Source organism: Aeromonas oralensis, assembly GCF_049665575.1.
Classification (GTDB): Bacteria; Pseudomonadota; Gammaproteobacteria; order Enterobacterales; family Aeromonadaceae; genus Aeromonas; species Aeromonas hydrophila.
In genome coordinates, this window is sequence record NZ_CP187186.1 from 3,897,947 (window position 1) to 3,952,556 (window position 54,610).

58 protein-coding genes and 2 pseudogenes (2 of these 60 cut by a window edge) are annotated in these 54,610 nt (G+C 60.5%); 20 read left to right on the forward strand and 40 right to left on the reverse strand.

Going from position 1 to position 54,610, the window contains the following annotated elements:
• The 11 genes and pseudogenes from tolB to ruvA all read right to left on the reverse strand — a co-directional run.
• A protein-coding gene (gene tolB / locus ACPDZI_RS18125; protein WP_076361802.1) for a Tol-Pal system beta propeller repeat protein TolB crosses the window boundary here: on the reverse strand, positions 1-634 show its 5' portion. It extends 692 nt beyond the left edge of the window; the window shows 634 of its 1,326 coding nt (coding positions 1-634); it begins with the start codon at positions 632-634; its stop codon lies beyond the left edge, outside the window.
• A gap of 94 nt (positions 635-728) precedes the next feature.
• Complete coding sequence (gene tolA / locus ACPDZI_RS18130) at positions 729-1,892, reverse strand: cell envelope integrity protein TolA (RefSeq protein WP_011707364.1); 1,164 nt, start codon at positions 1,890-1,892, stop codon at positions 729-731.
• A gap of 5 nt (positions 1,893-1,897) precedes the next feature.
• Complete coding sequence (gene tolR / locus ACPDZI_RS18135; protein ID WP_011707365.1) at positions 1,898-2,344, reverse strand: protein TolR; 447 nt, start codon at positions 2,342-2,344, stop codon at positions 1,898-1,900.
• Complete coding sequence (gene tolQ / locus ACPDZI_RS18140; RefSeq protein WP_011707366.1) at positions 2,344-3,033, reverse strand: protein TolQ; 690 nt, start codon at positions 3,031-3,033, stop codon at positions 2,344-2,346. The genes tolR and tolQ overlap by 1 nt, the downstream gene beginning before the upstream one ends.
• Positions 3,023-3,430: a tol-pal system-associated acyl-CoA thioesterase gene (ybgC, locus tag ACPDZI_RS18145; RefSeq protein ID WP_011707367.1), complete on the reverse strand. Its 408-nt coding sequence runs from the start codon at positions 3,428-3,430 to the stop codon at positions 3,023-3,025. Before ybgC ends, tolQ begins: the two co-directional genes overlap by 11 nt.
• 105 nt (positions 3,431-3,535) lie before the next feature.
• A complete protein-coding gene (locus ACPDZI_RS18150) occupies positions 3,536-3,847 on the reverse strand; it encodes a cyd operon YbgE family protein (protein WP_039213707.1) in 312 nt (103 codons plus the stop codon).
• The gene (gene cydX, locus ACPDZI_RS18155; protein ID WP_005304933.1) at positions 3,834-3,950 is read right to left on the reverse strand and encodes a cytochrome bd-I oxidase subunit CydX; all 117 of its coding nucleotides are present in this window, start codon (positions 3,948-3,950) and stop codon (positions 3,834-3,836) included. The genes ACPDZI_RS18150 and cydX overlap by 14 nt, the downstream gene beginning before the upstream one ends.
• Before the next feature lie 14 nt (positions 3,951-3,964).
• Entirely contained in the window at positions 3,965-5,101 is a 1,137-nt protein-coding gene (cydB, locus tag ACPDZI_RS18160; RefSeq protein WP_076361803.1) for a cytochrome d ubiquinol oxidase subunit II, read from the reverse strand.
• 12 nt (positions 5,102-5,113) lie between these two features.
• On the reverse strand, positions 5,114-6,670 hold the full coding sequence (gene cydA, locus ACPDZI_RS18165) for a cytochrome ubiquinol oxidase subunit I (protein ID WP_076361804.1): 1,557 nt from the start codon (positions 6,668-6,670) through the stop codon (positions 5,114-5,116).
• A gap of 935 nt (positions 6,671-7,605) precedes the next feature.
• Positions 7,606-8,616, reverse strand: coding sequence for a Holliday junction branch migration DNA helicase RuvB (gene ruvB, locus ACPDZI_RS18170; protein WP_011707371.1), 1,011 nt, complete (start codon positions 8,614-8,616; stop codon positions 7,606-7,608).
• 8 nt (positions 8,617-8,624) lie between these two features.
• A pseudogene (ruvA, locus tag ACPDZI_RS18175) lies at positions 8,625-9,238 on the reverse strand (Holliday junction branch migration protein RuvA).
• A gap of 238 nt (positions 9,239-9,476) precedes the next feature.
• On the opposite strand from ruvA, the gene ACPDZI_RS18180 reads away from it, so the two are divergent.
• Both ACPDZI_RS18180 and ACPDZI_RS18185 read left to right on the forward strand, forming a co-directional pair.
• Positions 9,477-11,486 carry a methyl-accepting chemotaxis protein gene (locus tag ACPDZI_RS18180; protein ID WP_438833580.1) on the forward strand — a complete coding sequence of 670 codons (2,010 nt, stop codon included), beginning with the start codon at positions 9,477-9,479 and terminating at the stop codon, positions 11,484-11,486.
• 135 nt (positions 11,487-11,621) lie between these two features.
• Complete coding sequence (locus ACPDZI_RS18185) at positions 11,622-13,346, forward strand: proline--tRNA ligase (protein ID WP_438833581.1); 1,725 nt, start codon at positions 11,622-11,624, stop codon at positions 13,344-13,346.
• Between the two features lie 85 nt (positions 13,347-13,431).
• Here the strand turns inward: ACPDZI_RS18185 and ACPDZI_RS18190 are convergent, their stop codons facing one another.
• The 3 genes from ACPDZI_RS18190 to ACPDZI_RS18200 all read right to left on the reverse strand — a co-directional run bounded on the left by ACPDZI_RS18190 (position 13,432) and on the right by ACPDZI_RS18200 (position 15,339).
• Entirely contained in the window at positions 13,432-14,109 is a 678-nt protein-coding gene (locus ACPDZI_RS18190; protein ID WP_011707375.1) for an SDR family oxidoreductase, read from the reverse strand.
• Positions 14,110-14,173: 64 nt separating this feature from the next.
• Positions 14,174-14,803 (reverse strand): TIGR04219 family outer membrane beta-barrel protein, encoded by a 630-nt coding sequence (locus tag ACPDZI_RS18195; RefSeq protein ID WP_011707376.1) that lies wholly within the window; start codon positions 14,801-14,803, stop codon positions 14,174-14,176.
• 95 nt (positions 14,804-14,898) lie between these two features.
• Positions 14,899-15,339, reverse strand: coding sequence for a copper chaperone PCu(A)C (locus ACPDZI_RS18200; RefSeq protein ID WP_011707377.1), 441 nt, complete (start codon positions 15,337-15,339; stop codon positions 14,899-14,901).
• Between the two features lie 89 nt (positions 15,340-15,428).
• Here ACPDZI_RS18200 and ACPDZI_RS18205 point away from each other — a divergent pair, with 89 nt between their 5' ends.
• Complete coding sequence (locus ACPDZI_RS18205) at positions 15,429-16,178, forward strand: enoyl-CoA hydratase-related protein (RefSeq protein WP_263679505.1); 750 nt, start codon at positions 15,429-15,431, stop codon at positions 16,176-16,178.
• A gap of 3 nt (positions 16,179-16,181) precedes the next feature.
• Here ACPDZI_RS18205 and ACPDZI_RS18210 read toward each other — a convergent pair whose 3' ends face one another.
• Positions 16,182-16,610 carry a DUF2753 domain-containing protein gene (locus tag ACPDZI_RS18210; protein WP_011707379.1) on the reverse strand — a complete coding sequence of 143 codons (429 nt, stop codon included), beginning with the start codon at positions 16,608-16,610 and terminating at the stop codon, positions 16,182-16,184.
• Between the two features lie 290 nt (positions 16,611-16,900).
• Between ACPDZI_RS18210 and ACPDZI_RS18215 the strand changes: the two genes are divergently transcribed.
• The gene (locus ACPDZI_RS18215; RefSeq protein WP_438833582.1) at positions 16,901-17,566 is read left to right on the forward strand and encodes a CatB-related O-acetyltransferase; all 666 of its coding nucleotides are present in this window, start codon (positions 16,901-16,903) and stop codon (positions 17,564-17,566) included.
• A gap of 51 nt (positions 17,567-17,617) precedes the next feature.
• Here the strand turns inward: ACPDZI_RS18215 and ACPDZI_RS18220 are convergent, their stop codons facing one another.
• Complete coding sequence (locus ACPDZI_RS18220) at positions 17,618-18,325, reverse strand: ParB-like protein (RefSeq protein WP_438833583.1); 708 nt, start codon at positions 18,323-18,325, stop codon at positions 17,618-17,620.
• Positions 18,326-18,498: 173 nt separating this feature from the next.
• Between ACPDZI_RS18220 and ACPDZI_RS18225 the strand changes: the two genes are divergently transcribed.
• Together ACPDZI_RS18225 and ACPDZI_RS18230 are read left to right on the forward strand one after the other, a co-directional pair.
• Positions 18,499-20,103 carry a peptide ABC transporter substrate-binding protein gene (locus tag ACPDZI_RS18225; protein ID WP_438833584.1) on the forward strand — a complete coding sequence of 535 codons (1,605 nt, stop codon included), beginning with the start codon at positions 18,499-18,501 and terminating at the stop codon, positions 20,101-20,103.
• Positions 20,104-20,215: 112 nt separating this feature from the next.
• On the forward strand, positions 20,216-20,527 hold the full coding sequence (locus ACPDZI_RS18230; RefSeq protein WP_268032152.1) for a hypothetical protein: 312 nt from the start codon (positions 20,216-20,218) through the stop codon (positions 20,525-20,527).
• A 56-nt stretch (positions 20,528-20,583) separates the two neighbouring features.
• Here ACPDZI_RS18230 and ACPDZI_RS18235 read toward each other — a convergent pair whose 3' ends face one another.
• Genes ACPDZI_RS18235 through ACPDZI_RS18255 form a run of 5 tightly spaced genes read right to left on the reverse strand, consistent with a single transcriptional unit; the run spans position 20,584 to position 23,497 of the window.
• Positions 20,584-21,003: a DUF4426 domain-containing protein gene (locus ACPDZI_RS18235; RefSeq protein ID WP_060390705.1), complete on the reverse strand. Its 420-nt coding sequence runs from the start codon at positions 21,001-21,003 to the stop codon at positions 20,584-20,586.
• A gap of 18 nt (positions 21,004-21,021) precedes the next feature.
• Complete coding sequence (gene yggU, locus ACPDZI_RS18240) at positions 21,022-21,321, reverse strand: DUF167 family protein YggU (RefSeq protein WP_270831794.1); 300 nt, start codon at positions 21,319-21,321, stop codon at positions 21,022-21,024.
• Positions 21,321-21,872, reverse strand: a complete 552-nt coding sequence (locus ACPDZI_RS18245) for a YggT family protein (RefSeq protein ID WP_017411214.1) — start codon at positions 21,870-21,872, stop codon at positions 21,321-21,323. The genes yggU and ACPDZI_RS18245 overlap by 1 nt, the downstream gene beginning before the upstream one ends.
• A 40-nt stretch (positions 21,873-21,912) precedes the next feature.
• Positions 21,913-22,737: a pyrroline-5-carboxylate reductase gene (gene proC / locus ACPDZI_RS18250; protein ID WP_438833585.1), complete on the reverse strand. Its 825-nt coding sequence runs from the start codon at positions 22,735-22,737 to the stop codon at positions 21,913-21,915.
• A gap of 58 nt (positions 22,738-22,795) precedes the next feature.
• The gene (locus tag ACPDZI_RS18255) at positions 22,796-23,497 is read right to left on the reverse strand and encodes a YggS family pyridoxal phosphate-dependent enzyme (RefSeq protein WP_016351971.1); all 702 of its coding nucleotides are present in this window, start codon (positions 23,495-23,497) and stop codon (positions 22,796-22,798) included.
• A 39-nt stretch (positions 23,498-23,536) separates the two neighbouring features.
• Between ACPDZI_RS18255 and tapT the strand changes: the two genes are divergently transcribed.
• Genes tapT through yaaA form a run of 3 tightly spaced genes read left to right on the forward strand, consistent with a single transcriptional unit; the run spans position 23,537 to position 26,514 of the window.
• Complete coding sequence (gene tapT, locus ACPDZI_RS18260; protein WP_005305010.1) at positions 23,537-24,571, forward strand: type IVa pilus ATPase TapT; 1,035 nt, start codon at positions 23,537-23,539, stop codon at positions 24,569-24,571.
• A gap of 28 nt (positions 24,572-24,599) precedes the next feature.
• Positions 24,600-25,709 carry a type IVa pilus ATPase TapU gene (gene tapU / locus ACPDZI_RS18265; protein ID WP_323933862.1) on the forward strand — a complete coding sequence of 370 codons (1,110 nt, stop codon included), beginning with the start codon at positions 24,600-24,602 and terminating at the stop codon, positions 25,707-25,709.
• Between the two features lie 31 nt (positions 25,710-25,740).
• A complete protein-coding gene (gene yaaA, locus ACPDZI_RS18270; protein ID WP_207137363.1) occupies positions 25,741-26,514 on the forward strand; it encodes a peroxide stress protein YaaA in 774 nt (257 codons plus the stop codon).
• A gap of 176 nt (positions 26,515-26,690) precedes the next feature.
• On the opposite strand, the gene srmB is transcribed toward yaaA, so the two are convergent.
• The gene (gene srmB / locus ACPDZI_RS18275) at positions 26,691-27,914 is read right to left on the reverse strand and encodes an ATP-dependent RNA helicase SrmB (protein ID WP_016351974.1); all 1,224 of its coding nucleotides are present in this window, start codon (positions 27,912-27,914) and stop codon (positions 26,691-26,693) included.
• 128 nt (positions 27,915-28,042) lie between these two features.
• Here srmB and ACPDZI_RS18280 point away from each other — a divergent pair.
• The 3 genes and pseudogenes from ACPDZI_RS18280 (at position 28,043) to brnQ (ACPDZI_RS18290) (ending at position 31,920) form a co-directional block, all read left to right on the forward strand.
• Positions 28,043-28,752, forward strand: a pseudogene (locus tag ACPDZI_RS18280) (tRNA1(Val) (adenine(37)-N6)-methyltransferase).
• Between the two features lie 208 nt (positions 28,753-28,960).
• Positions 28,961-30,250 (forward strand): branched-chain amino acid transport system II carrier protein, encoded by a 1,290-nt coding sequence (gene brnQ / locus ACPDZI_RS18285; protein ID WP_187268869.1) that lies wholly within the window; start codon positions 28,961-28,963, stop codon positions 30,248-30,250.
• Between the two features lie 392 nt (positions 30,251-30,642).
• Complete coding sequence (gene brnQ / locus ACPDZI_RS18290) at positions 30,643-31,920, forward strand: branched-chain amino acid transport system II carrier protein (protein ID WP_029302183.1); 1,278 nt, start codon at positions 30,643-30,645, stop codon at positions 31,918-31,920.
• A 70-nt stretch (positions 31,921-31,990) separates the two neighbouring features.
• Here brnQ (ACPDZI_RS18290) and ACPDZI_RS18295 read toward each other — a convergent pair whose 3' ends face one another.
• Genes ACPDZI_RS18295 through zur form a run of 3 tightly spaced genes read right to left on the reverse strand, consistent with a single transcriptional unit; the run spans position 31,991 to position 33,135 of the window.
• Positions 31,991-32,221 carry a hypothetical protein gene (locus tag ACPDZI_RS18295; protein WP_045525480.1) on the reverse strand — a complete coding sequence of 77 codons (231 nt, stop codon included), beginning with the start codon at positions 32,219-32,221 and terminating at the stop codon, positions 31,991-31,993.
• A gap of 4 nt (positions 32,222-32,225) precedes the next feature.
• On the reverse strand, positions 32,226-32,687 hold the full coding sequence (locus tag ACPDZI_RS18300; protein ID WP_016351979.1) for a chemotaxis protein CheX: 462 nt from the start codon (positions 32,685-32,687) through the stop codon (positions 32,226-32,228).
• Positions 32,677-33,135, reverse strand: a complete 459-nt coding sequence (gene zur, locus ACPDZI_RS18305; RefSeq protein WP_075384504.1) for a zinc uptake transcriptional repressor Zur — start codon at positions 33,133-33,135, stop codon at positions 32,677-32,679. Before zur ends, ACPDZI_RS18300 begins: the two co-directional genes overlap by 11 nt.
• Before the next feature lie 138 nt (positions 33,136-33,273).
• Between zur and dusA the strand changes: the two genes are divergently transcribed.
• Both dusA and ACPDZI_RS18315 read left to right on the forward strand, forming a co-directional pair.
• Entirely contained in the window at positions 33,274-34,260 is a 987-nt protein-coding gene (dusA, locus tag ACPDZI_RS18310; RefSeq protein WP_076361820.1) for a tRNA dihydrouridine(20/20a) synthase DusA, read from the forward strand.
• Positions 34,261-34,262: 2 nt separating this feature from the next.
• On the forward strand, positions 34,263-34,412 hold the full coding sequence (locus ACPDZI_RS18315) for a hypothetical protein (protein ID WP_017411202.1): 150 nt from the start codon (positions 34,263-34,265) through the stop codon (positions 34,410-34,412).
• Positions 34,413-34,488: 76 nt separating this feature from the next.
• Here ACPDZI_RS18315 and ACPDZI_RS18320 read toward each other — a convergent pair whose 3' ends face one another.
• The 3 genes from ACPDZI_RS18320 to ACPDZI_RS18330 form a co-directional block, all read right to left on the reverse strand.
• A complete protein-coding gene (locus ACPDZI_RS18320; protein WP_011707401.1) occupies positions 34,489-34,914 on the reverse strand; it encodes a hypothetical protein in 426 nt (141 codons plus the stop codon).
• Positions 34,915-35,015: 101 nt separating this feature from the next.
• Positions 35,016-35,288, reverse strand: a complete 273-nt coding sequence (gene hupA / locus ACPDZI_RS18325) for a nucleoid-associated protein HU-alpha (RefSeq protein ID WP_005305063.1) — start codon at positions 35,286-35,288, stop codon at positions 35,016-35,018.
• A gap of 56 nt (positions 35,289-35,344) precedes the next feature.
• Complete coding sequence (locus ACPDZI_RS18330; protein ID WP_139329118.1) at positions 35,345-35,530, reverse strand: hypothetical protein; 186 nt, start codon at positions 35,528-35,530, stop codon at positions 35,345-35,347.
• A gap of 97 nt (positions 35,531-35,627) precedes the next feature.
• Between ACPDZI_RS18330 and ACPDZI_RS18335 the strand changes: the two genes are divergently transcribed.
• Positions 35,628-36,110 carry an Rsd/AlgQ family anti-sigma factor gene (locus ACPDZI_RS18335; RefSeq protein WP_076361822.1) on the forward strand — a complete coding sequence of 161 codons (483 nt, stop codon included), beginning with the start codon at positions 35,628-35,630 and terminating at the stop codon, positions 36,108-36,110.
• A 101-nt stretch (positions 36,111-36,211) separates the two neighbouring features.
• Positions 36,212-36,592 carry a PilZ domain-containing protein gene (locus ACPDZI_RS18340; RefSeq protein WP_438833588.1) on the forward strand — a complete coding sequence of 127 codons (381 nt, stop codon included), beginning with the start codon at positions 36,212-36,214 and terminating at the stop codon, positions 36,590-36,592.
• A 71-nt stretch (positions 36,593-36,663) separates the two neighbouring features.
• On the opposite strand, the gene radA is transcribed toward ACPDZI_RS18340, so the two are convergent.
• Complete coding sequence (gene radA, locus ACPDZI_RS18345; RefSeq protein ID WP_438833589.1) at positions 36,664-38,028, reverse strand: DNA repair protein RadA; 1,365 nt, start codon at positions 38,026-38,028, stop codon at positions 36,664-36,666.
• A gap of 100 nt (positions 38,029-38,128) precedes the next feature.
• Between radA and ACPDZI_RS18350 the strand changes: the two genes are divergently transcribed.
• Positions 38,129-40,507, forward strand: a complete 2,379-nt coding sequence (locus ACPDZI_RS18350) for a PilZ domain-containing protein (protein ID WP_438833590.1) — start codon at positions 38,129-38,131, stop codon at positions 40,505-40,507.
• 128 nt (positions 40,508-40,635) lie between these two features.
• Here the strand turns inward: ACPDZI_RS18350 and ACPDZI_RS18355 are convergent, their stop codons facing one another.
• Positions 40,636-41,541, reverse strand: a complete 906-nt coding sequence (locus ACPDZI_RS18355; RefSeq protein ID WP_336988228.1) for an alpha/beta fold hydrolase — start codon at positions 41,539-41,541, stop codon at positions 40,636-40,638.
• Positions 41,542-41,595: 54 nt separating this feature from the next.
• Entirely contained in the window at positions 41,596-42,606 is a 1,011-nt protein-coding gene (serB, locus tag ACPDZI_RS18360) for a phosphoserine phosphatase SerB (RefSeq protein WP_336988229.1), read from the reverse strand.
• A gap of 120 nt (positions 42,607-42,726) precedes the next feature.
• Here serB and ACPDZI_RS18365 point away from each other — a divergent pair, with 120 nt between their 5' ends.
• Positions 42,727-43,335: an AhpA/YtjB family protein gene (locus tag ACPDZI_RS18365; protein WP_016351986.1), complete on the forward strand. Its 609-nt coding sequence runs from the start codon at positions 42,727-42,729 to the stop codon at positions 43,333-43,335.
• 54 nt (positions 43,336-43,389) lie between these two features.
• Complete coding sequence (locus ACPDZI_RS18370) at positions 43,390-45,636, forward strand: PAS domain S-box protein (protein WP_438833591.1); 2,247 nt, start codon at positions 43,390-43,392, stop codon at positions 45,634-45,636.
• Between the two features lie 69 nt (positions 45,637-45,705).
• On the opposite strand, the gene deoD is transcribed toward ACPDZI_RS18370, so the two are convergent.
• From deoD to ACPDZI_RS18405, 7 genes are all read right to left on the reverse strand, one after another.
• Complete coding sequence (gene deoD, locus ACPDZI_RS18375) at positions 45,706-46,422, reverse strand: purine-nucleoside phosphorylase (RefSeq protein ID WP_011707410.1); 717 nt, start codon at positions 46,420-46,422, stop codon at positions 45,706-45,708.
• Between the two features lie 77 nt (positions 46,423-46,499).
• Positions 46,500-47,708, reverse strand: coding sequence for a phosphopentomutase (locus tag ACPDZI_RS18380; protein WP_011707411.1), 1,209 nt, complete (start codon positions 47,706-47,708; stop codon positions 46,500-46,502).
• Positions 47,709-47,722: 14 nt separating this feature from the next.
• The gene (gene deoA / locus ACPDZI_RS18385) at positions 47,723-49,054 is read right to left on the reverse strand and encodes a thymidine phosphorylase (RefSeq protein WP_011707412.1); all 1,332 of its coding nucleotides are present in this window, start codon (positions 49,052-49,054) and stop codon (positions 47,723-47,725) included.
• A gap of 109 nt (positions 49,055-49,163) precedes the next feature.
• Positions 49,164-49,937 (reverse strand): deoxyribose-phosphate aldolase, encoded by a 774-nt coding sequence (deoC, locus tag ACPDZI_RS18390; RefSeq protein WP_019838916.1) that lies wholly within the window; start codon positions 49,935-49,937, stop codon positions 49,164-49,166.
• Positions 49,938-50,328: 391 nt separating this feature from the next.
• Entirely contained in the window at positions 50,329-50,499 is a 171-nt protein-coding gene (locus ACPDZI_RS18395) for a XapX domain-containing protein (protein WP_005305103.1), read from the reverse strand.
• A 123-nt stretch (positions 50,500-50,622) separates the two neighbouring features.
• Positions 50,623-51,897: a NupC/NupG family nucleoside CNT transporter gene (locus ACPDZI_RS18400; RefSeq protein WP_016351990.1), complete on the reverse strand. Its 1,275-nt coding sequence runs from the start codon at positions 51,895-51,897 to the stop codon at positions 50,623-50,625.
• A gap of 213 nt (positions 51,898-52,110) precedes the next feature.
• Complete coding sequence (locus ACPDZI_RS18405) at positions 52,111-52,899, reverse strand: TatD family hydrolase (protein ID WP_438833592.1); 789 nt, start codon at positions 52,897-52,899, stop codon at positions 52,111-52,113.
• Between the two features lie 40 nt (positions 52,900-52,939).
• Here ACPDZI_RS18405 and tppF point away from each other — a divergent pair, with 40 nt between their 5' ends.
• Positions 52,940-53,557: a type IVa pilus pseudopilin TppF gene (gene tppF, locus ACPDZI_RS18410; protein WP_011707416.1), complete on the forward strand. Its 618-nt coding sequence runs from the start codon at positions 52,940-52,942 to the stop codon at positions 53,555-53,557.
• Here tppF and ACPDZI_RS18415 read toward each other — a convergent pair.
• On the reverse strand, positions 53,526-53,708 hold the full coding sequence (locus ACPDZI_RS18415) for a DUF5363 family protein (RefSeq protein WP_076361830.1): 183 nt from the start codon (positions 53,706-53,708) through the stop codon (positions 53,526-53,528). The two genes, tppF and ACPDZI_RS18415, sit on opposite strands and share 32 nt — an antisense overlap.
• 205 nt (positions 53,709-53,913) lie before the next feature.
• Positions 53,914-54,610, reverse strand: the 3' portion of a protein-coding gene (rlmD, locus tag ACPDZI_RS18420; RefSeq protein WP_241871756.1) for a 23S rRNA (uracil(1939)-C(5))-methyltransferase RlmD. Its footprint extends 656 nt past the window's final position; 697 of the gene's 1,353 nt are visible here — the last part of the coding sequence; its start codon lies off the right edge, out of view; its stop codon occupies positions 53,914-53,916.

Consider the following 54,610-nt stretch of genomic DNA (forward strand, 5'->3'; position numbering starts at 1 on the left):
GCGGCTCGCGGGAGCGCAGCAGGGTCTTCTCGTTGTAGCCGTCGTAATCAGAAATGCGCAGCTGATACGGGAACTGGGTACCCTGCTGGACGGAGACATAAGCCAGGCGGGTCAGGAAGGCCCCACGCTCGCCGGTCAGACGCTCATAGACGATGTCGGAGATGCGGTGAGCGAACTGACGCATCTGGGCACCCGGGATGGTCGCCATGCGGCTATCCAGGATGTAGCCGTTGCTCTCGCCACCTTGCGCCTTGGCCAGCTGGCCCTTCAGCACGTCGACCAGCTCGAAGTTGATCTTGTAGGTACCGTCACCGACAGCGGCAATGGAACCGACCACCACGGCCTCGACCCCTTGCGAAGCCCATGGTGCGAAGTTGATTTCGCCGCTGGTGCTCGGCGTCTGCGGCATCTGGCCACGAGCCAGCGGCTTGAACTTGCCGCTGCGCATCAGGTCGTTGGAGACCACTTCCGCGATGTCCTGCGGCAACTGGCCATTGCCTTCCCACTTGAAGGGGGCGACCGCAATGGGTCGGGCACTGTCGATACCGCCAGTGATGACGATGTCCAAGGCCGCCTGGGCACTCTGGCCCAGCAACAAACAGCCAACCAAAGCAAAAAACACTTTTCTTATCATGGCTTAAATACTCGGTTCCAAAAAAATGAGAGATTAACTTCCTTTCTCGGCAAGATGCTGCCAACCACGCTACACGATTTACCTTACCCAGGCCTTAGATGCTCGGTTCCAACTTGAGGTTGAACTCCTTCAACATCTCGAACGCCGCAGGATCCTTCGGCACCGGCAGTTGGTTGGCCTTCAATACGGCCGCCTTGCCGGAACGACATACCGCCGGGTCACCCTGGCCGTTATCTACCGAGATGACAAAGCCAGTGCTCGCAAGACGTACGCCGATAGTACATGTTTTGCCCCGCATGGTGGGATCCAAAATCATATATCGCTCAACAGTCGCCTTGATGAGTGCCGCGTATTTGTCGACCTCGCCCTGCGCTGCAGCTGATGCCGCCTGACTACGGGCATTGGCCTCAGCCGCCAGCTGCTGCTGCATCATGTCTTCCATCTCTTTTTGCAGCTTGGCCTCCTCGGCCGCCTTGCGCTTGCGCTCTGCCGCGATCTTGGCCTGCTTGTCGGCCTCCGCCTTGGCTTTCTTCTCTGCGTCAGCTTTTGCCTTCTTGGCGGCCTCTTCCTTGGCCTCCTTGGCTTTCTTGTCGGCTTCGGCCTTGGCCTTTTTCTCGGCCTCCGCCTTGGCTTTCTTGTCCGCTTCGGCCTTGGCTTTCTTCTCAGCCTCCTGCTTGGCCTTCTTCTCGGCTTCAGCCTTCTTGGCTGCGTCCGCCTTGGCCTGCTTCTCTTCGGCCTCTTTCTTCTCTTGTTCCTTTTTCTTCTTCAGCGCCAGCGCCTTGCTCTCTTCTTCCGCGGCCTTGCGCTCGGCTTCCACCTTCTTGGCTTTCTGCTCTTCCAGCTTGCGGGCTTCCTCGGCCTTCTGGGCCTTCTCTTCCGCCTGCTTCTGCTCGGCCACCTTCTTCTGTTTTTCAGCCTCGGCCTTGCGGGTGGCCTCTTCGGCCTCCTTGCGCTTGGTCTCGGCGATACGCAGCCGCTCCTGCTGCTGGGCCAGCTCGCGCTTGGCGATGTCCGTGTCTTCCTTATCCTTCTCTTTCTCTACCTTCTGCGGCTTGGGCTGAGACTTCTGCTGCTGGATCTGCTTGGCCTGCTCGTTGAGGAAATTCTCGTCGAGCATGACGGCATTGACGATCTGTCCCTTCGACTCGGGTCGCTTCGGCTTGCTGAAGTCGAGCCCGACAAACAGGATGATGCCGATGATCAGGTGCAGCAGAAGCGACGCGATGAGATAACCGGAAATACCACGCTTCACATCCATCTCCGTCAGTTCACCGGATCCGTCATCAGGCCGACCTGAGGCACACCCGCTTTCTTGAGGGCCACCATCAGCAGGATCACCTCTTCATAGCGCACCGACTTGTCGCCGGCGACCACCACGGGGGCGTTCTGGTTGATGGCCAGATAGCCCATGGCCTTCTCGGTGATGTATTGCTGCATCGCCTCGGGAGTACCAGCAGGCACCGGTTCGTCATCCGCCTCACCGGCCTTGATGACGTACTCGCCTTCGGTGTTGACGCTGACGATGAAGGGCGGCTTGGCATCTTCCGGCAACTGCTCGGATTCCGCCTGCGGCAGGTCAACCTTGACCCCTTGCGTGATCACGGGCGTCACCGCCATGAAGATGATAAGCAGCACCAGCATGACGTCGATATAGGGAACCACGTTGATCTCGGCCACCTTCTTGCGCCGGATCCGCTGATAGGTTTGCATTACTGATCACCCTGCTGCTGAGCAATTTGACGGTTCAGAATGGTGGTGAACTCGTCCATGAAGTTGGCGTAGGCGTTTTCCAGCCGCTCGACCTTGTTGGAGAAGCGGTTGTAGAAGATAACGGCCGGGATAGCGGCAAACAGACCCATGGCGGTGGCGATCAGCGCTTCCGCGATACCGGGTGCCACCATCTGCAGGGTAGCCTGCTGCACCTGACCCAGGGCGATAAAGGCGTTCATGATCCCCCAGACGGTACCAAACAGACCGATGTAGGGGCTGATGGATCCGATGGTCGCCAGCACCGGCAGGTTGGATTCCAGTTCGTCCACGGCGCGGGAAAGGGAGACCCGCATGGCACGGTAAGTACCGTCCATCACCGCATCCTGACCACGGGCACCGGCCTTGAGCAGACGTGCGTACTCCTTGAAGCCGGAGTAGAAGATGTCTTCCATCCCTTCGATGTCGTCGCGACGGGAGGAGGACTCCTGGTAGAGACGGTTCAGATCAACTCCGGACCAGAATCTGTCTTCAAATTGCTCCGATGCGAGATTGGCTGCCTTGATGGCCTTGGAACGCTGGATGATCAGCGCCCAGGAGACTACCGACATACCCATCAGGGTCATCATGACCAGTTTTACCAGCAGGCTGGCTTGCCAAAACAGGCCAATAAACGAAATTTCAGCGTGCACTTAACAGCACTCCCTTCACATTTTCAGGTATTGCAACAGGTTTCATATGCGGATGACTGACACAGGCTATCTGTACCATGGCCTGGGTGATCAGTCGTCCATCAGCCGCCAGTATCCGTTGTGAAAAACGCATGGAGGCACGTTTCACTTCAGTCACTTGCGTTAATACAGTCAAAAGCTCATTAAATCGGGCCGCCGAGCGGAAATCGATCTCTGTTCGACTCACCACAAACGCGAACCCGTCGCGCAGCATGACATCCTGTTCGATGCCGCCGCAGCGCAGGAACTCGGTGCGAGCACGTTCCATAAACTTGAGATAATTGGCGTTGTAGACGATGCCCCCGGCATCGGTGTCTTCGTAGTAGACCCGTACCGGAAACTCAGAGACTTCCCCCATAACAATCTGTGATCCATTCGACAGTCAGATGGGGGGCTATCATAGCGCAGGGCTGAATAGGAAAGAAGCAGGGGGAAGCAGGGAAATCCTGCCTCCCCCCGTTTTTTATGAAAGGAAATAGCCTTGGGTCAACCAGAGCCCATATAACAAACTGGGCCAGGCGAGCCAGGGGCAAAACAGCACACGACCGATGAGGCTGCGGGGGTGAAATCCCAGCCCGTGCATGACGCCACAACAGACCGCCCACATCAGCCAGGGCGCGAGCCAGAGCCCGTGCTCGCTGGTATTGGCGGCCACCAGGTTGGGAGCCTGTAAAATGGCGACGGCCAACAGGGCCGCCGCCAACAGCATCAACCCCTGCCAGGGTTGGCGCTCCAATGGAGCGGCCAACCGGGCGAGTCGATCACTTGTTCTCATCGATCTGGCGATCCATGTTCTCGGTGTGCTCCAGCCAGAGCGCATTGATGATGCCGAATGCGCAAGCCAGCAACAGACCCAGGATCCAGGTGAAATACCACATATCAGGGCACCTTCTTAGTAGAGCGATTGTTGGTTGTCTTCGATGTGCTTGCTGGTCACCCGGCCGAACATCTTGATGTAGGTCCACAGGGTATAACCCAGCACAATCGGTACGAAGATGGCAGCCGCCACCGTCATCACCTTGAGGGTGTTGAAGGAGGCAGTGGCATCCCACATGGTCAGGCTCAGTGACGGCTCAAGACTGGAAGGCATCACGAACGGGAACATGGAGAAGCCTGCAGTCAGGATCACGCCGGCAACCGCCAGGGAGGAGGTAGTGAACGCCAGCCAGCCCTTGTTCAGTTTGGCGAACAGTGCGGTCAACAGGCTCATGGCCAGACCCAGCACCGGCGCTGCAACCATCCAGGGATAGAGGCTGTAGTTGTTCATCCAGGCTCCGGCCTGACGCACCACTTCCTTGTTCATCGGATTGGAAACGGCATCGGTCGCGGCCGCCTTGACCACCACATAGCCTTCCATGCCGCTGACCCAGAAACCGGCCAGACCGAACAACACCAGAGTCAGCAGCGAGCAGATCATGGCGGCAGTGCGGGAGCGGGCCAGCACTTCACCGTCGGTCTTCATCATCAGCCAGGTCGCACCCTGAGTGACCAGCATGAACAGGCTGACCAGGCCGGCCAGCAGGCCGAAGGGATTGAGCAGACCGAAGAAGTTGCCGTGATAGGTCAGCATCATGAACTGGTTGAAGTCGAACGGTACGCCCTGCAGCAGGTTGCCGAATGCCACGCCAAACACGATGGGCGGTACGGCACTGCCGGCGAACAGCGCCCAGTCCCAGTTGCTGCGCCACTTGGCGTCTTCACGCAGGGAGCGGTACTTGAAACCGACCGGACGGAAGAACAGGGCCATCAGCGTCAGGATCATGGCGATGTAGAAGCCGGAGAAGGCTGCAGCATAGACCATGGGCCAGGCGGCAAACAGGGCACCACCGGCAGTCACCAGCCATACCTGGTTGCCTTCCCAGTGCGGTCCCATGGTATTGAGCATCACCCGACGCTCGACATCCTTCTTGCCGACGAAGGGGAGCAGTGCGCCCACCCCCATATCGAAGCCGTCGGTGATGGCGAAACCGATCAGCAAGACACCGACCAGCACCCACCAGACCAGACGCAACATTTCGTAATCAAACATGGGTTACTCTCCTTATGCCTTGCTCTGTTCGAAGTGGTACTTGCCCGTCTTCAGGCTGCTTGGGCCCAGACGCGCATACTTGAACATCAGGTACATCTCGATGATCAGCAGTACGGTATAGAACAGGCAGATCCCGATCAGGGAGAACCAGATCTCGGACGCCGGCACATTGGATGCAGAGACAGAGGTCGGCAACACTTCGGCTATCGTCCAGGGCTGACGGCCATACTCAGCGACAAACCAGCCGCACTCGATGGCGATCCAGGGCAAGGGGATACCGTACAGCAGCGCCTTGAGCAGCCATTTGCGCTCGCCGATCTTGTGACGGGTGCTGTCATAGAAGGCCAGACCGATCAGCAGCAGCATCAGCATGCCGCAGGCAACCATGATGCGGAAGGCGAAGAACAGCGGCGCAACCTGCGGGATGGAGTCATCCACGGCAGCCTTGATCTGTTCATCGGTGGCATCGGTGACGTTGTTGGTGTAGCGCTTGAGCAGCAGACCGTAGCCCAGATCCTGCTTCACTTCATCGAAGCGGGCACGGGTATCGTCGGACTTGTCGCCGGATTGCAGCTTGGTCAGCAGGTCGTAGGCGGTCATGCCGTTGCGCACGCGCAGCTCATGCTCGCTCTTCAGATCCTTGAGGCCGGTGACCTGACCATCCAGGGAACGGGTAGCGATGATGCCGAGGGCATAAGGGATCTTGATGGCGTAGTCGGTGCGCATCTCTTCCTGGTTCGGAATGCCGAACAGGGTAAAGGAGGCAGGTGCCGGCTCGGTGTTCCACTCAGCCTCGATGGCCGCCAGTTTCACCTTCTGCACTTCACCGGTCTCGTAACCGGACTCGTCACCGAGGATCAGCACGGAGAGGATGGAAGCCATACCGAAAGCGGCTGCGATGGCGAAGGAGCGACGGGCAAAGGCCACATCACGATGCTTGAGCAGGTAGTAGGAAGAGATACCCAGCACGAACATGGCGCCCGTGGTGTAGCCAGCCGCAACGGTATGCACGAACTTGACCTGGGCAACCGGGTTGAACACCAGATCGGCGAAGCTCACCATCTCCATCCGCATGGATTCGAAGTTGAACTCGGCACCGACCGGGTTCTGCATCCAGCCGTTGGCCACCAGGATCCAGAGGGCGGAGAGGTTGGTCCCCAGTGCCATCAGCCAGGTCGCAGCCAGGTGCTGACGCTTGGAGAGGCGATCCCAACCGAAGAAGAACATACCGACGAAGGTGGATTCCAGGAAGAAGGCCATCAAGCCTTCGATGGCCAGCGGGGCCCCGAAGATATCACCGACGTAGTGGGAGTAGTAAGCCCAGTTGGTACCGAACTGAAACTCCATGGTCAGCCCTGTGGTGACCCCAAGGGCAAAGTTGATACCAAACAACTTGCCCCAGAACTTGGTCATGTCCCGGTAGACAGGGTTGTTGGTCATCACATAGACAGACTCCATGATCGCCAGAATGAAGGCCATTCCGAGCGTCAGGGGCACAAACAGGAAGTGATAAAGGGCCGTCGCAGCGAATTGGAACCGCGATAGGTCTACCACATGCTCAGCAATCATGATGTTTCCTCACCGATTATTGGCACGGCTATTTTAAGTTTTAAGGACAAAGCTTCCGTTGGAAGTCCCCGAATTATCGGTCATGTTCCAGTTTTGCACTGACGACCGGATTCGACTGCCACCACATTAACAACAAGGCAATAACAAGGAACAAAAAAAGCTAATGTTTAACAATTGCAAAACAATTCAGCTTGCTTTATTCCCGCCCATAATGACCTGAGTTTTATATCACCTTTATTTGATTGAAATCAATGTAAAACCATCATAAATACATGCCTTTTAAAGGCATTTTCACTGCTGATGAGATTTATTTTAGAGAGCTGCGTCACAAAAAAACAAAGATCGCAAATCATTGATTTAAATCAAATTTATATTTATCACCAATTAGTAATGGTTCTGTTAAAAAACAACTGGCAAGGTCGTTTTCATAATGTTTCCTGTGGCTGAGTCGGGTTCGAATAAAGCTAATTAAAAACCACTAAAAACGCATGTTCATGCTAATTCCACAAGCCGGCAATATGATTAGTTAATCTAATCTGAGATGGGTAATTTTTCTTGTTTGTCCGAGTCCGGTAGAGCTCCTACAATGCGCCTCGCAGTGAGGGCATACCCTTGGATACAGGCCGGTCAATCTGGGTTCCCGGTACGTATTCGATGAACATTTCGAACCTGTTTATTGGAATCAAAGATGAAAAAGTTTGTTGCTAAAACCATCCGTTACTACAAGCTTTCGTTCGTGCAGCTCTATCAAATGAACCGACTCTGAGGCCTCGCGACGGCTCCTCTGTTTTTTACCGGTCTGTCTCCAGACGCACTCACTGTCTGTGAACATCCATCCTGAATTGTCTTTGCCCACCGCATCCGCAGTGGGCTTTTTTTTACCTGGATAACAAAAAACCGCCTCTGGCGGCGGTTTTTTGTTCAATCAGCTATTTTCACCCTTCATCTGGCCGTTGCAGGCCAAAATGCGCATAAGCTCTTGGTGTCGCGATCCGCCCTCTGGGTGTACGTTGCAGATAGCCCTGCTGGATCAGATAAGGCTCGAGTACATCCTCGATAGTGTCCTTCTCTTCCCCGATGGCAGCTGCCAGGTTGTCGAGCCCCACAGGCCCGCCCAGAAACTTGTCTATCACAGCCAACAATAACTTGCGGTCCATGAAGTCGAAGCCTTCATTATCCACGTCCAGCATGTCCATGGCTCGGGCAGCTATGGGTCCATCGATACGGCCGTCAGATTTTACCTGGGCAAAATCGCGCACCCGACGCAACAAACGGTTAGCAATTCGCGGCGTACCGCGCGAACGACGCGCCACCTCCAGTGCACCGTCTTCCGTCATGTCGAGCCCGAGGCAACGGGCGCTGCGCGCGACGATGTCGGTCAAGTCCTTGACGTTGTAGAACTCGAGCCGTTGCACTATGCCAAAACGATCCCGCAGCGGACTGGTGAGGGAGCCAGCCCGGGTAGTGGCACCAATCAGGGTGAAGGGAGGCAGATCGAGCTTGATGGAACGGGCCGCGGGCCCCTCCCCGATCATGATGTCGAGCTGGTAATCCTCCATCGCCGGGTAGAGCACCTCCTCCACCACCGGACTGAGCCGGTGGATCTCGTCGATGAACAACACATCGTTCGGTTCGAGGTTGGTGAGCAGTGCCGCCAGATCGCCGGCCTTCTCCAGCACCGGGCCGGAGGTGGTCTTGATGTTGACCCCCATCTCGTTGGCAACGATGTTGGCCAGCGTCGTCTTGCCAAGCCCCGGCGGGCCGAAGATCAACAGGTGATCGAGCGCCTCGCCACGCTGGCGCGCCGCCGCGATGAAGATCTCCATCTGCTCGCAGACGGGATCCTGACCGGTGTAATCGGCCAGCAGCTTGGGCCGGATGGCCCGATCGATGACTTCCTCTTCCCGCCCGCCGGAGGCGGAGATGAGACGATCCGCTTCAATCATTGTCTACCTCACACCAGGCTGCGCAGTGCTTCACGGATGATATCTTCCACCGACATGCCATCGGCAGCGACCTTGCTGACGATCTGGCTGGCCTGCTGCGGCTTGTAGCCAAGCGCCACCAGCGCGCTGGCCGCCTCTTCGCTCGAATCCGGCGCCCGCAGGGCACTCTCTCTGGCAGGCAGGGTGATCTCGGCCGGCGAGAAGAGATCGTGGCTGACCCAACCCTTGAGGCGGTCCTTCATCTCCACCACCAGCCGCTCGGCGGTCTTCTTGCCCACTCCCGGCAACTTGACCAGGGAGCTGATCTCTTCGCGCTCGACGCTCAGCACGAACTGGGTGGCGGTCATGCCGGAGAGGATGGCCAGCGCCAGCTTGGGACCAACCCCGTTGGTCTTGATCAGCTCGCGAAACAGCGCACGCTCCTGCTTGTGATTGAAGCCGTAGAGCAACTGGGCATCTTCCCGCACCACGAAGTGGGTGTGGATGGTCGCCTCCTTGCCAATCTCGGGCAGATCATAGAAGCAGCTCATGGGCATCTGTACCTCATAGCCCACCCCCCGACCTCCAGCAGTACCTCGGGGGGTTGTTTCTCAATGACTACGCCTCTCAAGCGACCAATCACGGCTCTCTCCTCGCCAAACCAGCTATCTGTAAATTGGCTCATAGCATAAAGAATAACTGGATAAGTATCCAGCATAGGGCGATGAGGAGCAGGGCGGATTCTCGGCACGTTCGCCCATTGCCAGCCATGCTTGGATCCGGGCATGGCAACAACTTTATTTTTCATCGGGAATGGCGGATTTCAACCATTGATAAAACACTGAATTGGGTTTGTTCGGAACCAAGGAAGGTCCTGCATCATGAAAATAGTCACCACATCGAATCTCGGGCTGACCATTCTGCTCAGCTGCACGCTGGGGATGGGTATCGTCGGCTGGTATGGCAGCCAGCGGCTGGCGGACTTGCTCTCCTATGTGTTGGGCGCCGCCTGGCAGACTGCCGACGGCGCCATGGAAGGGTCCATCGAGCTAGGCAACCAGTCGCTCTACATCCAGAAGATGCTCAGAGGGATGCCGCTCGACGAGCCGGAGCTGCAACGCGCCAGAGCGGCCACCGCCGACGCCATGCGCCGGGTGGGGGAAGGCCAGCTGATTGACGCCAGCGCCATCAACTCGATGGAGCAGCAACATCTGGCCTATCAGCAGCAACAGGAGCAGTTGCTGGGACTCTACAAGGCCTTTACCAGCGTCGATCAGGCGCTGCGCGCCAGCTCGGAGCGCATGTCCCGCCTCTCGACCCAGCTTGAGGTGGTGGGGGACGGCGCGGTCGAGAGCCTGACCCAGTCGCCGGATCAGGCCATCAGCTGGAATGGCGGTCTGGCTACCCGCTGGCATGCTGCCGATGGCGGTATGGAGGCCAACATCGGCTTCCTGCGCCAGCTCTATGCGCTGGAGAAGATGCAGAGCGAAGGGCCGACTCCCGCCATCCAGGCCGAGATGAAGGAGGCGACCCGTTTCTATCAGGAGGCGGTCGACGCCATGCTGGGTACCGGCATGTTTGATGTGCCCGGCGAAGGAGAGTTTGCCGGCCAGTCGCTGGCAACCCAGTACCGCACCTTGCACACCGAGGTGCAGCGGCTGATGGTACAGTGGATGGCGGCACTGGGCGAGTATCAGAGCCAACTGGTCAACTATGAACGCAGCGCCGACCAGCTCAAGCAGCAACTGGTCGAGGTCGAGGCCAAGGGGGACGCTACGGTCGAGGATCAGGTGAACCAGCTCAACAGCATCATCAGCCACACCAAGAACCTGCTGCTGGGGGGTCTGCTGTTGAGCCTGCTGCTAGTGACACTGTGCGGCTTCTGGCTGGTGCGCACCATCGTCAAACCCCTGCTGCAGGTCAATCAACGCATGCAGGACATCGCGGCAGGCGAAGGCGACCTCAATGCCCGCATCAATCTCAAGCGCGACGACGAGATTGGCTCGCTGGCCGGCAGCGTGGATCGCTTCATCGAGAAACTGCAGAAGATGATCAGCTCCACCATGGACAATAACCAGCACATCAGCGAGCACGTCCACACCTCGGTCAACCGGGTCGAAGCCATCAGCCAGAGCAGCCGCCAGACCGCCGAACACGCCCAGGCACTGCACCACGACAGCGAGCAGATGGTCCAGGTCGCCACCTCCATTTCGGATAACTGCAGCCTGGCGGCCCAAAACGCCAACGAGGTACGCCAGCTCACCGCCGAGAGCAGCCAATACGTGACCTCCGCCAGCAACGGCATGCAGCGGGTAGTGGTGGAGGTGGGCGAGTGCGCCAACGCTATCAACGCCCTCAAGGAGCAGGCCAGCCAGATTGGCCAGATCATCTCCACCATCAGCAGCATTTCGGAGCAGACCAACCTGCTGGCGCTCAACGCCGCCATCGAGGCGGCCCGGGCCGGCGAGATGGGCCGCGGCTTTGCCGTGGTGGCCGACGAGGTTCGCACCCTGGCCAATCGCACCGCCTCCTCCAGCGCCGAAATAACCGAGGTGATCAACAGCATCCAGCAACAGACCGAGAAAGCCTATCTGATGATGCAGCGTAATCTGAAGACGGTGGAATCCGGCATGGAGGACTCTGACAACACCAGGCAGATCCTGTTCAAGGTGGAAGAGGCCATCGACCATCTGGCGGACATGGTGCAACAGGTAGCCGATGCTACCGGCCAGCTCTCCCATACCCTCAGCCACACCTCGGACAAGGTCTCCGGCATCAGCCTGCAGGCCCAGACCGGCGAGCAGGAGGCGCAGGAGTGCCTGCAGCTCGCCTCCTCCCTGCATCAGGCCAGCCTGCTGCAACAGCGCCTGCTGTCGCAATTTCGGGTCTGACCAACGCGGGGGCGATGCCCCCGCTTTCTCCCGTCGTACGAATTTAGCCCTTGGGCCGCAGGGTCCGGCCTGTTAAAATTCCGCTCTTGAAATTATCCAGGGCCCAGCCGCCCGTCTTAGCTAAGGTCTACCGCGATGCGTACCAGCCAATATCTGCTTTCCACTCTCAAGGAAACCCCGTCCGATGCCGAGATCGTCAGCCACCAGCTGATGCTGCGCGCCGGCATGATCCGCAAACTGGCCTCCGGCATGTATGCCTGGCTGCCGTCCGGTCTGCGGGTTTTGAAAAAAATCGAGAACATTGTTCGCGAAGAGATGAACAATGCTGGTGCCATCGAAGTCTCCATGCCGGTGGTGCAGCCCGCCGAGCTGTGGCAGGAGTCCGGCCGCTGGGATGACTACGGTCCCGAGCTGTGCCGTCTGACCGACCGTCACAACCGCCCCTTCGTGCTGGGTCCGACCCACGAAGAGGTGATCACCTCGCTGGTGCGTTACGAAGTGAACAGCTACAAGCAGCTGCCGCTCAACCTCTACCAGATCCAGACCAAGTTCCGCGATGAAGTGCGTCCCCGCTTCGGCGTGATGCGCGGCCGCGAATTCCTGATGAAGGACGCCTACTCCTTCCACATCGACAAGGAATCTCTGGTCGATACCTACGAGAAGATGCACGCAGCCTACTGCAAGGCGTTCACCCGCATGGGGCTGAACTTCCGTCCGGTGCAGGCCGATACCGGCTCCATCGGTGGTACCGGTTCCCACGAATTCCAGGTGCTGGCCGAGAGCGGTGAAGACTTGATCGCCTTCTCCGATACATCAGATTACGCCGCCAACATCGAGATGGCCGAAGCGCTGGCACCGGCTGGCGAGCGCCCTGCCGCCACCACGGCCCTGACCAAGGTCGCCACTCCGGCCGTCCACACCATCGACGAAGTGGCCGCCTTCCTGAACGTGGCTCCGAGCGCCATCGCCAAGACCCTGCTGGTGCTGGGTGAAGAGGACGAGCACGGCAACCAGGCTGTCATCGCGCTGGTACTGCGTGGCGACCACGAGCTGAACGAAATCAAGGCCGAGAAGCTGCCGGGCGTTGCCAACCCGCTGACCTTCGCCAACGACGAGCAGATCAAGGCTGCCGCCGGTTGCGACGCAGGCTCCATCGGTCCGGTCGGTTTTGCCGGTCGCATCATCGCCGATCGCAGCGCCGCCCATCTGGCGGACTTCGTCTGTGGCGCCAACGAGACCGGCTTCCACCTGACCGGTGCCAACTGGGATCGCGACATCGCGACCTACGAAGTTGCCGACCTGCGCAACGTGGTAGAAGGCGACCCGAGCCCGTGCGGCCAGGGCAAGCTGCTGCTCAAGCGCGGCATCGAAGTGGGCCATATCTTCCAGCTGGGTACCAAGTACTCAGAAGCCATGAAGGCGAGCGTTCTGAACGAAGGCGGCAAGTCCGTCACCATGGAGATGGGTTGCTACGGTATCGGGGTTTCCCGTCTGGTGGCTGCCGCCATCGAGCAGAACAACGACCAGTACGGCATCATCTGGCCGGAAGCCATCGCCCCGTTCGAAGTGGCCATCGTGCCGATGAACATGCACAAGTCCGAGCGCGTGGCCGAGCAGGCACAGCAGTTCTACACCGAGCTGAGAGCCGCCGGTGTCGACGTGCTGTTCGACGACCGTAAAGAGCGCCCGGGCGTGATGTTCGCCGACATGGAGCTGCTGGGTGTGCCGCACGCCATTGTCATCGGCGACCGCGGTCTGGACAACGGCGTGGTGGAGTACAAGTGCCGCCGCACCGGCGAGAAGCAGGAAGTGGCAATCAGCGAGATCGTTGCCCTGCTCAAGGCCAAGCTGGGCCGTTAATTCTGCCCCTTGCCCCCATAAAAAAGCGCGCCATTAGGCGCGCTTTTTGTTTTCTGCCGCAGGGCAGAGGCGAGACTGGCCGCAGCTAGTTGCGACCGATGAAGAGATCGGTCACATGGCAGCTGCTTCTGGCTTCCAGCGCATCCAGCATGTAGGCAGCGGCGTCTTCCGGGGTCATGAAGCCGCTGCTGTCCACGTGATCCGAGTTGTCCCAGAATTCACTGCGGATCCCGCTCGGATAGAGATTCACCAGCCGCAGCGGCGAGCCTTTCAGCTCGGCCCGCAACGACTCCAGAAAACCGCGCATACCCCACTTGGAGGCGCAGTAGAGGCTCTCGTTGGCCTTGCCCACCTGGGCGGCGGAGGAGAGCACGTTGGCCAGTACGCCGCCCTTGTCGCCGATGAGGCGCACCGTCTGCTGGGCCACCAGAATGGTGGAAATGAGGTTGCTCTCCACCACCCGACGGATCTGCTCGGCGGTATAGACGCCGACCGGGCCGAACTCGCCCACGCCGGCGCAGTGCAGCACCAGCTCAGGCAGGCCGCCCCACTCCACCGCAGCGGCAAACGCCACGTCCACTTCCTCGTGATGGGCCAGATCGGCGGCGATGCCGATCACCGCCTTGCCGAGCAACTCCTCCTGCTCCTGCAGCCTCTGATAACGACGCCCCATCATGGAGACCTGATGACCGCGCTCAACCAGACCTATGGTGAGCGCCCGGCCCAGACCAGACCCCGCCCCCGTCACTATGATATGACCCATGCTCTTTCCTCGTCGGATGCCGCCATCGGGATGATGGGGGCATCGTCATCAGCCGTTGCCGGAATTAGAAGGTGAATTCGCCACCGATGAACCAGCCGTCGACCCGCTGGTCAACGCGATCGAAGTCCATGCTCGCATCACGCCAGCCGGCACGTACCTTGAGCGGTACGGTCGCGAACTTGTAGGAGCCACCCAGACGGTAGTCGTAGTTGTCGGCATCCTGCACGCGGGCATCGCCGAAAGCGGCAAAGCCGGTACCCGGGATGCGCACTTCGGCGCCGGTGTAAGCCATCAGCACGTCCTTGTCATAGGAGTAGTGCTGGGTGTTGAAATCACCATCGTAGCGACGACCGGTCAGACCCAGATCGATCTGGAACAGGTCGTTGTTGAACAGGCGATAGTAGAGGCTCAGATCATACGCCATCAGATCGTTGTTGAGGGCACCGCCACTGGTACCGAAATCGGAGATCTCGAACTTGGCGTTGGGCAGCAGGATGATGCCGTGCTCCAGTTGCAGGTAGCCGCTCCAGTTGTAGTTCTCGTCGTAGCTGCCGTTGGCCCCGACACCGTTGATCTGGCCGCTGCCCTGAGCATTCCATACATCGGTACCGGCAGCGAAACGCCAGTCATCGGCAGCCATGGCTGCCTGGCTGAACAGGGCCAGTACGCAACCGGCAATCAAGGTCTTCTTCATCACGTCACTCTCTATCTATGGACTGGAAAGGCCATCATTTTACCCAGTGCGACGGGAATACACAGTGTAAAAAACTGAACAAGCGTCCATTAATGTCAGTGCTGCATGCCAGCCATGGGTTCAATCGGCTTCACCGGCAGGCTCAACTCCAGCTTCTGGCCATCATCCATGGTCAATGTCAGCGGGAAAGGGGTGCCTTGGGAGAGCTCGCGCACCTCGAACAGCATGATGTGAAAGCTGCCGGGTTTGAGCGCCACTTCGCCCTTGGCCGGCACCTCGATACTCTCGACCTGGCGCATCTTCATCACACCGTTCTCATGCAGATGAGTGTGCAGCTCGGCGCGGCCCACCTCGGGCGAGGCGGCAGCCACCAGCTTGACCGGCTGATCGGCATCATTCTTCAGCACCAGAAAGGCGGCGGTGTTGGGCGAGCCCGGCGGCAGCAGGCGCACATAGCCGTCGACAGCCTCGACCTTGGCCAGGGCGGGAGCAGCCAACCCCAAGGCCAGCAGGGAATAGAACGCACGTTTAAACATGGTTGAAATCCTTTTATGATGTTGTTAAACGCAGCAAAGATTACCGCAGCGGTAAGCTTTTGACAGCCAGCAATAACAAGGATTTAGACATGGACCCCATTATCATTGTCGAGCAGCAGGATGGCTTGCTCACCCTGACCCTCAATCGTCCCGACAAGCGCAATGCCCTCAATACCGCCATGTATCGTGCGCTCACCGACGCCTTGCGACAAGCGACGGAAGATGACGCCATCCATGCCCTGCTCATCCAGGGGCAGAGCGACTGCTTTACTGCCGGCAATGATCTGGCCGACTTCGTGGGGAAAGAGACCCTGGAGGCGGACGATCCCATCTTGCAGTTCCTCCACACCCTGGCCGACTTCCCGAAACCGGTGATCGCCGCAGTCGGCGGTGCGGCGGTGGGGATTGGCACCACCCTGCTGCTGCACTGCGATCTGGTCTATCTGGCCGACAATGCCCGCCTGCAACTGCCCTTCGTCGAGCTGGGGCTGGTGCCGGAGTTTGCCTCCAGCCTGCTGCTGCCGCGCAGTGTGGGCCACTTGAAGGCGGCGGAGCTGTTGCTGCTGGCCGAAGCCATCGATGCCGACGAGGCACTGCGGCTGGGGCTCGCCAACCGGGTGCTGGCGGCCGAAGCCCTGCTCCCCTTTGCCCGGGAGCAGGGTTTGAAGCTGGCGTCCAAGGCGCCGAAGGCGCTGCAAAAGAGCAAGGCGCTGCTCAAGCAGGAGCTCAGGCAGGCGGTGCACTTCGTCATCGATCTGGAGGCGCGCGCCTTCTCCCTCGCCCTGCAGGGGGAAGAGGCACAAACGCGGATCGCCCAGCGCCTCAAAGGCCGTAAATGATCCTCAGTTGAGGCGAAAACGGCCGATCAGTTCGCAGCCCTGCACCTGATCCTGCAGCTGGATCAAGCGGGCGATGTCGGGATTGGGATGGCGCTTGAGGAAAGAGAGCAGCGCCGCCCGACAGCAACCCAGTTCGCTGATGAGGGATTCGCACTCCTGGTTCGGGCACTGGGGCACCAACGCCGTCACCAGCTCGGAGGCCAGCTTGAGGTAGCGCAGCTCGTAGGCCGGCTCCTCCATGGCGCGCCAGAAGTCGGCCAGCCGGTGGCAGGTCGCCACCCGCATGCTGGCCAACTCGTCCAGCTCGCCGTCACTCAGTTCGTATACCTCAGCGAGGGCCTGCTGATAGAGACAGATGGCGGTGCCGAGCGCGCCCGCGCCCAGTGCATTTTCAGCCTCCAGCATGTAACGCTGCCAGATTTGATGGGTCATGCCGATCTCCCAAGTTGATGGGTGGGACTTTTATCATGCCCAGTTGAGAATGAATATCAACCCGACATTTCGTGCAGGTTTTGACCAGATGGCAACGGTTGGCTTGGCCCCCATCCCCATATGGCTTACCATACCGCTCCACCCTTCAGGACCCGCACTCTCCATGCTGCGACCCCGTTTACCCCAGGATCTGGGCTGCTCGACTCTGTGCGTGCCCCGCCTGCTGGTCTGGATCTATTAGCTGCGCTCCTCGCGTCATCCACCCTATCCATTTGAACGAGGAGACAACCATGAAACCCTGCCAACACTGGTCGCAGGTCGAGTACCTGCACCTGACGGTGAGCAACCCCAACATCCACCTGAAGGGGCGCCACAGCTACTACTCCGGCGCCTGGGACGGCCCGTTTGAAGAGGCCGCCGTGCGCTATCTGTACGGCGACAACTTCAGCCGCAGCCCGGAGACCGGCTGGGAACCGCTCTGGCACATCGATCAGCTGCATATCGGCGACTATGTGCAAATAGCCGCCGGGGTGAAGATCCTGATGGGCGGCAACCACACCCACAATGCCGACTTCATCAGCACCTATCCGTTTGCCGATCTCGATGCCCTCCAGCGCAGCTATCGCCCTGCCGGCGACACCCGTATCGGCAACGACGTCTGGATCGGCATGGACGCCATGATCATGCCGGGGGTCACCCTCGGCGACGGTGCCATCATCGCGGCGCGCGCCCTGGTCAATCAGGATGTGCCGCCCTATGCCATGGTGGCCGGTACGCCGGCCAAAGTGATCAGGATGCGCTTTGCTGAGGAAGAGATCACCCGCTTGCAGGCGCTGGCCTGGTGGGAGTGGCCAGATGCCCAGGTGCAGGCCTTGCTGCCGCTGATCCAGCAAGGCGAAGTGGCCCTGCTGGAACAGGCTGCCGCGCACTGGCAGCAGGCCCGGCAACCATCATGACGAAGCGGGGGGCATTGGCCCCCCGCAATTGCTTTGATAGCGGCTATCCCCTCAGTTGCCGCTGCGCGACTGATTGACCCGGCACTGCTTGCCGGGATAACCCAGCAGATCCGCCGCCTTGCTGCTGCACGCCAGCCGCTTGGCCTGATAGAGGCGATCCGCCAGGTTGGCGCTGTCGACCGGCAGCCAGTCCATCTGCTGGCCGAGCCAGCTGGCCCAGGCAAACTCGACGAAGTAGACCTGCTCACGCTTGTCGAAATAGCCCGCATCCTGCAGCAGCCCGGCCACCGTCCGGTAGGGGTAATCCGGCAGTTCACCGATGTGGGCCGGCAGTTGCTGCGGCGTCAGTGCACCGCCCTTTTCATCCTTGAGCCAGGCCCAGTGGTTGCACTGCATCTGGCTCCAGAAGTTCTCCTTGTCCTGCAACCTGGCGATCACCTTGACCCGCACCTGCTTCACACCAGACTGCCACAGCGCCTTGGTCAGATGGTGCCTGTCCACCAGCCAGTAACCGCCATCGGGCGCAATGACGATGGGGATCTCTTTCTTTTTCATCAGCTTGTCGAGCTGCTTTGCACTCTTGCCCGCCAGCTCGGCCTGGGTGTTGTCGACCTGGATCTGGCCCACGCCGCCCTGGGTCGGATGCAGCTGATCTATGTTCACCTCACACCAGCTGCCAACCTGACTCTCGCGCTCACACGGCGCCAGTGCCCAGGCCCCCTGACTGATGGCCAGGGCCAACAGGATCCATATTCTCATTGCTCACTCCTCTGCCCGAATGGCGGGTCAAATAAGATGCCGGGAAGCCCCCCTCATCCAAGGGACTCATACTGGCGGTCTGACCAGCAAACGGGATATCATGATTTCCCGTCTGTCGGCGATCACTTCTCGCCGAGTTTTCACCTCGCTTCACACTATTTGAAGGATCAACCATGAAAGGATGGAGTCCCCTGCTGGCCCTGCTGGGCTGTGCCTGTGTCCAGGCTGCCGATGTTCCACCCGGCACCCAGCTCGCTGCCGAACAGGCCGTCGTGCGTCATCTGAAAGACGAACCGGCGAGCCTGAGCCCGCTCAAGCTGGTCGGCCTGCCCGAGTTGCAGGTACTGCGGGATCTCTACGAGGGGCTGCTGACCCAGGGACCGGACGGCAAGGTGCAGCCCGGGGTGGCCGCCAGCTGGGACAACCAAGGCAACCAGCGCTTCACCTTCCATCTGCGACCGGACGCCCGCTGGTCCAACGGCGATCCCGTGCAGGCCGCTGACTTCGTCTACGGCTGGCGCAAACTGGTCGATCCCAAAGAAGCGGCCACCTTTGCCTGGTTCGCCCAGCTGGCTCGCTTCGACAAGGTGGATGAGATCGTGGCCGGCAAGCTGCCCCCCGCAGAGCTCGGGGTGAAGGCCCTCGATGAACATACCCTGCAGGTGACCCTCTCCCAGCCGGTGCCCTACTTCCTGAGCCTGCTGACCCACCCCAGCCTGTCGCCGCTGCATCGCGCCAGCATGGAGCAATACGGCAACCAGTGGACCCAGCCTGGCAAGCTGGTCGGCAACGGTGCCTTCGTGCTGAGTCACCGGGTGGTGAACGAGAAGCTGGAGCTGACCCCCAACCCCTACTACTGGGATCGCGCCCATACCGTGCTGACCAAGGTCACCTTCGTACCCATCAACCAGGAGAGCGCGGCCACCAACCGTTACCTGGCCGGCGACCTGCACATCACCGAATCCTTCCCCAAGGAGCAGTATCACAAGCTGATGCAGCAGATCCCGGGCGAGGTCTATACCCCGGATCAACTCGGCACCTACTACTACGCCTTCAATACCCAGCGCGCCCCTCTCAACGACGTGCGGGTGCGCAAGGCGCTCTCCTACACCATCGACCGTGGCCTTATCGCCAGCAAGATCCTGGGCACCGGCGAGAAACCGGCCTATCACTTCACTCCGGATGTGGTTGCCGGCTTCGAGCCCAAGGCCAACCTGCTCTCCAGCAGCAGTCAGCAGGTGCTGGACGACAAGGCCAGAGCCCTGCTCAAGGAGGCTGGCTACGGCCCGGCCAACCCGCTCAAGCTGACCCTGCTCTACAACACGGCCGAGGTACACAAGAAGATGGCGCTGGCCATCGCCAACATGTGGAAACAGAAGCTGGGGGCCCGGGTCGAACTCACCAATCAGGAGTGGAAAACCTATCTCGACAGCCGCCAGAGCGGCCAGTTTGAGGTGATCCGCTCCTCCTGGGTGGCCGACTACAACGACCCGTCCGCCTTCCTCGGCCTGTGGGGCTCCCGCCACAGCGGCAACATGGCCCGCTTCGCCAACGCCGGCTACGATGCCCTGCTGGCCAAGGCTGCCAACAGCCAGGATCCCCGTGAACGGGCCAGCCTGTTCGATGAGGCCGAAACCATACTGCAGGACGAGGCGCCCATCGCCCCCATCTATCAGTACACCAACGCCCGGCTGATCAAGCCCTGGCTCAAGGGGTATCCCATCAACAATCCGGAAGACGTGGCCTACAGCCGCCAGCTCTACCTCGTCAAACACTGACCCTGTGGGGGCCGGCCATGACGGCCCCCTCTCTTCCCCTGTTCATGCTCAAGTTTTCGGCATAGAATGCCGCCCTTTCAGACAATCACGCCCCTCAGTCACCGATGTTGTTATGCACTATTTATTGATGATCGCCCTGCTGACAGCCCTGCCCGCCCAGGCAGCCAGCGAGGCACAGTGCCGCCAGGCCTTCACCGAGTGGATGCTGGCCCAGCACAAGCAGTTCAGCGACCGCAAGGCCAGCAAGATGGAGCGGCGCAGCGCGGAGCGGGCCATTGATCAGGTGCGCAGCGAATTCTCGAAGCGCGAGAGCTTCTGTCAGGCCATGGAGTGGGTGGAGCACAACCGGGATCAGGATCCCCGCTTCACCCCGCGGATCGGGGAGATCCACGACTTCACCCCGCCAACCGACTCGCCGTCATGAAAAAAGCCCCGAACCTGCGTTCGGGGCTTTTTTACAGGGCATCACCGGCGTCGGCATCAGTCGACGTAGAAGGTCTGCTGGAAGGTCAGCGTCTGCTGCTGCCCCTCCCCCATGATCTTCAGGGTGAACTGGTAGGTATCTTCGTTGCGATAGGGCAGCACCGCCAGATAGTAGATGGCATCCCCCTCCTTGACCTCCTGGAAGCTCAGAGTGCGGATGGTGCCGGTGAGGTTCTTGGCCTCGCCGCTGATCCCCACCGCCTGGGCGACCCCCTGCTTGTTCTGCACCGCGATGTTGACGATGCCGTTGTAGCGGCTGCGCTCCAGACCATAGGCCTTGGCCACCTCGGGGGTGAGGAAGCTGGAGTTGAAGGCACTGTAGTGCACCTGCCAGGGGCCCAGTTCCTTCATCTGTTCGGCCCGCAGGGGCAAGGTCAGCAGCAGTGCCAGCAGGCAGCTTATCCAGGCTGTTTTCATGGTGTCATCCTTCTCGTGTTAACCCTGATTGTCCAGCAGGGCACTGACCTCGGCGGGGATCTGCTTGGGCGCCTCGATGGCGACCGTCTTGTGCCGCCCCAGCTCCCCCCGCACGATGCGAACCTGCCCCTTGGCCACCTTGAACTGCTTGGCCAGATACTTGATCAAGTGGCTGTTGGCCTGGCCATCCACCGGCGGCGCCGTGATGGCCACTTTCAACTCTTCTCCGTGCAATCCGACGATCTGATCCCGACTCGCCTTGGGCTGGATCATCAGATGCATTATCAGCTCATCCCCTTCCCGCAGGACGGCTGCCATCAAATCATCCACCACAGCTGGCCGAACAGATCGCCCAACAGATAGTTTATGGCCTGCAGCCCGATAAAGGCGACCAGCACGGAGAGATCCAGCCCGCCCAGTGCCGGCAGAATGCGGCGGATGGGGGCCAGGAAGGGCTCGGTCAGCTGGTGCATCACGTACTCGATGGGGTTGCGACCCTGGCTGACCCAGCTCAGGATGGCGCGGATTAGCAGCACCCAGAAGATCATGGAGCCGGCCTTCTTCAGCACGGTGAGCCCGGCAAACAGGCTGAGGGTGAGCCAGTCGGCCAGCAGCACGTTCATGCTCTTGAGCAGTGCCAGCTTGGCGAAGGCGATGATGATGGCCAGCAGCACAGAGGCCATGTCCAGCCCACCAAACCCGGGAATGATCCGGCGCAGCGGCACCACCAGCGGATTGGTCAGCTTGACCACCATCTGGCTCATGGGGTTGTAGAAGTCTGCGCGGGCCCACTGCAGCCAGACGCGCAACAGCACCACCATGAGATAGAGGTCAAAAATCGTGTTAATCAGAAAGTAAGCAGTGTTCATCTGGGCTCCAGGTTGAGACAGAGAGTAAGAGAAATCGGGTTCAGAACAGGGTTTCCATTTCGCCGGCCCGGGCAACGGCCGCCTGCATGGCGTGTGCCGTCAGCGGCATCAGTCCCTGCTGCTGGAAAGTCTTGATCGCCTCGGCGGTGGTGCCGCCCTTGCTGGTCACCTGCTCGCGCAGGGTCTGCAACGACAGCTCGGGATTTTGCTCCACCATGGCGGCCGCACCAAGAGCGGTCTGCTGCACCAGCAGGCGGGCCTGCTCGGGGGAGAAGCCCATGGCCTCGGCCTCTTCGGCGATGGCCTGCATGAACAGGAAGAAATAAGCGGGCGCACTGCCGGCCGCGGCGATGACGCCGTTGATGCCGGACTCCTGCTCCACCCACAGGGTTTTGCCCACCGCCTGCATCATCTGCTCGGCCAGCTCCCGGTCAGCCTGCTCGATGCCGGGCGGCGCGTACAGCCCGGTCATCCCCAGCCCCAGCAGAGAGGGGGTGTTCGGCATGGTGCGGATGATCCGGCCGTGGCCGCCCGCCATCTCGGCCAGCCGCGCCACCTTGATGCCGGCGGCGATGGAGATGAGCAGCTTGCCCTCCAGCGTGCCCAGCTGTGCCACCAACGCGCTCAGCATGGTGGCCATCAGCTGCGGCTTGACCGCCAGCACGATCACCTCAGCCGCCCGGGCCGCCTCGGCGTTGTCCTGGGTGATGCGGATGCCATAGTCGTTGGCCAGCGCATCCAGCTTGGGCCGACTGGGGTTAGCGGCGATGATCCGGTCGGCCGGATAGCCCGCCTGAACCAGACCGGCAATGATACTGCGGCTCATGTTGCCCGCCCCGATAAAGGCGAGGATTCTATGCTGCATCAAACGCTCCTGTTACCTGAAAAAAGCACTGCCCGATGCATCGCATCCCGGGCCTTGCTCATGAATAGTCGCGGGCACCGAAGATGGCGGTACCAACTCGCACCATGGTGCTGCCGTGGCCGATCGCCAGTTCGAGATCCTCGGTCATCCCCATCGAGAGGGTGTCGACGCCCGGGTATTGTTGCGCAAGCTCGGTGAACAGAGTCTGCATGCGCACCATCTGGGCGGCCAGCACCGCCTCGTCGCTGGTGTGCTCCGGAATCGCCATCAGGCCGCGCAGCCGCAGCCGTTCACAGCGGGAGACCAGTTCAGCCAGGCGGAAAATCTCTTGCTCCGACGTTCCGGATTTGCTGCTCTCTCCGCTAATATTGATTTGCAGACAGACATTTAGCGGTGCGAGCCCGCTCGGGCGCTGGTTGTTCAGGCGTTCGATCAGCTTCTCTCTGTCCACGCTCTGCACCCAGTCGAAACGCTCGGCCACCAGCTTGGACTTGTTCGATTGCAGCGGGCCGATAAAGTGCCACTCTATGTCTGCACAGACCCCTTGCTCACGCAGGGTATCTATCTTGGTCGCCGCTTCCTGGGCGTAGGATTCACCAAAGCGGCGCTGACCGGCGGCATAGGCCTCGCAAACGGCCTCCAGCGGTTTGGTCTTGCTGACCGCCAGCAGCTGGATGTGATCGCGGCTTCGGCCCGCTCGACTGGCGGCTTGTACAATACGTTCCTTGACCTGAAGCAGGTGCTCGGCAATCTGGTTCATGTTTCGTTAGTGATCTTGTGATGGGAGAATGACAAATCTATGGATATCACAGAGTTATTGGCTTTCAGTGTAAAACATAAAGCCTCGGATCTACACCTCTCGGCCGGGGTTCCCCCGATGATCAGGGTTGATGGCGAGGTTCGCAAGATCAATTTGCCCGCCCTGGAACACCGGGAAGTGCACGCCCTCATCTACGACATCATGAACGACCACCAGCGCAAGGAACTGGAAGAGAACTTCGAGGTGGACTTCTCGTTCGAGGTGCCGAACCTCGCCCGCTTCCGGGTCAACGCCTTCCAGCAGGCACGCGGCTCCGGCGCGGTATTTCGGACCATCCCCAGCACGGTGCTGAGCCTCGAAGATCTGGACGCCCCGGAGATCTTTCGCAAGATTGCCGAATACCCCCGCGGTCTGGTACTGGTGACCGGCCCGACCGGCTCGGGCAAATCCACCACCCTGGCGGCCATGGTCAACTACATCAACGAGAACTTTCATCACCACATCCTCACCATCGAGGATCCCATCGAATTCGTGCACGAGAACAAGCGCTGTCTGGTGAACCAGCGGGAAGTACACCGCGATACCAAGAGCTTCAGCAACGCCCTGCGCTCGGCGCTGCGGGAAGACCCGGACATCATCCTGGTGGGCGAGATGCGTGACCTGGAAACCATTCGTCTGGCCATGACCGCGGCCGAGACCGGCCACCTGGTGTTCGGTACCCTGCACACCTCGTCGGCGGCCAAGACCATCGACCGGATCATCGACGTCTTCCCCGGGGCGGAAAAAGACATGGTGCGCTCCATGCTCTCCGAGTCGCTGCGTGCGGTCATCTCCCAGACCCTGCTCAAGCGTATCGGCGGCGGCCGGGTGGCGGCCCACGAAATCATGATGGGCATTCCCGCCGTACGAAACCTCATCCGGGAAGACAAGATTGCCCAGCTCTACTCGGTGATCCAGACCGGGATGACCCACGGCATGCAGACCATGGATCAGAGCCTCAAGCAGCTGGTGAGTCGCGGCATGGTGGCGGCGCTCGATGCCAAGGCCAAGGCGGTCGATCCCAACACCATCTAACCACGACGAATCTAGGGAAGGAGTCGTTATGAATCTGGATGCCCTGCTGACCGAGCTGGTCGCCCGCAAAGGCTCGGATCTGTTCATCACGGTCGGCACGCCGCCGACCCTCAAGGTCAACGGCCACCTGCAGTCGCTGACAGAAGCCCCCCTCGACAAGGCAAGGGCGCTGGCGCTGGTCAAGGAGACCCTGAGCCCGGAGCACTTCGAGCGCTACCTGCGCACCAAGGAGGCCAACTACGCCATTCACCGCGAGGAGCTTGGCCGCTTTCGGGTCAGTGCCTTCTGGCAGCAGGAGCTGCCGGGCATGGTGCTGCGCCGTATCGAGACCCGCATTCCCACCTTTGACGAGCTGGCGCTGCCCCCCATCCTGCAGGAGATCGCCCTGGCCAAGCGCGGGCTGGTGCTGTTCGTCGGTGCCACCGGCGCTGGCAAATCCACCACCCAGGCGGCCATGATCGGTTATCGCAACCAGCATATGGACGGCCACATCCTGACGGTGGAAGATCCGGTGGAGTTCGTGCATAAGCACGGCCGCAGCCTGATCACCCAGCGCGAGGTGGGCATAGACACAGCGTCGTTCGACGTGGCGCTGAAGAGTTCGCTGCGCCAGGCGCCAGACGTGATCCTGATCGGCGAAATCCGCAGCCAGGAGACCATGGAGTTTGCCCTGCAGTTTGCCGAGACCGGTCATCTCTGCCTCGCCACTCTGCACGCCAACAATGCCAACCAGGCGCTGGACCGCATCCTGCACCTGGTCCCTCAGGAGAAACACCGCCAGTTCCTGTTCGATCTCTCCTTCAACCTGCGTGCCATCGTGGCCCAGCAACTGCTGCCCAGCCTGGACGGGCGCCGTCGCTGTGCGGCCTTCGAGGTGCTGCTCAACACCCCGCTCATTACCGATATCGTCCGCAAGGGGGAGGTGCACCGGCTCAAGGAGGTGATGACCAAGTCCACCGAGCTCGGCATGCAGACCTTCGATCAGGCGCTGTTCGCCCTGTTCTGTGCCGGCCAAATTGGCTACAGTGAGGCCCTTGCCCATGCCGACTCGGCCAACGACCTGCGACTGCTGATCAAGCTGTCGGGGCGCGAGCAGCTGGGTGCAGGCACTCTCGACAACGTCACCCTGGATGAATGAGGGGCGTGCGTCACCGCTATAAAGGATCGTTATGCTGATTGTGGTTTCCCCGGCCAAGACGCTGGATTACGAGTCGCCGCTGGTGACTTCTCGTTTCACCCAACCCGAGCTGCTGGACCACTCCGCCGAGCTGATCGGCCGGGCCCGCCAGCTGAGCCCGGACCAGATCGCCAGCCTGATGAAGATCAGCGACAAGCTGGCCGGCCTCAACGCCGCCCGCTTTGCCGACTGGCAACCCGACTTCACCCCGGCCAATGCCCGCCAGGCGCTACTGGCCTTCAAGGGAGATGTCTATACGGGACTGGCGGTGGAGGATTTCAGCGAGGCTGATTTCGACTTCGCCCAAGCACACCTGCGCATGCTCTCCGGTCTCTACGGGGTGCTGCGTCCGCTCGATCTGATGATGCCTTACCGGCTGGAGATGGGGATCCGCCTCGACAACGGGCGTGGCAAGGACCTCTACCAGTTCTGGGGCGACATCATCACCGCCCACCTGAACAAGGCGCTGGCCGCTCAGGGAGACGAGGTGCTGATCAATCTCGCCTCCGACGAGTACTTCAAGTCGGTACGTCCCAAGGCCCTGCAGGGACGCATCATCACGCCGGTGTTCAAGGACGAGAAGAACGGCCAGTTCAAGATCATCAGCTTTTACGCCAAGAAGGCGCGCGGCATGATGGCCCGTCACATCATCAAGCACAGACTCACCAAGGTGGAACAGCTGACCGGGTTCAACGCCGATGGCTACTACTTCGAACCGGAAGAGTCCGACGCCAATACCCTGATGTTCAAACGCGCTGAAAATTAATTACGACCCGAGGGAACCAAATTCAGGATCCCCAAGTCTGAATAGATGAATCCTCTGTTGTAAGCACTTTTTATTGGCCGACGTTTATACGTCGGCTTTTTTCTTTTCTGGCCCCCATCGAGTGAGCAGCAGATAGCACAACGGCCATCCGGGGATGGCCGTTGTAGCGGGCAGGTTTACTTCTTTTTCTTCTTGGCCGACTTCTTCTTGTCGTCCTTCGGCTTTTTCTTCTTCACCGGCACCCTCGCTTCCTTGTGTTTGGGGCGCAGTTCGTCGATCACCCGGCGCTTGAGACGCTCTTCGGTATAGCGCTCGATCTTGGCGACCATCGCCATGTCGTGGGCTTCCACCAGGCTGATGGCGCAACCGCGGTTGCCGGCACGACCGGTGCGGCCGATCCGGTGGACATAGACATCGGCGCCGTAGGGCATGTCGTAGTTGATGACATGGCTGACGTTGGGCAGGTCGATGCCGCGGGCGGCCACGTCGGTGGCGATGAGGAAGGGTACTTCCCCTTCATGGAACTTGCGGATCGACTCGATGCGCTTGCTCTGCTCCATCTCGCCGCGGATCCAGGCGCAGGAGACGCCAGCCGCCTGCAGCTGACCGGACAGCTCCGCCAGCCGCTCACGGGTCTTGACGAAGATGATGGCTTTCTGGGTCTCGGGATCTTTCAGGATGTGTACCAGCAGGGCCAGCTTGTGAGCAGCATCGTCGGCCAGGTGCACCCACTGGGTGATGGGACGACGTTCGCTGCGGGGCGGCTCGGCGTGCAGCTCCACCGGCTCCTTCAGGATATCGTTGGCGAACTTCTCAAGGCCTGCCCCTTCCAGGGTGGCGGAGAACAGCATGGTGTGCTTGCGATAACGCGCCTCTTCCACGATGCGGTTCACATCCTTGATGAAGCCCATGTCCAGCATGCGGTCCGCTTCGTCCAGCACCAGGACCTCGATATCGTGGCTCTCGAACTCCTCTTTCTCGATGTACTCGAGCAGGCGGCCCGGGGTGGCCACCACGATGTCGGTGGTCTTGGTCAGGGCCGGCAGTTGCTCTTCATGGCTGACGCCGCCGATGATGGTCTCGATGCTGAGGTTGGTGTGAGCCGCCAGCGCCTTGGCGTGGGCGGTGACCTGCAGCGCCAGCTCGCGGGTCGGGGTCAGCACCAGCATGCGGCACGGACCCGGCTTGCGGCGCGGGAAGTCCAGCAGATGCTGCAGGGCCGGCAGCAAGAAGGCGGCGGTCTTGCCGGTACCGGTCGGGGCGGATGCCAGAATATCGCGCCCGTCCAGGGCTGGCTCCAGCACCATCTGCTGAATGGTGGTGGGGCGGGTGAAACCCATCTCGGCCAAGGCCCGGTTGAGGGCTGGATTCAGGTCGAAATCATCAAAGGACTGGCTCATGGCAATACTCGGTCATTAAGGAAACGGCAGATTATAGGCGATTATGTCGTCGGCTCCTATGGCGACTGTGGCTTAGTCGCTATAATCGCCGACCATTTTCTGCGGCGCTGGCACAGGACGGGAGTCGGATGGGACGAAACAGCGGTTTTACCTTCAAGCAATTTCATGTTGATCACGATCGCTGCGCCATGAAAGTCGGCACCGATGGCATCCTGCTCGGCGCCTGGGCGCCTGTCACCAACGCCCGCCGGGTGCTCGACATTGGCAGCGGCAGCGGCCTCATCGCCCTGATGCTGGCCCAGCGCAGCCCTGCCGACTGCCACATCGATGAGGTAGAGCTGGATAGCAATGCAGCCCGGCAGGCTCGCGAGAATGCGGCAGCCTCCCCCTGGCATGAGCGGGTCACCGTCATCGAGAGCGCCATTCAAAACTATCAGGCCGCCCCTTACGATCTCATCGTCTCCAACCCCCCTACTTCGTGGCGGGCCAGTCATTTCGCGATCCCGCCAGGGCATTGGCACGTCATACCGGCGGCCTCGACAGCCGGGATCTGCTGGTCGCCTGTGACCGGCTATTGGCCCCCAACGGCGAGGTTGCGCTGGTCGTGCCAACGGCCATGGCCGATGAAATTTTATGCATCTCGGCAGATTATGATCTGCACGCCGTTTGTTATACAGCTGTTATCACCAGGGCAGGAAAAGCGGCAAATCGTGTTTTATTGCTACTTGGCAGAGGATTAAACAAGTGTGAGCGGGGTGAAATTGTGATCCATTCTGCTGATGGAACCTATTCCGACAGATACATCCAACTGACCAGCCCCTTCTATTTGAAGATGTAAATTTCGTCTTGAACTATTTTTTCACGCCATTATGCTGACTCCTAAACGAGCACCCGCTCAAGACCAGCTCAAACCACTGGTCGCGATGAAAAAACAAGCGGGGCTCCTTTTTTTACCCCTGAACAATACCGGTCGATGACCAATAAAAAACTATAACAAGCAATAGTTTACAAGACAGACGAGGTTGAACTTGACGAAATCACTCACAATGTCCGACGTGCTCGGATTGGGCTTCATGACCTTCGCCTTCTATCTGGGCGCCGGCAACATCATCTTCCCGCCGTTGGCCGGTTACATGGCGGGTGAGCACCTCTCTCTCGCCATGCTGGGTTTCCTGGTCACCGCAGTGGGCCTGCCCCTTATCACCATCATCGCCGTCGCCAAGGCAGGCAATGGCTGGACCGGCATGACCAAGCTGCTGCCAGCTGGTGTCGCCACCGCTCTGGCCGTCGCCATCTACATCATTATCGGCCCGGCCTTCGCCGCCCCCCGTACCGGGCTGGTGGCTTACGAAATGGGCCTCAAGCCTTTCATTGGTGATATGGGTCAAGCCGGTCTGGCGGCCTATACAGTACTGTTCTTCGGCGTGGCCATTCTGGTCTCCCTCAATCAGGGCAAGCTGATGGATGCCATCGGCAAATACCTGACTCCGGTGCTGATGCTGTTGCTGCTGACCCTGGCCATCGGTGTATTCGTCGCCCCGCAAGGTAATATGCCGGTCTCTTCCGGCGACTATCAGAACGGCCCCTTCGTGAAAGGGATTCTGGAAGGCTACAACACCATGGACACCCTGGCGTCCCTGATGTTCGGCGCCCTGATCGTCGACCTGTTGCGTCAGAAAGGCATTCATGACTACCAGAGCCAGTTCAAATACCTGGCCATCGCGGGCATCATCTCCGCCATCGGTCTGTCCGTGGTCTACGTCTCCCTGTTCCAGCTGGGCAACACCGCAGCCGGCGTCGCCACCGACATCAGCAACGGCGGTGCCATCGTCAACGCCTATGTGTTGAGCCTGTTCGGTCAGCCGGGTCAGTTCATCCTGGCCGCCATCATCACCCTGGCCTGTTTCACCACCGCCGTGGGTCTTATCTCCGCCTGCTCCGACTTCTTCCACAACTTGACCGGCATGAGCTACAAGAAGCTGGTAGTGTTGCTGGGGGTCATCTGCGGCGTGGTAGCCAACGTGGGCCTGAGCCAGCTCATCAGTCTCTCCATCCCGGTGCTGGTCGCTATCTACCCGGTTGCCGTGGCACTGGTGCTGGTCACCTTCCTGAAGAGTTACTTCGGCCGCCCGCGCCTGGTGTTCCGCGCCGTACTGATGGTCGCCTTCCTGTTTGGCTGCCTGGACGGTCTGGGTGCCGCCGGCATGAAGATGGATGCGTTTGCCTTCCTGCCGCTGTTCGACAAGGGCCTGGCCTGGTTGCTGCCGACCCTGCTGGCCTGTGGCCTCGGCATGGCGGTACGCTCCGGCGAGAAACTGGCTGCCGAAGCCGCCTGATTTCCCCCCATCCATCTCAAAGAGCCTGCCTTGCGCAGGCTCTTTTGTTTGTCTGCCCACAACCTTTCACCACCCGTTACCCCTTTCCTGCTGCCAGCCCCCTGCCGCCATGTCGACCGCCTTCACTGCTGCCAACCGCTGGCTAATCGGTGATTTATTCTGGCCAATTAAATTGTTTCGAGATATTAATGTGTGATTGAGATCAAATTCCTCTTCTTTATGCTCAGAAGAGTGCTCCTTCGCCGATGTGCTCATCGTGGGGGAGAAGGAAGCATTGTTATCCGGATATCTGCCAGGCAGTGGGTGCAATCAACAAGAACAAGCTGATAAGGCAGATGAGGTCAGGTTTGACGAAATCACTGAAGTTGTCCGACATATTCGGACTGGGTTTTATGACGTTTGCTTTCTATCTCGGGGCAGGCAACATCATTTTTCCGCCGCTCGCAGGCTTTATGGCCGGTGAACATTTGATGCCAGCTATGGTCGGCTTTCTGCTGACGGCGGTGGGGCTCCCTCTGCTGACACTGGTCGCCGTTGCCAGAGGCAGCGCCGGACAAGGCAGCAGCGGCTGGACGGCAATGACCCGCTATCTGCCGACCTGGGCAGCCACGGCGCTGGCCATCGCCATCTACATCATCATGGGGCCGGCCTTTGCCACCCCCCGCACCGGGCTGGTGGCTTATGAAATGGGGCTCAAACCCTGGCTCGGCGAAGCCGGCCAGCACGGGTTGCTGCTCTACAGCCTGTGCTTCTTTGCGCTGGTGATCCTGGTGTCACTGGATCGGGGCAGGCTGCTTGATGCGGTAGGCAAGTACCTGACTCCGGCCTTGATGGTGATGCTGCTGATCCTGGCGCTCGGCGTCGTCATCGCCCCGCAGGGCGGTATGCCGGAGGCCAGCGGCGACTATATCGATACCCCGCTCATCAAGGGCATGCTGGAAGGCTACAACACCATGGATACCCTCGCTTCCCTGATGTTCGGTGCCCTCATCATCGGCCTGCTGCGGCGCAAGGGCATCGAGGACTACCCGAGCCAGTTCAAGTACCTGACCATCGCGGGCCTCATCTCGGCAGTTGGCCTCTCGGCGGTCTACATCTCCCTGTTCTACCTGGGCAACAGCGCGGCGGGCGTGGTGACCAACGTCGACAATGGCGGCGCCATCGTCAACGCCTATGTACTGAGCCTGTTCGGCCACTACGGCCAGTTGATCCTGGCCGCCATCATCACCCTGGCCTGCTTCACCAGCGCAGTCGGCCTGCTCTGCGCCAGCGCCGACTACTTCCACGGTCTGGCCGGCTGGACATACCGCAAGTGGGTACTGCTGATGGGGTGTGTCTCCATCCTGGTGGCCAACGTCGGGCTGAGCCAGCTCATCAGCCTCTCCATCCCGGTGCTGGTCGCCATCTACCCGGTCGCCATCGCACTGGTGCTGGTGACCTTTGTACAGGGTTATTTTGGCCGGCCACGGCTGGCGTTTCGCGCCGTGCTGCTGGTGGCGTTTCTGTTCGGCTGCCTGGACGGGCTGGGCGCGGCCGGCATGCAGATGGATGCGTTCGCCTTCCTGCCGCTGTTTGACAAGGGGCTGGCCTGGCTGCTGCCCACCCTGCTGACCTGCGGCTTCGGCATGCTGCTGCGCCCCCGCGAAGATCTGGCCGCCGAAGCGGCCTGATCAACCGGGCGACCAACGACAAGAGGCCAGCATCAGCTGGCCTCTTGCATTGCATCTGTCATCTTGGCTGCTACAGCAGCGAGTCTACCGGCTTGGGTCTGCCTGCCAGACCATACCAATGGGCCTCCACCCGCCCGGCATGCCACTCAAAGGTGCCCCAGGGCTGGTCTGCCTGCCAGCGCGGAAAGTTCACCACCACCCGGTTGTCTTCGTACTTGTAGAGCGAGGTGGTGATCTGGAGATCAGACAGGATGAGCAGTAGGGCCCACCCGATGAAGAACCATTTCAGCGCTTTCCACATAGGGTTACTCGAAACAGATCTCGATGGTGGCACGGCCGTAATCTGATTCGAACGGCATCATGATCTTGGTGCCATCGGCACGATGGGTGATGGTGTGGTTGGGGCCGGAGACGATGATAGGGGTCGCCATGTCAAACTCATACCCCTTCTCCCCCAGCATGCGCTTGGCGCCGCCGGTCACCATGTTGGTGATCTCGCCCACCATGTCGGTCACTTCTTCATTGATGGTGGCCGGTGCCTCGCCCAGCATACGGCGCATGATCTCCAGCGCCAGCCCCTTCTCGAAGCTGATAGAGAGCGAGCCGCGGGTCTGCGGGCCGACCATGCCGATGAGGCCGGAGACATCGCCGCGCGCCAGCTCGTCCATCTTGCGTTTGGGTTTGCCCGGCTTGAGCTCGAGCTGTGCCATGGTGGAGAGCACATTGAGCAGGGAGAGCAGGAACGGGTTTACAAAATCAGCCTTCATGTTGACTTCCTACGGTGGGCGTACAGCGAGCACATTGGCCATGTGCCTCTATTGTCTTATTGGTAATAGTAAAGCCATGCAAGTGGGCTTGCTCGGAAAACGCGCCATCGATCGCCGCGTCATGCAACTCGACCACCTCGCCACACCGATCGCAGATGAGCAGTTGCATCGGGTGGGCATGATCAAAGTGACAGCAGAAAATGAAGGCGTTGAGCGACTCCACCTTGTGGGCAAAGCCCTGTTCGAGCAGAAAATCGAGCGCCCGATAAACGGTTGGCGGCTTGGCATGGGCCTCGGTCTGCTGCAACTGGGCCAACAGATCATAGGCGCTGATGGCATTGCCGTGGGCAGCCAGCAGCCTGAATACCTGACGCCGGGTAGGGGTGAAGCGGATCCCGCGTTGTTCGCAGAGTCGTTCGGCTCGTTGTAAAAGTTGGTCTTGATTCATGATCACGCAATTACCCTTTTTATTAGCCGGATACTATCACAGGGCCCCCTTTGACGCGGTGACAAAATTCATTTTCTGGGGCTGCCTCACGTTGTGGTAAAATCCGCCCCCTTTGTTTAGCCAACCCGGATGATTTTTATGCAGGCGCAGCGTTTTTCCATCGCCCCCATGCTGGACTGGACCGATCGGCATTGCCGTTATTTCCATCGTCTGATGACTCGCCAGACCTTGCTTTATACCGAGATGGTGACCACCGGCGCCATTATCCACGGCAAGGGGGATTATCTGGGTTACAGCGAGCAGGAGCACCCCATCTCCCTGCAGCTGGGTGGCAGCAATCCGGCCGATCTCGCACGCTGCGCCAAGCTGGCCGAGGAGCGCGGATATGACGAGGTGAACATCAACGTCGGCTGCCCCTCTGATCGAGTGCAAAACGGCCGCTTTGGCGCCTGCCTGATGGGCGAACCCGCCCTGGTGGCTGACTGCGTCAAGGCAATGCGCGATGTGGTCGATATTCCGGTGACGGTAAAGACCCGCATCGGCATCGACGAGCAGGACTCCTACGAATTTCTGCAGGCCTTCATCGAACAGGTACGCGACGCCGGTTGCGACACCTTCATCGTCCATGCCCGCAAGGCGTGGCTGAGTGGCCTGAGCCCCAAGGAAAACCGCGAAATCCCGCCGCTCGATTATCCCCGCGTCTATCGGGTCAAGCAGGACTACCCGGATCTCACCATCGCCATCAACGGCGGCGTCACCTCCATGGAGCAGACCCTTGAACATTTGCAACACCTGGATGGCGTCATGATGGGGCGCGAAGCCTATCAGAACCCCTACATTCTGGCGCAGGTGGATAATCTGGTGTTCGGCCAGAACAACACTGTGCCGAGCCGCCACGAGGTAGTGCGGATGATGCTGCCCTATATCGAGCAGGAGCTGGCCAAGGGCAACTATCTCTCCCACATGACCCGCCACATGCTCGGGCTGTTCCAGAACATGCAGGGGGCCCGCGCCTGGCGCCGCCACCTGAGTGAAAACGCCTGCAAGCCGGGAGCTGATATCCAGGTAGTGCTGGATGCCATGGCCAAGGTGCCGGAATTCGCCACCACGGAGGCAGCGGAGTAACCATGTACCGCTTCACTGGCTCCTGGCTGCACAAGGCCATCGTCCGGCTCTGCGCCGGCCTGCTCGCCATCCTGGGCGTCAAACTCAGCGCCTTCTACTTCCTCGGCTTGCTCATCGTGCTGGGGCTGCATCGGGATCAGCTGCTCGGCTGAGCTCACCCCGCGTCGACCAATAAAAAAACCGGCAACACCCAGTGTGGCCGGTTTTTTTATTGTCTCTTCAGCTTCGCTAATCGCCTTTGTCCACGAACTGCAGCTCGGGCGCTCTGGACGTCAGCACATCGGCGCAATAATCCCAGGTCGAGATGCGGTAGTGCTGCAGATCCTCGTCCAGGTGCAGGCCGTCCGACTCCTGATGGAACCAGCTGGCAAACCGGGATGGGGTGATGAGCTGGATCTGCTCTTCGATGGCATGGCTATCCTTGCCCTCCGCCAGATCGCAATCCTCCATTACCCGTACTGCGTAGATATGGCGAAAATAGACCCGACAGAGGATCTGCGGCGGCAGATCGATGCTGCGAGCCCTGCCCAACATGATGGTGAGGGAGTCGCTCCAGATATCCTGATGAAGTTCGGCCACAACCAGGCCCGGGGGGAGTTGGCGGGACGGAGCCCAAGGTACGGCAACCTGCCGAATGGCATTTTTCTGTTCCATCATCCACCTCACTACGGCGCACGCCATATCTTGAGTGTATCTGAAACAATTTCTGCTGACGATGGCAATAAAAAACCCGGCTGGCGCCGGGTTTTTGGGGATTACTTGACGGCGTCTTTGAGCGCCTTGCCTGCCACAAAGGACGGCACATTCGCGGCTGCAATCTGGATCTCTTTACCAGTTTGCGGATTGCGACCGGTACGGCCAGCACGATGGTTCACCTTGAAGGTGCCAAAACCCACCAACTGCACAGCATCACCTTCTTTCAGGCTCTGGGTAATACCATTGATGATCTCTTCCAGAGCGACTTTGGCCTGAGCTTTGCTCAGATCTGCTTTGGCTGCAATTGCATCGACAAGTTGAGCTTTGTTCATAACATTTCCTTTATGATCGGGCATTTAGCACCGGGCCACTCTATTCAAAAAAACACTCAGGCAAAGGCTTTATCAGCCGGATTGGCTTGAATGCTGGGGTTTTCATCAAGATCTGCGGAAATAGTCACATATCTCGCCCCTTCGTGATCGTAATTGACGGGAAGAGGAGAGCAAATGATGGTGCCTTGTAACCAAAACGCCACCTGATGTAACAATATCCCCATGCCCCTATTGACGGTCAACTGGATTTTCCCTAGTTATAGGGAGGTGTCGTCAGTCAATAAAAAGGCCGGAGGCCCGTCACGATAGCACTCCATGCCTATGCCCCACGGAGGGATTATGTTAACTGAACTGGAACAAACCAAACGCGCATTGGCAGGAAAGCACAGAGCTATCGACGACTGGCTGGATGCCAGGCAGGCATTGCTGGTCGAATACATGCGGCTTGCCGGACTGACCCCCGCCCGTACAAAGCAGCGTTCGCTGCCTGGCCATGTGGAACTGCAAGGCTTCTGTGAGCGCCTGGTCGACTACGTCAGCGCCGGACACTTCGAGATCTACAACCACGTGGTGACCGCCTTCGAACAGGCCAGCGGCGACAAGCTGGAACTGGCGAAACGCATCTATCCCCACATCAGGGCCTGTACCGAGTTTGCGTTGGAGTTCAACGACAAGTACAGCAATGCCGATGAGGCCCAGATGCTGCTGCTGGATGAAGACTTGAACCAGCTGGGCCCCGTGCTGGAAGATCGTTTCAAACAGGAAGATCGGCTGATCAAGGCATTGCAGGTCGTGGAGTCACTCAGCGCCCAGCAGGTTTGATATCCAATTTCGGAGCCAGTTCAAGATCCTGATGTGCAAGGTGCATTACACTCTATGTCATGACCTTTAGCTCCAATTCCTATTGCTGACAGGAGATGAGAATGTCCGAGCGTCGCCGTTTTTCACGGATCCTCTACTTGACCATGGCCGACCTCGTCCAGGGAGATAATAAATGGCGGACCCAGCTGGTGGATATCTCCCTGCAGGGCGCGCTGTTGATCCGGCCCGATGACTGGGAAAGCCACGATAACAAAGAGTATTCACTCAGCTTCGTGCTGAGCGGCAGCGACATCGAGATCAAGATGCAGGTCATGCTGACCCATGAAGCCAGCAAGAAGCTGGGGTTCTACTGCCATCACATCGACATCGATAGCGCCACCCACCTCAAGCGGATGATCGAGCTCAACGTCGGCGATGAAGACTTGCTGCACAGGGAGCTGGAGCAGTTGCTGAGCGAACATCTCGAACACCCCCACCCCTGAGCGGTATACCCGATGTAAAAAGGAGCGCCGTTGCGCTCCTTTTTATTGCCTGCCTGCGGCCACCATGCCGATTACAAGGCCTCCAGGGCATCGGCCAGTTTCTTGACCGGCACCACTTCCATGCCTTCGATGGGATGCTTGGGCGCGTTGGCATGCGGCACTATGGCCCGGCGGAAGCCATGCTTGGCGGCTTCCTGCAACCGCTCCTGGCCTGAGGGCACGGGCCGGATCTCACCAGACAAACCCACCTCCCCAAACACCACCAGATCCTTGGGCAGGGATTGATCCCGGAAACTGGAGACCATGGAGAGCAGCAGGGCCAGATCCGCACTGGTCTCTTCGACCTTGACGCCGCCGACCACGTTGATAAAGACATCCTGATCCGCCATCTGCAGGCCGCCGTGGCGGTGCAGCACCGCCAGCAACATGGCGAGACGGTTGTGATCCATCCCCACCGCCACCCGGCGCGGGTTGGAGAGCTGGGAGTAATCCACCAGCGCCTGCAGTTCCACCAGCAGAGGACGGGTACCTTCCCAGATCACCATCACCACCGACCCCGGCGCCTGCTCTTCACCGCGGCTGAGGAAGATGGCGGAAGGATTGCTCACCTCCCGCATCCCCTGCCCGGTCATGGCGAAGACGCCGAGCTCGTTGACCGCCCCGAAGCGGTTCTTGTGGGAGCGCAGGGTCCGGAAGCGGGAATCGTGACCGCCATCGAGCAGCACGGAGCAGTCGATGCAGTGCTCCAGTACCTTGGGGCCGGCCAGGGTGCCATCCTTGGTCACGTGGCCCACCATGAAGATGGCGACGTGATTCTGTTTGGCATAGCGGGTCAGCAGGGCGGCGGCTTCCCGCACCTGAGACACTGAACCCGGCGCCGACTGCACATCCGCCACATGCATCACCTGGATGGAGTCGATGACCATGATCTGCGGCTGCTCCTGCTGGGCAATCAGGCAGATCTGCTCGACCGAGGTCTCCGACAGCATGCGCAGCTTGTCAGTCGGCAGGCCGAGGCGCGAGGCCCGCATCGCCACCTGTTGCAGCGACTCCTCGCCAGTGACATAGAGGGTCTTCATCCGCTCAGCCAGACCGCACATGGTCTGCAGCAGCAGGGTCGACTTGCCCGCCCCCGGGTTGCCACCGATCAGGATCGCCGAGCCCGGCACCACCCCACCACCCAGGACCCGGTCCAGTTCCTTGAAACCGGAAGAGAAGCGTGGGATCTCTGTGGTGGCGATCTCCGCCAGCGTCTGCACCTGGCTGCCGATGGAGCCGGCATAACCGGTATAGCGGGCACTCTTGCCCGGGGTCACCGAGCCGAGGCGCACCTCGCTGATGGTGTTCCACTCCTTGCACTCACTGCACTGGCCCTGCCAGCGTGTGAAGTCGGCGCCACATTCGGTACAAACATAGGCAGTTTTGTTTTTGGCCATGGATAACTCGGGGACAGGATGAATTCCTGCTTGATATACTTGTTTGCGACCGACAGATCAAACCCAGAATCGGAAAAGTGACTTTCCGTGGCAGGAACACATGGATTCAGAACAACAACAGCACCTTATTGAACAGGTCATCCCCCTGCTCAGAGAAAAGGATTTCGATGACATCTTCAATCGCCTGACCCAAGACGAAAACAGCAACAGCCGTTTTCTGATCAAGATGGAGATCAAGCGCAGATGCACCCCCTGCCGTCGCGTGATCGACATGCGGGACGAACTGGGTGACGAGTGTCTGGTCCATGAATCCGACGGGATCACCCACTTCATGCCGGCCGAGGCCATCGGTCTGTTCCAGTCCCAGTGCTATCTCTACAAAGACGATTACACCCTGGGAGTCTACGAGGCACTGCAACACTGGCAGAAGCACCACCATGGCAAGAGCGATGGCCCGCTGCAGCCCCCTGCCAGCCCGTTTCGCCAGTACGACGTCAATCCCATCGCCTTTGCCAGCTACTATGGCCGACGCCAGGAGCGGATGCACTTCAGCTCCCCCGTGCTCATCAAGTTTGCCGATGGCGACAAGCTGTTTGCCAAAAGCTCCGACCTTTCCCTCGGCGGGATCCGGGTCTCGGTGCCCTATCTGCCCAACTACCAGACCGGCGCCCACGTCGAGGTGTTCTTCACCGGGCTGGAGCGGGATCATCCCAACCCGGTCCTGCACCATTCGGTCAGCTACCAGATCCTCGGGGAAGAGAGCAAGGAGGGCAAGTTCTGGCTCAGACTGGTCAAAACCGGCGAACACCCCGGCTTCGACCAGTTCCTGAGCGAGTTCATCGAGAGCAACAAGAGCCGCTATCGGGTCAGCGTCGACTATCTGCTCTCCGCTGCCATCATCAAGGGGTATGAGCAGTTCTATCTGCCACGTATGACCGGCATGCCGCTGTTTTTCGGTTCGGGCGACAGCCCTAGCCTTGAGATCGCCCTGCGCACCGAGAACAACCAGCACATTCTCGAATACTGGCGCGATGCCAAGAACCGCGACATGCTCGCCAGCCTGTTCTCCGCCACCCGCATGCAGGCCCTGCTGCCGGCGGCGGGGGAATTAAAAGAGACCCTGATCTACTGCTTCACCCACTCGGTACGCAGCCACCTCTATTTCTTCTCCGCCACCCGGGAAGAGCTGTTGCAGAGCGGGCTGATGTCGCTCTTCTTCCAGGTCGGCGCCCGGCGCCCCAGCTGGCGGGTCTACAAATTCAGCCTGGAGCGCTGTGACCTGCACGAGGCCGATCTGGCCAGCCAGCAGAGCAAGGAGAGCCCTCAGCTGCAAGACATGCTGCTGCAGGAGCGGCTCAAGCAGATAAGCTATGTCGGCCTGCTGCAGGATGTCGGCCTCGACAGCCAGCGGGAGGAGTTTCAGTACGATGCCACCGGCCAGCACAATGCCAACGAGCTGCAGCGCTTCGGCCACGACAGCAGTGCCGCCCCCTTCGAGATCGAGACGCTGCACTATGTCCAGCTGCGCAAGGAGGCCCGCTACATCCACAAGACGGCCGTGGCCATCAAGCACAATGGCCGCGCCTGGCTCGGCTGGACCCGCGACATCTCGGCCCACGGCATGCAGATCGAGCTGGAAGAGCCGTTCGAGGGGGTGAAGGACGACATCGTCACCATCGCTCTGCCGCGCCTGCAGGAGCTCTCCAAGAGCATGGATCTGCAGCGTCTGCCCTACCGGCTGGTCAGCATCAACCTGACCCGCACCGTGCTGCACCTGTGCATCGAGGGCGATCCGGAGCGCCACACCGGCCGCCAGTTCTTCAAGCTGCTGATCGAGAGCAACCAGAACAAGCTCAAAGCGGCCCAGGAGCAGCGCCGCTATCGCGGCATGGCGCGGGCGCTGCGCAACATCTACACCCACCACGTCTTCAGTACCCCGGTCTACATCAACAAGCTGAAGGGCGCCCCCAGGCCGGCCTCCATCGGTCATGCCCCCCAGGCGCGCAGCCTGTCGCGGCTGCTGAAGGCCTGTGCCGAGCAGGGCGACCAGGACAACCTCTATCCCCTGTTCCAGGGCGAATTGCTCAAACAGCTCATCATGAACCCGCTGCGGGCCATCGAGCGGGAGGATCAGCCGCAGGAGGAGGAGGTCTACATCGCCAGCCTGCAGACGGCGGCCGGCCTGCCCATCTTCACCAGCCGGCTCGCCAGCAGCTTCAAGAATGTGGCGGAGAAGCGCAGCTTCATCGAACAGGCGCTGCGCCAGGGAGAGTTCTACTCGGTGCTGGTGGGCATCTCCCGCACCGGCCGCCCCGACACCAACTTCATCGCCAACGAGCTGGACTACATCGCCAAGTTCGCCATTCACAAGGCCAAGAAGCTGGAAGAGGAGCTGTGGAGTGTGGTGGGGGTGGGTGAGCTGACCGATACCAGCCAGGCGACCCTGTTCCGGCTTGGCATCACGGCGCCCGTCAATTGAGCAGGCCCCTGCAAACCACGGCTCTCAACCCGGCGGGCAGGCAATAAAACCATGGCGGGCCTCTGGCCCGCCATGGTTTGTTCATCCATCAACACACCGGATAACCGGCTCCACCAGCCCAGTCTTTGTCAGGCCGCCTGCGGATTGAGCAACCATTCCAGGATCTGCGGGAAGTGATCTTCCTGCGCCTGCGGGGCAGTCAACATGTTGATATGGTCGTAATCGAGCCGATTGCCGTTGTCCCGGCCGAGGCGGGTATGACGCGCAGCCGAGCCCATCTCGGCGCTGAAACGGCGCACGTCGGTCGGGTGACCCAGCACCTTGTCCGCCTTGGCCGAAATCATCCAGAGCGGTGGCCAGTTGACCCTGGCGGCCGCCTCGTCATAGGCGAACCCGTCGCTGGGATCCTGCCAAGGGCCGCACTTGACCCAGGGGATGGTCTCCTGCAGGTAACGCAGCGGCTCGTCGTCCGCCCCGATCTTCAGACTGCGTGCGGCCAGAAAGCCGTTGCGCCTGGCCAGCCAGGGGGCCAGCCGGTTCCAGATCAGATCCACCTTGAGCCAGCGCTCCGGATTTTGTACCGACACGCCGCGCTTGGTGCCAAAGAACACCAGGCTGGCCACCTGCTCCGCCAACTCGGGGAAGCGCACCAGGGTCGACGCCATGATGACACCGCCCCAGGAGTGGGCCATCCAGTGCAGCTTGAAGCCGGCATGGCGGCCGGCAATCCAGCGGTGCAGGGCCGGCAGATCCTCGGTGATGAGCTCATGCTGGCCATGTTCGGCCTGCTCGGCGATGGCCGGCGTGCTCAGCCCCCGTCCCCGCAGGTCGGCAACATAGACCTGATAGCCGTTGCGGGCCAGAAAGCAGGCCAGCCCCTTGCCCGATTCGGTGTAGAAGATGCGACCGTTCTCGATGGCGCCGTGCACCATCAGGATCGGCTCGCCATGTACCGCGACCCGCGGCTGAATGTGGCGCACGTGCAGCCTATGTGCGCCGCAGGCAATAAACAGGGATTGCTGTAACAGTTCCATTTCTAGACTACGTCCTCCGTGACGTGGACCAAGGACCTTGCCGAGGCGTCGGGACTAGCGGCGATCCCAGCGCTGCTGGCGGCAGGCCAGCGCACCGAGCAGGCAGATCACCCCTTCCAGATCGTGGTGATTGAGGGTGGCCGCCGCTTGGGCCCGCACCAGCGGCTTGGCGTGAATGGCGATGCCGAGCCCGGCCACCCCCATCATCTTGAGATCGTTGGCGCCATCGCCGACGGCCACGGTCTGGCCAGCGGCGATGCCGTACTCCTGCGCCAGCTGCAGCAAGACCTCTGCCTTGACGGCGGCATCGACGATGCGCCCGCTCACCTTGCCGGTCAGCTGTTGCCCCGCCACCGCCAGCTCGTTGGCGAAGATGGCGTCCAGCCCCAGCTCCCGCTGCAACTGGCCGGCAAAACGGGTGAAGCCACCGGAGGCGATCGCCACCTTCCAGCCAGCCTGTTTGAGGGTATCGACCATCAACGGCAGGCCCGGCATCCAGGGCATGTTGTCCGCCACCTGGTCGAGAAGGGTGACCGGCGCCCCTTCCAGCAGGGCGACCCTGGCCCGCAGACTGTCGGCAAACTCCAGCTGGCCCTGCATGGCGGCTGCCGTGACCGCCGCCACCTGCTCGCCGACCCCGGCCAACCGGGCAATCTCGTCGATGCACTCGATGCGGATGGCGGTGGAGTCCATGTCCATCACCAGCAAACCGGGCTCCGCCAGGCTAGGCAGGGCTGGCAGATGACACAGATCGATGTCCCACTCCTCATCCTTGAGCGCCTGTACCAGAGCGGGTGAGAAGCGATCCGTGCCCAGCAGCAGCAGAGGCACCCCGGCCGGCATGGCGGGCGGATAGAGCCTGGCCTGCAACTGGTGCTGCGCCAGCAGCCCAGCCAGCCGCCCGAGATGATGACCAGCCAGCGCGCGCCCGAACAGCACCAGCCAGCCACCATCCAGCGCACTGGCAGCAGGCAGCAGCGCCTGCGGCGTCGCCTCCCACCAGGGGGCGCCGGACAGGCACTCGGGCCATTCTGAAATCTCTGCGGGCAATTGGGACAACAACATAGGGATAACGCCTTCCTTGGTGATCATGGGGTTAACAATGCTGGCCCAGAGTAGCGTATTGCTTTTTGTACAGGCAAGCGCCAAGATCCCGCCACCCCTTGTCAGCAAAAGGCTCAACGCTTGCGTCATCTCCCCATCAAACGTGTGCTCAGTCTCGGTGCCGGCGTCCTGCTCGGGCTCTGGGTACTCGCGGTACTCATCCACATGCAGGGTGAGAGCCAGGCTTCGCTGCACAGCGAGGCACGCAACCGGGCCCAGGCGCTGGTGGCCTACGCCGCCCGCGACATGAAGCGCTGGCTCAAGGAGGACAAAAACAGCGAGCTGGAGCGGCTGGCCCAGGATCTGGCTGCCGAGCCCGAGATCCTCGACGTCACCCTCTACGATGCCCGCGGCATCCCCCTCGCCCAGTCGGACAATGCGGTGCCGCTGGACAGCCTGCTGCCCATCGGCGACAGCAACAAGTCGGTACCGGAACAGGGCAAGGGCCGCATCCAGTTCGTGCAGGAGATCCTGGATGGGGAGCAGACCCTGGGGTATCTGCGCATTACGCTGGAAGAGCAGCAGATGCTGGCGGACAAGGATACCCGGCTCAAGGTGGTACAGGAGAAGCAGCGGCTGATGCTGCTGGTCGCCCTGCTGGCCGGGTTGCTCATCTCCTACGGGATACGTCGCAACTACATGCGGGTGCGCAAGCACAAGAAGAAAAGCAAACCGGTCGAGCCGCAATAAGGCGGCGCGATCCCCCCGACCCGAAACTGGCAATGCCACCAGCAGGAGCGCTGTATGATTGCCCCCTCTCTGCCGCTGGATGAAGAGAGTCGACTGGAACGACTCCGCATCCTCGGCCTGCTTGACCGCGAGCCCATCGATCAGCTGGATCGCCTGACCCGGCTCATTACCCGCCATTTCTCGCTGCCCATCGCCATGGTCTCGCTGACCGACGTGAACCGGCAGTGGTTTCTTGCCCGCACCGGCGTCGCCCTGTGCGAGATCAGCCGGGAGCACTCCTTTTGCGGCCACGCCATCCTGCGTCCCGACATCATGCAGGTGCCGGATGCCAGGCTCGACCCGCGGTTTGCCGACAACCCGCTGGTGACCGAGGAACCGCACGTGGTCTTCTATGCCGGCCGCCCACTGCGGGCGCTGGATGGCGTGGTGCTCGGCACCCTCTGTCTGGTGGATCATGCCCCGCGCCACCTCGACCAGGAGGCCTGCCGCGATCTCGATGACTTCGGCCGCCTGGTGGAGAACACCCTGCACGATCTGGAGCGGCGCCATCAGGTGCGCAGCCTCAATCAGGTGCTGGAGGACAAGGATCACCTGTTCACCCTCACCTTCAACCAGTCGTCGGTGGGCATGGCCCTCTCCTCCCTCGAAGGCAAGTGGCTGCGGGCCAACCCGGGGCTGGAGCGGCTGCTCGGCTACAGCGAGCAGGCGATGCTGAGCCGCACCTGGCACACCATGACCCATCCCGAGGATCTGCAGCGCGAGCTGCCCCTGTTCAACGCCTTGCTCACGGGGCAACAGCATGACTACCGGCTGGAGAAGCGGATGATCCGGGCCGACGGCAGCCAGTGCTGGGTCCAGCTCAGCGTGACCCTGTGCCATAGCCGCACCATGGCGCCGCACCTGATCGCCGTGTTCGCCGATCTCACCGAACGCAAGCAGGCCGAAGCCGAGCTGCTGCAACTGCAGCAGGGGCTCGAGCGGCAGGTCCGTGAGCGCACCCGCGAGCTGTCGAGCACGGTGGAGCAGCTGCATCGCGAAATGCAGGAGCGCGGCGCCATGCAGCAGCGCCTGTGGCAGGAGCAGCGCCGCCTGCAGCACATGCTGGAACACACCAGCAACGCCTTCCTCGAACTCGACGAAGCGCTGGTCATCACCGGCTGGAATCCGGCCTCCACCACCCTGCTGGGCTGGCATCCCGAAGAGATGCTGGGGCGTACCTTGCCCACCCTGCTTGGCAGCGCTCACCCCCTGCTGGCCCAGCTGACCCATCCCCAGAGTGCAGCGCACCGTCTGGAGTGCGAGATCGGCACCCACGACGGCCGGCGCATCCCGGTGGAGGTGATTGCCGAGCGCTACCAGTTCGACGGCAAGGTGCGCATCGCCCTGTTTTTGCACGACATCACGGCTCGCCGCCAGGTGCTGGCCGAGATTGAGCGCGGGCGGGCCAGACTGCGGGCCATCACCGACGGCCTGCCGGTCACCATCAGCATGGTCTCACCCGAGGGGCGCTATCTGTTCGCCAACCAGGCCTACTGTCGCTACTTCGGGCTCGATGCCGAGCGGATGCGGGAGATGAGCGTGCGGGAGGTGATCGGCGACGCGGCTTACGGCCGGGCCATCGCCCATCTGGAGCGGGCCCTCGCCGGCGAGCAGGTGAGCTTCGAGAACCGTTTCGAGCTGCCCATCGGCCCGCGCGATCTGAGGATCACCATGATCCCGAGCCGGGGCGATGAGCCGGGGGTCTACATCCTTGGCAGCGACATCACCGAGTTCAAGGCGCTGCAGAACCAGCTGGAGCATGAAGCGGCCCACGACCCCCTCACCGGCCTGCCCAATCGGCGCGCCTTCACCCTGCGCCTCTCCCGGGAGCTGGAGCGGGTGCGCCAGAATGCCGAGACCCTGGGCCTGCTGTTTCTCGATCTCGACGGCTTCAAGCGGATCAATGATCAGCTCGGCCATCACGTCGGCGACTCCCTGTTGCAGCGCTTCGCCAGCGTGCTGAGTGCCGAGGTCCGCCCCGGCGACATGGTGGCGCGCCTGGCTGGCGACGAGTTCACCATCATACTGCCGGCCCTGCGCCAGCCAGAGCTGGAGCTGCCCGCCCTGTGCGAGCGGCTGCTGGCGGCCATGGCAGTGCCGGCCGACGTGGCCGGCCACCTGTTGCCCCTCGCCGGCAGCATCGGCGGTGCGCTCTGTCACTCGGGCCAGTATTGCCACATCGACGATCTGCTGCACCGGGCCGACAGCGCCATGTACCAAGCCAAGCAGGCCGGCAAGGGGCGCTTCGCCCTCGACCTCTGAGCTGCCATCCTTGAAATGCAAAACGGCGGCCCGAGGGCCGCCGTTGTCATTATTCATGCGCGAAGGGGATTAGTTGTCGCCCAGCAGGACGGAATCCAGCGCGATTTCGATCATGTCGTTGAAGGTCAGCTGACGCTCTTCGGAGGTGGTCTGCTCACCGGTACGGATATGGTCGGAGACGGTGCAGATGGTCAGTGCCTTGGCACCGTACTCTGCAGCCACACCGTAGATGCCGGCGGCTTCCATCTCGACACCCAGGATGCCGTACTTTTCCATGACGTCGAACATGGAGGGGTCCGGGGTGTAGAACAGGTCGGCGGAGAAGATGTTGCCCACGCGCACGGCGACGCCCTTGTTCTTGGCGGCCTGTACGGCATTGGCAACCAGATCGAAGTCGGCGATGGCGGCGAAGTCGTGATCCTTGAAGCGCAGACGGTTCACTTTGGAGTCGGTGCAGGCACCCATGCCGATCACCACGTCACGCAGTTTCACGTCTTCACGCACGGCACCGCAGGAACCGACACGGATCAGGGTCTTCACGCCGTAATCGGTGATCAGCTCTTTTGCATAGATGGAGCAGGACGGGATACCCATGCCGTGACCCATGATGGAGATGCGACGACCCTTGTAGGTGCCGGTGAAACCGAACATGTTGCGCACGTCGCACACCTGCTCGACGTTCTCCAGGAAAGTCTCGGCGATGTACTTGGCGCGCAGGGGGTCGCCCGGCATCAGCACGGTATCAGCAAAGGCGCCATCTTTCGCATTGATATGAGGAGTTGCCATTCTCTTGATTCCTTCACACTAGGTTGAGTTTTATTGTCTTTATTGGTTGCCCGCCGCCGAGGCGGCGGGCGGGTAAATTACAGGAAGCTGGTACCGTATGCCAGTTTGGGCAGGCCGTGGTACGCCGCGATGCTCTGGCCGATGTCGGCGAACGTCTCGCGACGACCGACAGAGCCGGCCTTGACCGGCTTGCCGTAAAACAGCACCGGGATGTACTCGCGGGTGTGATCGGTACCACCCCAGGTCGGATCGCAGCCGTGGTCGGCAGTCAGCACCACCACGTCACCATCTTCCAGCAACTCGAACAGCTCCGGCAGGCGGGAGTCGAAATACTCCAGCGCATCGGCATAGCCCTTCACATCGCGACGGTGACCGTAGGAGGAGTCGAAGTCGACGAAGTTGGTGAAGACGATGGTCTGGTCACCGGCCGCTTTCACCTCTTCCAGAGTACGATCCCACAGTTCGGTCAGACCGGTCCCCTTCACCTGCTTGGTGATGCCCTGCTGGGCATAGATGTCGGCGATCTTGCCGATGGAAACCACCTGGCCACCCGCTTCCTTCATGTAGTCCAACACGGTCGGTGCCGGCGGCAGCACGGAGTAGTCGTGGCGGTTGCCGGTGCGCTTGAAGTTACCCTTGCCGCTGCCTACAAACGGACGCGCGATGACGCGGCCGATGTTGTAGGGCTCCAGCAGCTCGCGCACGATGTGGCACAGCTCATAGAGCTTCTCGAGGCCGTAGGTCTCTTCGTGGCAGGCGATCTGGAACACGGAGTCGGCCGAGGTGTAGAGGATCGGCTTGCCGGTGCGCATGTGCTCTTCGCCCAGATCATCCAGCACCTGGGTACCGGAGGCGTGGCAGTTGCCCAGATATCCTGGCAGACCGGCCTTCTCGACGATGGCGTCCAGCAGCTCCTGCGGGAAGCTGTTGTGGTGGTCATGGAAGTAACCCCACTCGAACAGCACGGGCACACCGGCGATCTCCCAGTGACCGGATGGGGTGTCCTTGCCGGAGGAGAGCTCCTGGGCAAAGCCGTAGGCGCCGACCACGTCGATGTCCTTGTTCAGGCCCGCCGGGAAGGTGCCGCTGGCGAGTTCGCCCGCGTGACCCAGACCCAGCTTGCTGAGGTTCGGCAGATTGAGGGCGCCACGGCCTTCGATCTCACCGGCGGCGCAGGCCTTGGCGATATGGCCAAGGGTATTGGCGCCCACATCTCCGAACTTGTCGGCGTCGGCGGCAGCGCCAATACCGAAAGAGTCCATCATCAGAATAAAGGTACGTTTCATGGGACTTCCCCTTGTTACAAATCAGCCAGACCGATGCGACGGTAGACCTCGGGCAGCGCCTCTGGTCGGGTGTCACCGATCTTGACGGCGGCCTGCACCATGCTGGCAGCCTGAGCGAATTGCTCTTCAGTTTGAGCGTGGATCAGGGCGAGCGGCTTGTCTGCCTCGACGCTTTGACCCAGGCGGATAAAGTCGGTCAGACCGACCGCATAATCAAGTTTGTCACCGGCAGCGCGACGGCCACCGCCCATGGCGACCACGGCCAGACCCAGTTCACGGGTGTCCATGGCGGTCACGAAACCGCTGTTGGCGGCATAGACGGGGCGCACGATGGCGGCTTTCGGCAGGTGGTGATCGTAGCGTTCCATGAAGTCGCTCGGGCCACCCAGGCCGGTCACCATGCGACCGAAGATCTCGGCCGCCTTGCCGTTGTCCAGCACCGCCTGCAGTTTGCGGCGGGCCTCGCCGTCATCGCTGGCCAGGCCGGCGGAGATCAGCATCTCGGCACACAGCGCCATGGTGACGGCATGGATGCGCGGGTTGCGGTATTCACCGGTCAGGTAGCGCACCGCTTCGCGCACTTCCACCGCGTTGCCGGCGCTGGAGGCCAGCACCTGGTTCATGTCGGTCAAGAGTGCTGAAGTGCGGCAGCCGGCACCGTTGGCCACCGCGACTATGCTCTTGGCCAGCTCTTCGGAAGCTTCAAAGGTCGGCATGAAGGCACCGGAGCCCACTTTCACATCCATCACCAGCGCTTCGAGCCCGGAGGCGAGCTTCTTGGAGAGGATGGAGCCGGTGATCATGGCGATGGATTCGACGGTGGCAGTGATGTCACGTACTGCATAGATACGCTTGTCGGCCGGGGCGAGATCGCCGGTCTGACCGATGATGGCGACACCCGCCTCTTTCACCACTTTCAGGAAACGATCGTTGTCAACCGAGGTCTGGTAGCCCGGAATGGCATCCAGCTTGTCGAGGGTACCACCGGTGTGGCCCAGGCCACGGCCGGAGATCATCGGCACGAAACCGCCGCAGGCGGCAACCATCGGGCCGAGCATCAGGGAGACGACATCACCCACACCGCCGGTGGAGTGTTTGTCGACGATCGGACCACCCAGATTGAGGTGGTCCCAAGTCAGTACCATGCCGGAGTCGCGCATGGCGCAGGTCAGGGCAACCCGCTCATCCATGGTCATGTCTTTGAAGTAGACCGCCATCGCCAGCGCCGCAATCTGGCCCTCGCCGATGGTGTTGTTGGTAATGCCCTGAACGAAGAATTGAATCTCTTGGGTACTGAGCGCTTCACCGTTGCGCTTCTTGCGAATAATTTCTTGAGGCAAAAACATCTTTCATTCCCTCCGCCATTGCTGGCGTTACACAAGCCTGAATCCTTGCCCGCACACCGCATGGTGGGGGCGAAACAGGGCGGACCAGGTCCGCCCTCTCATCGACCTATTAGTAACCGCTGGTGTTGGCCGGCTTGTCGCCATGCCCCAGTGTGGCCAGCAGGCTGGCCAGCAGGCTGGAGGCACCAAAGCGGAAGGTGCGGGCGGATACCCAGTCTTTGCCCAGGATCTCTTCGGCCATGGCCAGGTACTGACCCGCCACGGCGGCATCTTTCACGCCACCGGCCGGCTTGAAGCCGACTTTCGGGTTCTTGGCCTTGATCACTTCCATCATGATGCGCGCCGCTTCCGGGGTCGCATTGACCGGCACCTTGCCGGTGGAGGTCTTGATGAAGTCGGCACCGGCATCGATGGAGATTTCGGAAGCGCGGCGGATCAGCGCCTCTTCTTTCAGTTCACCGGTTTCGATGATCACTTTCAGCAGTACGTTGGCACCACAGGCTTCCTTACAGGCTTTGACCAGATCGAAGCCGACCTGTTCATTGCCGGCCATAAAGGCGCGGTACGGGAACACCACGTCCACTTCGTCGGCACCGTAGGCCACGGCAGCGCGGGTTTCGGCTACGGCGATCTCGATGTCATCGTTGCCGTGCGGGAAGTTGGTCACGGTCGCAATGCGCACGTCGGCGGCGCCGATTTCACGCAGGGTCTTGCGAGCGATGGGGATGAAACGGGGATAGATGCAGACGGCGGCGGTCAAACCGGCCGGTGACTTGGCCTTGCGGCACAGGTCGATCACCTTCTGATCGGTGTCGTCATCGTTCAGAGTGGTCAGGTCCATCAGGTTCAGGGCGCGCTGGGCGGCCAGTTTCAGATCAGTCATTCTGTTCTCCAAAGTCTCGATTTAGTCCGGATTCCAGGGCATGGGTCTGCCTGTCGCAACGCAACCGGCAAGACACGACTCCCAAAGAAACGGGAATGGAATTGCAGCGCAATTGCACGGGCAATGAGGCTGCAAATAAGGCAAGAGCCCTGTCACTTTCTTACAAAAGTGCGGACTTGGTTCCATGAAGACTTGAGAAAGGCAGACAAGGTCTGACCCGACTTCCCAATCAATTCCATTTGACCGCCAACACCCGATCTCATCGGGCATTAGTCAATGCCAGCACCCTGCTGGCAATGCCTATTTCAGCCGAGATACCCCTTGTTTGCAAGCCGGATTTGCCATTTTCAGAGGTACCTCACATCTGGCAAATCCGGTACTGAAAAGTGCGTTAAGAGAAGAAGCGAGTGAGTATCCAGGAGTATGCCAAGCCCCCCAGATAGACTCCGACGATCCCCATTACTCCGGACAATACGGGCGGAGCCGGGATCGGCAATTTGAGGAAAGAAAACAACAAGCCAACGATAAAGCCGGCCGCCATCGCCAGTAGCACTTCATTCATATAACCTCCGATTTGACTCATTTTATTATTAGTTTAGAAAGGAAAACGGTTGTCACCGCCCCAAACGCGAACGCCACAGCTTCTCGCTGTGGCGTTCGTCTTTACCCTGACAGTCAGGCGATACTACATGCCGGACAGCGCCAGGAAGAAGCCTGCGATGGTCGCAGACATCAGGTTGGACAGAGAGCCAGCCAGTACGGCTTTCAGACCAAATTTGGCAATGGTGCCGCGACGGTTCGGTGCCATGGAGCCCAGACCACCCAGCAGGATGGCGACGGAGGACAGGTTGGCGAAGCCGCACAGGGCGAAGGAAATGATGGCCTTGGTGTGGTCGGACATGGCCACGCCATTGATCAGCACTTCATCTTTCAGATACGGGGCAAAGTTCAGGTAGGCCACGAACTCGTTGACCACCAGTTTCTGACCGATGAAAGAACCGGCCACGATGGCTTCGCTCCAGGGCACCCCGATCAGGAAGGCCAGCGGGGAGAAGATCCAGCCCAGCAGCAGTTCCAGGGAGAGCTGCGGATAACCGAACCAGCCACCCACACCGGAGAAGATGCCGTTGATCATGGCGATCAGGCCGATGAAGGCCAGCAGCATGGCACCGACGTTCAGGGCCAGTTGCAGACCGGCAGAAGCACCGGCGGCAGCGGCATCGATCACGTTGGCAGGCTTGTCTTCCAGCTCGCCATCGGCATTGTTCTCGTCGTAGCTCGGGGTCTCGGTTTCCGGCACCAGCAGCTTGGCGAACAGCAGACCACCCGGAGCAGCCATGAAGGAGGCGGCGATCAGGTATTCCATCTTGACGCCCATGGAGGCATAGCCAGCCAGTACGGAACCGGCAACGGAGGCCAGACCACCACACATGACGGCAAACAGCTCGGAGTCAGTCATCTTGGAGATGAAGGGACGCACCACCAGCGGGGCTTCAGTCTGACCCACGAAGATGTTGGCAGTGGCGGAGAGGGATTCGGTACGGGAAGTGCCCAGTACTTTTTGCAGGCCACCACCCAGCAGTTTGATGACCCACTGCATGATGCCCAGATAATAAAGAACGGCGATCAGCGAGGAGAAGAAGATGATGACCGGCAATACGCGGAAGGCGAAGATAAAGCCGCCGCCACCGAATACTTCGAACATCTTGTTGCTGACCAGACCACCGAACAGGAATTCGATACCGTTTTGGCCATAACCGATGACGCTGGAAACGGCATCAGATACACCCACCAGAATATCTCGACCAACCGGGACGTACAGCACGAATGCACCCAGTCCAGCTTGAATTGCAAAGGCACCGGCAACGGTGCGAATTTTTATTGCTTTGCGATTACTGGAGAACAGCACCGCGATAAGGACGAGCGTTGCCATCCCTACCAGACCCATTATCAAATTCATTATTAACACTTCCTCTTTAGTAGCACCTTCCAGCTTGTTAACAACTTGTATCTCAAAGCCATCAATCAAGGGTGCGCATTATACTAATTACGGTGCGACAAAGTAGAATGCTGGTCACATTTTATAAGCATGAAATGCGCTAGGGGTCGTCAAACTAGACCGCAAACGATTTTTACTTACCCCGTTTTTTATCATGTCGCTATCAATAGTTAATCAGCTGTTAATTTGTGACTTACCCAGTGGGAAAGCGTGCAAAGTGGATTCACGTAACACCGAGGCAACATGGGCCAGCGGTTGTTGCCGCAAATCGGCCAGCAGTTGCGCAATCTTCGGCAGGTTGGCGGGGGTGTTGGGCATCCCCTGCTGACCCTGCAGTGGCATGTCGGGGGCGTCTGTTTCCAGCAGCAAGGATTCCAGCGGCATGTCGCGCACCGCCTCCCGGGTCTTGTTGGCCCGCTCGAAGCTGATGACCCCGCCGATACCGAGCCGAAATCCCAGTTGCCAGAACGCCTCTGCCTGCTGCAGAGAACCACTGAAGGCGTGGATGACGCCCCCTCTGGCCGGACGCAGGCGCCTGAGGATCTTGGCCACCGTGTCGTTGGCGCGTACCGAATGGACAATAAGGGGCAGCTCATGCTCCATGGCCAGCGCGATCTGGGCCTCGAACATCTCGAGTTGCCCCTCCTGCGGCACATGGGAGCGCAGGTCCAGCCCGCACTCCCCCACCGCCACCAGCCCGTGTGGACGCTCGGCCAGCAGTCGCCGCAACCGGGTCAATACCGCCGGAGTTTGCCTCCCCACATACCAAGGGTGCACACCCAGGGCATAGGAAATACCGTCGTGCTCTGCCGCCAGCGCCATCACCCGGCCCCAGTTTTCCTCTCCCACGGCGGGGATGATATACTCGCTCACCCCCAGCTGGCGGCACTCGGCCAGCAGCGCCGCCCGATCGGGATCGAAGACCGGAAAATCGAGATGGCAATGGGTGTCGATCAGTTGCATGTCGCTCTCACCTGTTTGTCGTAATTAATGGGTCCATATCATGATGAAACGCACAAGCCACGGCTTTACCCTGATAGAACTGGTGCTGGTCATCATAGTGCTGGGGATCCTGGCCGTCACCGCCCTGCCCCGTTTCATCAATCTCAAGGATGATGCGCTCAAGAGTACAGTGGCCACCACGGCCACCAGCTTCGCCAGCGCGGTGCAGCTGGCCCATGCCGGCTGGGCGGTCAAGGCGCAGGATCAGGCGCTCTACAATCTCGGCAGCATGGGGCAGCGCAATCTCGACATCAACCGCTATGGCTGGCCCGCTGGCACCGACGAAGATCAAGGTCGCAAGGGGATAGATGAGCCCTATGTCGCAGGTCAGGGTGACTACATCTCGGTGAGCAACCAGTCAGACTGCCGCCTGCTGTTTCAGGGGCTGCTGGACAGCAGCTATACCGTCGCCTCGGTCGATCAAGATCCCGAAATCCAGCTCAACGCCGACTACCTGTCCAGCGAACTGCCTGCCAACCAGGTAGATGCGGATGGGGAGCCGCACAGCAACTGCCGCTATACCCTGCGCGACTCCATTGGCCGCTTTCCTGCCTATCCGGCTGGCCTCTCCTTCGACTACAACAGCGTCACTGGTGCCGTGACCCGCAATTTCCAGTGAGCGATTCCGACTCGTCCTGCTGCTCCGCCTGCGGCGCGTCATCCTGCTCGCGGCGCACCGGCACGCAGCAGCGCCGGTTCTCCGGTGTGAGTCCCCACTCCTCGCACCAGCCATCGTAGCGAGCCAGCCAGCGTAACAAGATGCCTTTCATGGTCTGTTCCTCGTCTCTGTCGCACCCTTGCCGTTTCTGCCTATCTGCTCCGAATCCGCTAATGCCACGACTCGATACCGGAATGGCAGGTATAAAAAAACGACTCCATTTGGAGTCGTTTTTATCAGAGCCATCTGGCTAATTCAATTCACGCCTGGGTGGGCAGGCTCAGACGGCTGGCACGAGGGAGCATGTCCATCGGCGATTAGGCCTTGGCCGGCAAACTCAGGCGGGCAACCGCTTCCACGTGCATGGAGTGCGGGAACATGTCAACCGGCTGCACCTCATCCAGCACGAAGCCCTGCTTGACCAGCCAGGCGAGATCGCGGGCCAGGGTCTGCGGGTTGCAGGAGACATAGACCAGCCGGCGCGGCGCCATGGCGACCAGCGTCTGCAGCACGGCCTTGTCACAGCCCTTGCGCGGCGGGTCCATCACCACCACGTCAGCGGTCACACCCTGCGCGTGCAGCTCGGGCATCAGCTGCTCGGCCTTGCCGACGTGGAATTCGGTGTGCTCGATGCCGTTGAGGGCGGCGTTGCGACGGGCATCGCTGATGGCACTCTCCACCGACTCGATCCCCACTACCTTGGCAGCCTTGCCCGCCAGGAACAGGGAGATGGTGCCGATACCGCAATAAATGTCGAACACCGTCTCGTTGCCGGTCAGTTCGGCATACTCGAGGGCGCTGGAGTAGAGCACATCGGTCTGGCTCGGGTTGTTCTGGAAGAAGGAGAGTGGCGAGATCTCGAACTCAAGCTCGTGGATCTTGTCGCGGATCACCCCTTCGCCCAGCAGCACCCGGTTGGCGGCGCCCAGGATACGGTTGGTGCGTTCTTCGTTGATGTTCTGCACCAGGGTGGTAACCGGCAGATCACTCAGAGCGGTCAGCAGCTCGGCTTCA

What these genes read in the sequence shown, in the direction of transcription:
- ACPDZI_RS18355 (WP_336988228.1), bottom strand. Translation starts at nt 41,541, where the DNA reads ATGGAACTGTTACAGCAATCCCTGTTTATTGCCTGCGGCGCACATAGG.
- zur (WP_075384504.1), bottom strand. Translation starts at nt 33,135, where the DNA reads ATGAATCAAGACCAACTTTTACAACGAGCCGAACGACTCTGCGAACAA.
- brnQ (WP_029302183.1), top strand. Translation starts at nt 30,643, where the DNA reads ATGACGTTTGCTTTCTATCTCGGGGCAGGCAACATCATTTTTCCGCCG.
- ACPDZI_RS18295 (WP_045525480.1), bottom strand. Translation starts at nt 32,221, where the DNA reads ATGTGGAAAGCGCTGAAATGGTTCTTCATCGGGTGGGCCCTACTGCTC.
- ACPDZI_RS18225 (WP_438833584.1), top strand. Translation starts at nt 18,499, where the DNA reads ATGAAAGGATGGAGTCCCCTGCTGGCCCTGCTGGGCTGTGCCTGTGTC.
- srmB (WP_016351974.1), bottom strand. Translation starts at nt 27,914, where the DNA reads ATGAGCCAGTCCTTTGATGATTTCGACCTGAATCCAGCCCTCAACCGG.
- ACPDZI_RS18220 (WP_438833583.1), bottom strand. Translation starts at nt 18,325, where the DNA reads ATGAGAATATGGATCCTGTTGGCCCTGGCCATCAGTCAGGGGGCCTGG.
- ACPDZI_RS18205 (WP_263679505.1), top strand. Translation starts at nt 15,429, where the DNA reads ATGGACCCCATTATCATTGTCGAGCAGCAGGATGGCTTGCTCACCCTG.
- ACPDZI_RS18180 (WP_438833580.1), top strand. Translation starts at nt 9,477, where the DNA reads ATGAAAATAGTCACCACATCGAATCTCGGGCTGACCATTCTGCTCAGC.
- cydX (WP_005304933.1), bottom strand. Translation starts at nt 3,950, where the DNA reads ATGTGGTATTTCACCTGGATCCTGGGTCTGTTGCTGGCTTGCGCATTC.
- deoD (WP_011707410.1), bottom strand. Translation starts at nt 46,422, where the DNA reads ATGGCAACTCCTCATATCAATGCGAAAGATGGCGCCTTTGCTGATACC.
- deoA (WP_011707412.1), bottom strand. Translation starts at nt 49,054, where the DNA reads ATGTTTTTGCCTCAAGAAATTATTCGCAAGAAGCGCAACGGTGAAGCG.
- ACPDZI_RS18335 (WP_076361822.1), top strand. Translation starts at nt 35,628, where the DNA reads ATGTTAACTGAACTGGAACAAACCAAACGCGCATTGGCAGGAAAGCAC.
- cydB (WP_076361803.1), bottom strand. Translation starts at nt 5,101, where the DNA reads ATGTTTGATTACGAAATGTTGCGTCTGGTCTGGTGGGTGCTGGTCGGT.
- ACPDZI_RS18235 (WP_060390705.1), bottom strand. Translation starts at nt 21,003, where the DNA reads ATGAAAACAGCCTGGATAAGCTGCCTGCTGGCACTGCTGCTGACCTTG.
- ACPDZI_RS18395 (WP_005305103.1), bottom strand. Translation starts at nt 50,499, where the DNA reads ATGAATGAAGTGCTACTGGCGATGGCGGCCGGCTTTATCGTTGGCTTG.
- tapU (WP_323933862.1), top strand. Translation starts at nt 24,600, where the DNA reads ATGAATCTGGATGCCCTGCTGACCGAGCTGGTCGCCCGCAAAGGCTCG.
- ACPDZI_RS18300 (WP_016351979.1), bottom strand. Translation starts at nt 32,687, where the DNA reads ATGAAGGCTGATTTTGTAAACCCGTTCCTGCTCTCCCTGCTCAATGTG.
- ACPDZI_RS18245 (WP_017411214.1), bottom strand. Translation starts at nt 21,872, where the DNA reads ATGAACACTGCTTACTTTCTGATTAACACGATTTTTGACCTCTATCTC.
- ACPDZI_RS18415 (WP_076361830.1), bottom strand. Translation starts at nt 53,708, where the DNA reads ATGAAAGGCATCTTGTTACGCTGGCTGGCTCGCTACGATGGCTGGTGC.
- ACPDZI_RS18150 (WP_039213707.1), bottom strand. Translation starts at nt 3,847, where the DNA reads ATGAGAACAAGTGATCGACTCGCCCGGTTGGCCGCTCCATTGGAGCGC.
- tapT (WP_005305010.1), top strand. Translation starts at nt 23,537, where the DNA reads ATGGATATCACAGAGTTATTGGCTTTCAGTGTAAAACATAAAGCCTCG.
- ACPDZI_RS18215 (WP_438833582.1), top strand. Translation starts at nt 16,901, where the DNA reads ATGAAACCCTGCCAACACTGGTCGCAGGTCGAGTACCTGCACCTGACG.
- ACPDZI_RS18380 (WP_011707411.1), bottom strand. Translation starts at nt 47,708, where the DNA reads ATGAAACGTACCTTTATTCTGATGATGGACTCTTTCGGTATTGGCGCT.
- ACPDZI_RS18405 (WP_438833592.1), bottom strand. Translation starts at nt 52,899, where the DNA reads ATGCAACTGATCGACACCCATTGCCATCTCGATTTTCCGGTCTTCGAT.
- deoC (WP_019838916.1), bottom strand. Translation starts at nt 49,937, where the DNA reads ATGACTGATCTGAAACTGGCCGCCCAGCGCGCCCTGAACCTGATGGAC.
- yaaA (WP_207137363.1), top strand. Translation starts at nt 25,741, where the DNA reads ATGCTGATTGTGGTTTCCCCGGCCAAGACGCTGGATTACGAGTCGCCG.
- ACPDZI_RS18185 (WP_438833581.1), top strand. Translation starts at nt 11,622, where the DNA reads ATGCGTACCAGCCAATATCTGCTTTCCACTCTCAAGGAAACCCCGTCC.
- ybgC (WP_011707367.1), bottom strand. Translation starts at nt 3,430, where the DNA reads ATGGGGGAAGTCTCTGAGTTTCCGGTACGGGTCTACTACGAAGACACC.
- hupA (WP_005305063.1), bottom strand. Translation starts at nt 35,288, where the DNA reads ATGAACAAAGCTCAACTTGTCGATGCAATTGCAGCCAAAGCAGATCTG.
- ACPDZI_RS18210 (WP_011707379.1), bottom strand. Translation starts at nt 16,610, where the DNA reads ATGACCCATCAAATCTGGCAGCGTTACATGCTGGAGGCTGAAAATGCA.
- yggU (WP_270831794.1), bottom strand. Translation starts at nt 21,321, where the DNA reads ATGGCAGCCGTCCTGCGGGAAGGGGATGAGCTGATAATGCATCTGATG.
- ACPDZI_RS18230 (WP_268032152.1), top strand. Translation starts at nt 20,216, where the DNA reads ATGCACTATTTATTGATGATCGCCCTGCTGACAGCCCTGCCCGCCCAG.
- ACPDZI_RS18350 (WP_438833590.1), top strand. Translation starts at nt 38,129, where the DNA reads ATGGATTCAGAACAACAACAGCACCTTATTGAACAGGTCATCCCCCTG.
- ACPDZI_RS18315 (WP_017411202.1), top strand. Translation starts at nt 34,263, where the DNA reads ATGTACCGCTTCACTGGCTCCTGGCTGCACAAGGCCATCGTCCGGCTC.
- cydA (WP_076361804.1), bottom strand. Translation starts at nt 6,670, where the DNA reads ATGATTGCTGAGCATGTGGTAGACCTATCGCGGTTCCAATTCGCTGCG.
- ACPDZI_RS18370 (WP_438833591.1), top strand. Translation starts at nt 43,390, where the DNA reads ATGATTGCCCCCTCTCTGCCGCTGGATGAAGAGAGTCGACTGGAACGA.
- brnQ (WP_187268869.1), top strand. Translation starts at nt 28,961, where the DNA reads ATGTCCGACGTGCTCGGATTGGGCTTCATGACCTTCGCCTTCTATCTG.
- proC (WP_438833585.1), bottom strand. Translation starts at nt 22,737, where the DNA reads ATGCAGCATAGAATCCTCGCCTTTATCGGGGCGGGCAACATGAGCCGC.
- radA (WP_438833589.1), bottom strand. Translation starts at nt 38,028, where the DNA reads ATGGCCAAAAACAAAACTGCCTATGTTTGTACCGAATGTGGCGCCGAC.
- serB (WP_336988229.1), bottom strand. Translation starts at nt 42,606, where the DNA reads ATGTTGTTGTCCCAATTGCCCGCAGAGATTTCAGAATGGCCCGAGTGC.
- tolA (WP_011707364.1), bottom strand. Translation starts at nt 1,892, where the DNA reads ATGGATGTGAAGCGTGGTATTTCCGGTTATCTCATCGCGTCGCTTCTG.
- dusA (WP_076361820.1), top strand. Translation starts at nt 33,274, where the DNA reads ATGCAGGCGCAGCGTTTTTCCATCGCCCCCATGCTGGACTGGACCGAT.
- ruvB (WP_011707371.1), bottom strand. Translation starts at nt 8,616, where the DNA reads ATGATTGAAGCGGATCGTCTCATCTCCGCCTCCGGCGGGCGGGAAGAG.
- ACPDZI_RS18255 (WP_016351971.1), bottom strand. Translation starts at nt 23,497, where the DNA reads ATGAACCAGATTGCCGAGCACCTGCTTCAGGTCAAGGAACGTATTGTA.
- tolR (WP_011707365.1), bottom strand. Translation starts at nt 2,344, where the DNA reads ATGCAAACCTATCAGCGGATCCGGCGCAAGAAGGTGGCCGAGATCAAC.
- ACPDZI_RS18400 (WP_016351990.1), bottom strand. Translation starts at nt 51,897, where the DNA reads ATGAATTTGATAATGGGTCTGGTAGGGATGGCAACGCTCGTCCTTATC.
- ACPDZI_RS18340 (WP_438833588.1), top strand. Translation starts at nt 36,212, where the DNA reads ATGTCCGAGCGTCGCCGTTTTTCACGGATCCTCTACTTGACCATGGCC.
- ACPDZI_RS18195 (WP_011707376.1), bottom strand. Translation starts at nt 14,803, where the DNA reads ATGAAGAAGACCTTGATTGCCGGTTGCGTACTGGCCCTGTTCAGCCAG.
- ACPDZI_RS18320 (WP_011707401.1), bottom strand. Translation starts at nt 34,914, where the DNA reads ATGGAACAGAAAAATGCCATTCGGCAGGTTGCCGTACCTTGGGCTCCG.
- ACPDZI_RS18200 (WP_011707377.1), bottom strand. Translation starts at nt 15,339, where the DNA reads ATGTTTAAACGTGCGTTCTATTCCCTGCTGGCCTTGGGGTTGGCTGCT.
- ACPDZI_RS18190 (WP_011707375.1), bottom strand. Translation starts at nt 14,109, where the DNA reads ATGGGTCATATCATAGTGACGGGGGCGGGGTCTGGTCTGGGCCGGGCG.
- tppF (WP_011707416.1), top strand. Translation starts at nt 52,940, where the DNA reads ATGATGAAACGCACAAGCCACGGCTTTACCCTGATAGAACTGGTGCTG.